The sequence below is a fragment of the Xanthomonas sp. NCPPB 3442 genome (assembly GCF_056725145.1).
The window spans coordinates 1,728,936-1,784,131 of the sequence record NZ_CM161514.1; the positions used below are offsets into that span (position 1 = coordinate 1,728,936).

General features: G+C 65.0%; 54 protein-coding genes and 2 pseudogenes (2 of these 56 cut by a window edge). 21 read left to right on the forward strand and 35 right to left on the reverse strand.

Annotation, left to right across the window (positions count from 1 at the left end):
• The 10 genes from AC1POX_RS07345 to AC1POX_RS07390 all read right to left on the reverse strand — a co-directional run.
• On the reverse strand, nucleotides 1-483 hold the 5' portion of the coding sequence (locus AC1POX_RS07345; protein WP_209261260.1) for a tetratricopeptide repeat protein. It extends 276 nt beyond the left edge of the window; 483 of the gene's 759 nt are visible here — the first part of the coding sequence; its start codon is at nucleotides 481-483; its stop codon lies beyond the left edge, outside the window.
• The gene (locus AC1POX_RS07350; RefSeq protein ID WP_071118572.1) at nucleotides 476-1,162 is read right to left on the reverse strand and encodes a Fe2+-dependent dioxygenase; all 687 of its coding nucleotides are present in this window, start codon (nucleotides 1,160-1,162) and stop codon (nucleotides 476-478) included. Before AC1POX_RS07350 ends, AC1POX_RS07345 begins: the two co-directional genes overlap by 8 nt.
• Before the next feature lie 48 nt (nucleotides 1,163-1,210).
• Entirely contained in the window at nucleotides 1,211-3,529 is a 2,319-nt protein-coding gene (locus tag AC1POX_RS07355; RefSeq protein WP_372356912.1) for a TonB-dependent receptor, read from the reverse strand.
• A gap of 339 nt (nucleotides 3,530-3,868) precedes the next feature.
• Nucleotides 3,869-4,198: a non-heme iron oxygenase ferredoxin subunit gene (locus AC1POX_RS07360; RefSeq protein WP_003487771.1), complete on the reverse strand. Its 330-nt coding sequence runs from the start codon at nucleotides 4,196-4,198 to the stop codon at nucleotides 3,869-3,871.
• On the reverse strand, nucleotides 4,195-4,734 hold the full coding sequence (locus AC1POX_RS07365) for a GNAT family N-acetyltransferase (RefSeq protein WP_008571841.1): 540 nt from the start codon (nucleotides 4,732-4,734) through the stop codon (nucleotides 4,195-4,197). Before AC1POX_RS07365 ends, AC1POX_RS07360 begins: the two co-directional genes overlap by 4 nt.
• Nucleotides 4,735-5,019: 285 nt before the next feature.
• The gene (locus AC1POX_RS07370) at nucleotides 5,020-6,264 is read right to left on the reverse strand and encodes a cysteine desulfurase (RefSeq protein WP_011348119.1); all 1,245 of its coding nucleotides are present in this window, start codon (nucleotides 6,262-6,264) and stop codon (nucleotides 5,020-5,022) included.
• Nucleotides 6,261-7,523, reverse strand: a complete 1,263-nt coding sequence (gene sufD, locus AC1POX_RS07375; RefSeq protein ID WP_109290862.1) for a Fe-S cluster assembly protein SufD — start codon at nucleotides 7,521-7,523, stop codon at nucleotides 6,261-6,263. Before sufD ends, AC1POX_RS07370 begins: the two co-directional genes overlap by 4 nt.
• Complete coding sequence (sufC, locus tag AC1POX_RS07380; RefSeq protein WP_008571840.1) at nucleotides 7,523-8,287, reverse strand: Fe-S cluster assembly ATPase SufC; 765 nt, start codon at nucleotides 8,285-8,287, stop codon at nucleotides 7,523-7,525. The genes sufD and sufC overlap by 1 nt, the downstream gene beginning before the upstream one ends.
• Nucleotides 8,288-8,441: 154 nt before the next feature.
• Nucleotides 8,442-9,899 (reverse strand): Fe-S cluster assembly protein SufB, encoded by a 1,458-nt coding sequence (gene sufB, locus AC1POX_RS07385; RefSeq protein ID WP_008571839.1) that lies wholly within the window; start codon nucleotides 9,897-9,899, stop codon nucleotides 8,442-8,444.
• Between the two features lie 15 nt (nucleotides 9,900-9,914).
• Nucleotides 9,915-10,373, reverse strand: coding sequence for an SUF system Fe-S cluster assembly regulator (locus tag AC1POX_RS07390; protein ID WP_011348117.1), 459 nt, complete (start codon nucleotides 10,371-10,373; stop codon nucleotides 9,915-9,917).
• Between the two features lie 172 nt (nucleotides 10,374-10,545).
• Here AC1POX_RS07390 and AC1POX_RS07395 point away from each other — a divergent pair, with 172 nt between their 5' ends.
• Both AC1POX_RS07395 and AC1POX_RS07400 read left to right on the forward strand, forming a co-directional pair.
• Entirely contained in the window at nucleotides 10,546-11,013 is a 468-nt protein-coding gene (locus AC1POX_RS07395; protein WP_003487757.1) for an SET domain-containing protein, read from the forward strand.
• 102 nt (nucleotides 11,014-11,115) lie between these two features.
• Complete coding sequence (locus tag AC1POX_RS07400; RefSeq protein ID WP_338339075.1) at nucleotides 11,116-11,658, forward strand: type 1 glutamine amidotransferase domain-containing protein; 543 nt, start codon at nucleotides 11,116-11,118, stop codon at nucleotides 11,656-11,658.
• 112 nt (nucleotides 11,659-11,770) lie between these two features.
• On the opposite strand, the gene AC1POX_RS07405 is transcribed toward AC1POX_RS07400, so the two are convergent.
• From AC1POX_RS07405 to AC1POX_RS07435, 7 genes are all read right to left on the reverse strand, one after another.
• Nucleotides 11,771-12,367 (reverse strand): DUF1439 domain-containing protein, encoded by a 597-nt coding sequence (locus AC1POX_RS07405; protein ID WP_372356913.1) that lies wholly within the window; start codon nucleotides 12,365-12,367, stop codon nucleotides 11,771-11,773.
• A gap of 55 nt (nucleotides 12,368-12,422) precedes the next feature.
• Nucleotides 12,423-12,965 (reverse strand): hypothetical protein, encoded by a 543-nt coding sequence (locus AC1POX_RS07410; protein ID WP_343237581.1) that lies wholly within the window; start codon nucleotides 12,963-12,965, stop codon nucleotides 12,423-12,425.
• 55 nt (nucleotides 12,966-13,020) lie between these two features.
• Nucleotides 13,021-13,362 (reverse strand): DUF3861 family protein, encoded by a 342-nt coding sequence (locus AC1POX_RS07415; protein ID WP_003489901.1) that lies wholly within the window; start codon nucleotides 13,360-13,362, stop codon nucleotides 13,021-13,023.
• 57 nt (nucleotides 13,363-13,419) lie between these two features.
• Entirely contained in the window at nucleotides 13,420-14,061 is a 642-nt protein-coding gene (locus AC1POX_RS07420) for a M23 family metallopeptidase (protein ID WP_014090668.1), read from the reverse strand.
• A gap of 106 nt (nucleotides 14,062-14,167) precedes the next feature.
• Entirely contained in the window at nucleotides 14,168-14,593 is a 426-nt protein-coding gene (locus AC1POX_RS07425; protein ID WP_008571830.1) for an HU family DNA-binding protein, read from the reverse strand.
• Between the two features lie 559 nt (nucleotides 14,594-15,152).
• A complete protein-coding gene (gene proC / locus AC1POX_RS07430; protein ID WP_372356914.1) occupies nucleotides 15,153-16,007 on the reverse strand; it encodes a pyrroline-5-carboxylate reductase in 855 nt (284 codons plus the stop codon).
• A 43-nt stretch (nucleotides 16,008-16,050) separates the two neighbouring features.
• The gene (locus AC1POX_RS07435) at nucleotides 16,051-16,743 is read right to left on the reverse strand and encodes a YggS family pyridoxal phosphate-dependent enzyme (RefSeq protein WP_008571828.1); all 693 of its coding nucleotides are present in this window, start codon (nucleotides 16,741-16,743) and stop codon (nucleotides 16,051-16,053) included.
• Between the two features lie 417 nt (nucleotides 16,744-17,160).
• Here AC1POX_RS07435 and AC1POX_RS07440 point away from each other — a divergent pair, with 417 nt between their 5' ends.
• Nucleotides 17,161-18,198, forward strand: coding sequence for a type IV pilus twitching motility protein PilT (locus AC1POX_RS07440; protein ID WP_003489919.1), 1,038 nt, complete (start codon nucleotides 17,161-17,163; stop codon nucleotides 18,196-18,198).
• A gap of 112 nt (nucleotides 18,199-18,310) precedes the next feature.
• Nucleotides 18,311-19,441, forward strand: a complete 1,131-nt coding sequence (locus tag AC1POX_RS07445) for a PilT/PilU family type 4a pilus ATPase (RefSeq protein ID WP_003489921.1) — start codon at nucleotides 18,311-18,313, stop codon at nucleotides 19,439-19,441.
• Nucleotides 19,442-19,530: 89 nt separating this feature from the next.
• On the opposite strand, the gene AC1POX_RS07450 is transcribed toward AC1POX_RS07445, so the two are convergent.
• The 4 genes from AC1POX_RS07450 to AC1POX_RS07465 form a co-directional block, all read right to left on the reverse strand.
• Nucleotides 19,531-20,535 (reverse strand): pectate lyase, encoded by a 1,005-nt coding sequence (locus AC1POX_RS07450; RefSeq protein ID WP_372356915.1) that lies wholly within the window; start codon nucleotides 20,533-20,535, stop codon nucleotides 19,531-19,533.
• 35 nt (nucleotides 20,536-20,570) lie between these two features.
• Complete coding sequence (locus tag AC1POX_RS07455; RefSeq protein ID WP_162010796.1) at nucleotides 20,571-20,822, reverse strand: hypothetical protein; 252 nt, start codon at nucleotides 20,820-20,822, stop codon at nucleotides 20,571-20,573.
• Between the two features lie 300 nt (nucleotides 20,823-21,122).
• A complete protein-coding gene (locus AC1POX_RS07460) occupies nucleotides 21,123-22,040 on the reverse strand; it encodes a DUF72 domain-containing protein (protein ID WP_372356916.1) in 918 nt (305 codons plus the stop codon).
• 7 nt (nucleotides 22,041-22,047) lie between these two features.
• Entirely contained in the window at nucleotides 22,048-22,620 is a 573-nt protein-coding gene (locus AC1POX_RS07465) for a DNA-3-methyladenine glycosylase I (protein ID WP_372356917.1), read from the reverse strand.
• A 276-nt stretch (nucleotides 22,621-22,896) separates the two neighbouring features.
• On the opposite strand from AC1POX_RS07465, the gene AC1POX_RS07470 reads away from it, so the two are divergent.
• From AC1POX_RS07470 to AC1POX_RS07490, 5 genes are all read left to right on the forward strand, one after another.
• Nucleotides 22,897-23,463, forward strand: coding sequence for a YqgE/AlgH family protein (locus AC1POX_RS07470; RefSeq protein ID WP_003489930.1), 567 nt, complete (start codon nucleotides 22,897-22,899; stop codon nucleotides 23,461-23,463).
• A complete protein-coding gene (gene ruvX, locus AC1POX_RS07475; protein ID WP_008571823.1) occupies nucleotides 23,456-23,923 on the forward strand; it encodes a Holliday junction resolvase RuvX in 468 nt (155 codons plus the stop codon). The genes AC1POX_RS07470 and ruvX overlap by 8 nt, the downstream gene beginning before the upstream one ends.
• A 13-nt stretch (nucleotides 23,924-23,936) precedes the next feature.
• A complete protein-coding gene (locus AC1POX_RS07480; RefSeq protein WP_029819889.1) occupies nucleotides 23,937-24,884 on the forward strand; it encodes an aspartate carbamoyltransferase catalytic subunit in 948 nt (315 codons plus the stop codon).
• Nucleotides 24,885-25,197: 313 nt separating this feature from the next.
• Complete coding sequence (locus tag AC1POX_RS07485) at nucleotides 25,198-25,632, forward strand: OsmC family protein (RefSeq protein WP_005913281.1); 435 nt, start codon at nucleotides 25,198-25,200, stop codon at nucleotides 25,630-25,632.
• Between the two features lie 152 nt (nucleotides 25,633-25,784).
• Nucleotides 25,785-26,384, forward strand: coding sequence for a glycine zipper 2TM domain-containing protein (locus tag AC1POX_RS07490; RefSeq protein ID WP_372356918.1), 600 nt, complete (start codon nucleotides 25,785-25,787; stop codon nucleotides 26,382-26,384).
• A gap of 263 nt (nucleotides 26,385-26,647) precedes the next feature.
• Here AC1POX_RS07490 and AC1POX_RS07495 read toward each other — a convergent pair whose 3' ends face one another.
• Entirely contained in the window at nucleotides 26,648-27,529 is an 882-nt protein-coding gene (locus AC1POX_RS07495; RefSeq protein WP_372356919.1) for a PhzF family phenazine biosynthesis protein, read from the reverse strand.
• A 31-nt stretch (nucleotides 27,530-27,560) separates the two neighbouring features.
• Complete coding sequence (locus AC1POX_RS07500) at nucleotides 27,561-28,439, reverse strand: PhzF family phenazine biosynthesis protein (protein WP_338334168.1); 879 nt, start codon at nucleotides 28,437-28,439, stop codon at nucleotides 27,561-27,563.
• Between the two features lie 185 nt (nucleotides 28,440-28,624).
• Here AC1POX_RS07500 and AC1POX_RS07505 point away from each other — a divergent pair, with 185 nt between their 5' ends.
• From AC1POX_RS07505 to murD, 4 genes are read left to right on the forward strand one after another with little or no spacing between them, the layout of a single operon-like run.
• The gene (locus AC1POX_RS07505) at nucleotides 28,625-31,234 is read left to right on the forward strand and encodes a bifunctional aspartate kinase/diaminopimelate decarboxylase (protein ID WP_014090660.1); all 2,610 of its coding nucleotides are present in this window, start codon (nucleotides 28,625-28,627) and stop codon (nucleotides 31,232-31,234) included.
• The gene (locus AC1POX_RS07510) at nucleotides 31,218-31,676 is read left to right on the forward strand and encodes a hypothetical protein (protein WP_372356920.1); all 459 of its coding nucleotides are present in this window, start codon (nucleotides 31,218-31,220) and stop codon (nucleotides 31,674-31,676) included. Before AC1POX_RS07505 ends, AC1POX_RS07510 begins: the two co-directional genes overlap by 17 nt.
• Complete coding sequence (gene murL, locus AC1POX_RS07515) at nucleotides 31,673-33,028, forward strand: UDP-N-acetyl-alpha-D-muramoyl-L-alanyl-L-glutamate epimerase (RefSeq protein WP_372164075.1); 1,356 nt, start codon at nucleotides 31,673-31,675, stop codon at nucleotides 33,026-33,028. The genes AC1POX_RS07510 and murL overlap by 4 nt, the downstream gene beginning before the upstream one ends.
• Nucleotides 33,009-34,415 carry a UDP-N-acetylmuramoyl-L-alanine--D-glutamate ligase gene (gene murD / locus AC1POX_RS07520; RefSeq protein WP_218506588.1) on the forward strand — a complete coding sequence of 469 codons (1,407 nt, stop codon included), beginning with the start codon at nucleotides 33,009-33,011 and terminating at the stop codon, nucleotides 34,413-34,415. Before murL ends, murD begins: the two co-directional genes overlap by 20 nt.
• On the opposite strand, the gene AC1POX_RS07525 is transcribed toward murD, so the two are convergent.
• Both AC1POX_RS07525 and gloA2 read right to left on the reverse strand, forming a co-directional pair.
• Complete coding sequence (locus tag AC1POX_RS07525) at nucleotides 34,384-34,926, reverse strand: hypothetical protein (protein WP_372356921.1); 543 nt, start codon at nucleotides 34,924-34,926, stop codon at nucleotides 34,384-34,386. The genes murD and AC1POX_RS07525 overlap by 32 nt on opposite strands.
• Nucleotides 34,927-35,130: 204 nt before the next feature.
• Entirely contained in the window at nucleotides 35,131-35,520 is a 390-nt protein-coding gene (gene gloA2, locus AC1POX_RS07530) for an SMU1112c/YaeR family gloxylase I-like metalloprotein (RefSeq protein WP_008578253.1), read from the reverse strand.
• Nucleotides 35,521-36,111: 591 nt separating this feature from the next.
• Here gloA2 and AC1POX_RS07535 point away from each other — a divergent pair.
• From AC1POX_RS07535 to mmuM, 4 genes are all read left to right on the forward strand, one after another.
• Nucleotides 36,112-36,792 carry a hypothetical protein gene (locus tag AC1POX_RS07535; protein WP_136732514.1) on the forward strand — a complete coding sequence of 227 codons (681 nt, stop codon included), beginning with the start codon at nucleotides 36,112-36,114 and terminating at the stop codon, nucleotides 36,790-36,792.
• Nucleotides 36,793-36,848: 56 nt separating this feature from the next.
• On the forward strand, nucleotides 36,849-37,274 hold the full coding sequence (locus AC1POX_RS07540) for a hypothetical protein (protein WP_136732515.1): 426 nt from the start codon (nucleotides 36,849-36,851) through the stop codon (nucleotides 37,272-37,274).
• Between the two features lie 140 nt (nucleotides 37,275-37,414).
• A complete protein-coding gene (gene mmuP / locus AC1POX_RS07545) occupies nucleotides 37,415-38,812 on the forward strand; it encodes an S-methylmethionine permease (protein ID WP_372356922.1) in 1,398 nt (465 codons plus the stop codon).
• Nucleotides 38,809-39,774: a homocysteine S-methyltransferase gene (gene mmuM / locus AC1POX_RS07550; RefSeq protein ID WP_008578257.1), complete on the forward strand. Its 966-nt coding sequence runs from the start codon at nucleotides 38,809-38,811 to the stop codon at nucleotides 39,772-39,774. Before mmuP ends, mmuM begins: the two co-directional genes overlap by 4 nt.
• A gap of 80 nt (nucleotides 39,775-39,854) precedes the next feature.
• Here mmuM and AC1POX_RS07555 read toward each other — a convergent pair whose 3' ends face one another.
• The 3 genes from AC1POX_RS07555 to AC1POX_RS07565 form a co-directional block, all read right to left on the reverse strand.
• Entirely contained in the window at nucleotides 39,855-41,792 is a 1,938-nt protein-coding gene (locus AC1POX_RS07555) for a DUF885 domain-containing protein (RefSeq protein ID WP_011346878.1), read from the reverse strand.
• Between the two features lie 275 nt (nucleotides 41,793-42,067).
• Entirely contained in the window at nucleotides 42,068-42,844 is a 777-nt protein-coding gene (locus AC1POX_RS07560) for a queuosine precursor transporter (RefSeq protein WP_011346879.1), read from the reverse strand.
• 4 nt (nucleotides 42,845-42,848) lie between these two features.
• Entirely contained in the window at nucleotides 42,849-43,523 is a 675-nt protein-coding gene (locus AC1POX_RS07565) for a DUF502 domain-containing protein (RefSeq protein WP_011050890.1), read from the reverse strand.
• A gap of 437 nt (nucleotides 43,524-43,960) precedes the next feature.
• Between AC1POX_RS07565 and AC1POX_RS07570 the strand changes: the two genes are divergently transcribed.
• Nucleotides 43,961-45,337 carry a hypothetical protein gene (locus AC1POX_RS07570; protein WP_014089733.1) on the forward strand — a complete coding sequence of 459 codons (1,377 nt, stop codon included), beginning with the start codon at nucleotides 43,961-43,963 and terminating at the stop codon, nucleotides 45,335-45,337.
• A gap of 421 nt (nucleotides 45,338-45,758) precedes the next feature.
• On the opposite strand, the gene AC1POX_RS07575 is transcribed toward AC1POX_RS07570, so the two are convergent.
• Complete coding sequence (locus AC1POX_RS07575; protein ID WP_008578263.1) at nucleotides 45,759-47,312, reverse strand: alginate export family protein; 1,554 nt, start codon at nucleotides 47,310-47,312, stop codon at nucleotides 45,759-45,761.
• Nucleotides 47,313-47,684: 372 nt separating this feature from the next.
• Here AC1POX_RS07575 and AC1POX_RS07580 point away from each other — a divergent pair, with 372 nt between their 5' ends.
• Both AC1POX_RS07580 and AC1POX_RS07585 read left to right on the forward strand, forming a co-directional pair.
• Nucleotides 47,685-48,047, forward strand: coding sequence for a PadR family transcriptional regulator (locus AC1POX_RS07580; RefSeq protein ID WP_008578264.1), 363 nt, complete (start codon nucleotides 47,685-47,687; stop codon nucleotides 48,045-48,047).
• Nucleotides 48,044-48,961, forward strand: a complete 918-nt coding sequence (locus tag AC1POX_RS07585) for a sensor domain-containing protein (RefSeq protein ID WP_014089737.1) — start codon at nucleotides 48,044-48,046, stop codon at nucleotides 48,959-48,961. Before AC1POX_RS07580 ends, AC1POX_RS07585 begins: the two co-directional genes overlap by 4 nt.
• A gap of 128 nt (nucleotides 48,962-49,089) precedes the next feature.
• Here AC1POX_RS07585 and AC1POX_RS07590 read toward each other — a convergent pair whose 3' ends face one another.
• A complete protein-coding gene (locus AC1POX_RS07590; protein ID WP_008578266.1) occupies nucleotides 49,090-50,433 on the reverse strand; it encodes a polyhydroxyalkanoate depolymerase in 1,344 nt (447 codons plus the stop codon).
• A gap of 265 nt (nucleotides 50,434-50,698) precedes the next feature.
• Nucleotides 50,699-51,348, reverse strand: a pseudogene (locus AC1POX_RS07595) (methyltransferase).
• Nucleotides 51,349-51,374: 26 nt separating this feature from the next.
• Between AC1POX_RS07595 and AC1POX_RS07600 the strand changes: the two are divergent.
• Nucleotides 51,375-51,821, forward strand: coding sequence for a CopD family protein (locus AC1POX_RS07600; RefSeq protein ID WP_008578268.1), 447 nt, complete (start codon nucleotides 51,375-51,377; stop codon nucleotides 51,819-51,821).
• 204 nt (nucleotides 51,822-52,025) lie between these two features.
• Here AC1POX_RS07600 and AC1POX_RS07605 read toward each other — a convergent pair.
• The 4 genes and pseudogenes from AC1POX_RS07605 to dnaE form a co-directional block, all read right to left on the reverse strand.
• Nucleotides 52,026-52,540 (reverse strand): annotated as a pseudogene (locus AC1POX_RS07605) (hypothetical protein).
• Between the two features lie 24 nt (nucleotides 52,541-52,564).
• Nucleotides 52,565-53,320: a tetratricopeptide repeat protein gene (locus AC1POX_RS07610; RefSeq protein ID WP_218495724.1), complete on the reverse strand. Its 756-nt coding sequence runs from the start codon at nucleotides 53,318-53,320 to the stop codon at nucleotides 52,565-52,567.
• A 57-nt stretch (nucleotides 53,321-53,377) separates the two neighbouring features.
• Nucleotides 53,378-54,337 carry an acetyl-CoA carboxylase carboxyltransferase subunit alpha gene (locus AC1POX_RS07615; protein ID WP_014089741.1) on the reverse strand — a complete coding sequence of 320 codons (960 nt, stop codon included), beginning with the start codon at nucleotides 54,335-54,337 and terminating at the stop codon, nucleotides 53,378-53,380.
• A 183-nt stretch (nucleotides 54,338-54,520) separates the two neighbouring features.
• Nucleotides 54,521-55,196 carry the end of a DNA polymerase III subunit alpha gene (gene dnaE / locus AC1POX_RS07620; RefSeq protein ID WP_372356923.1) on the reverse strand. Its footprint extends 2,915 nt past the window's final position, so only the last 676 of its 3,591 coding nucleotides appear in the window; the start codon falls outside the window, past its right edge; its stop codon occupies nucleotides 54,521-54,523.

Sequence of the window (55,196 nt, forward strand, 5' to 3'; positions counted from 1 at the left end):
TGCAGCGCAGGCCAGGCCCTGGTCGAGATAGCGCGCCAGGAAGTTCATCGACTTGGCATGACCGGCTTCGGCCGCGCGGCGGTACAGCGCCAATGCCTGCGTGTGGTCCTGCGCCACGCCGCGCCCGGAGGCGTACATGTGCGCCAGGTTGTACATGCCCCAGACCAGGCCCTGTTCGGCGGCGTGGCGATACCACAGCACGGCCAGCACATCGTTGCTGGCCGTGCCGAACCCGAGCTCATGGCAGCGGCCCAGCTGGTTCATCGCCTCCGCACACCCTGCGTTGGCGGCCACTTCGTACCACAGCATCGCTGCAGCCGGATCTGCGGCAATGCCGCGTCCTTCGGCGTACATCTGCGCGAGCAGTACTTGTGCACTTACGTCATGGTTCGCAGCGGCTTTGTGCAAGAGCGCACGTGCCTGTTCCGGCTGCGTGCGCAGCAATGCGCTCAGCTGCGTGATGTCCAGCGCCGGCTCAGACATCGGCCCATTGCCGCAACAGGTTGTGATACACGCCGGTGAGCTGGATCAATGAGGGATGCCCGGGCGTGTCCTGGGTGAGGCGGCGGATCGAGACATCCAGTTCGAACAACAGGCGGCGCTGCGCAGCGTCACGCAGCATGCTTTGTGTCCAGAAAAAGCACGCCACGCGCGCCCCACGCGTGACCGGCATGACCCTGTGCAGACTCGTGCCCGGATAGATCACCAGATGCCCGGCCGGCAGCTTGACCGACTGCGTGCCGTAGGTGTCTTCGATGACCAACTCGCCGCCGTCGTAGCTGTCCGGGTCGCTGAGAAACAAGGTAGCGGAGACATCGGTGCGCACGGGATCTGCGCCGCCGCGACTGCGGTCGTAGCGCACTGCGTTATCGACGTGATAGCCGAACGACTGCCCGCCGCTGTAGCGATTGAACAGCGGCGGATAGATCCTGCGCGGCAGCACCGCGGAAAAGAACGTGCTGCTGCGCGCCAGTGCCTCCAGCACCAGCGCGCTGGCCTCCCGCGCGATGGCGCTGTCTTCGGGCAACTGTGCGTTGTCCTTGGCCTGTGCCGACTGGTGGCCTGCGGTGATGCGGCCGTCTGCCCAGTCGGCCACGTCCAGCTGCGCGCGCAGCTGGCTGAGCTGCGCGGGGCTGAGCACATCGGGAATGGGCAGCAACATGCGGTGGTCTCCACGTCGCCCGCGCAGCGCGCACGGCGTGCCTGAGGGTTAGAAGCTGAAGGTGGCGTTCAACACTGCCGAGCGGCCGTCCCCCGGCAATGCCCAACCGCTGCCCGCCGTGACGGTTCCTGCGGCATTGACGGTGAGGTTGTTGCGGATGCTGGTGTAATAGACCTTGTCGAACAGGTTGTTGACGTTCAACTGCAGGCTGAGCCAGGTGTTGACGCGCAGGCCGACCATGGCGCGATGCACCCAATAGGCGTCGGTCTTGCGGTAGACCGCGGTCGAGGTGTTGTTCGGGTAGAAGCTGCCCTGATAGTTGACGCCGTAACCGAAGGTCCACTGGTTGAGCTGGTAGGTGGTCCAGAGGTTGCCGGCGTTGCGCGGGGTCTGCACCAGCTCGCGCCCGGCGATGGGGTCGCCTGTCAGGCTGGCGGTGCGGTTGGACACGCTCTGCAGCACTTCGCTGTCCAGGAAGGTGTAGTTGGCGAAGATGGACCAGCGCTCGGTCAGGTAGCCGGCCGCGCCCAGCGCAATGCCGTCCACGCGCGCCTTGCCGTCCAGCACCTGCTCGGGGACCAACGGGTCGCCGCTGTTGACCTTGTAGTTCTGGCGTTCGTTGCGGAACACCGCAGCGGTCAGCGCCAGGCGCTCGTCCAGCGCATCCCACTTGCCGCCCAGTTCGATATTGACCGCGGTTTCCGGTTCGACATTGCAGTTGGCACCCACGGTGGAGGTGGCAATCGGCGTGCACGAGCCGTTGACCGAGGCCTTGGAAGGCGTCTTCGCATTTGCATAGGACAGGTACAGGCTGGCGTTGTCGACCGGTTTGAATACCAGGCCGGCGCGATACGAAAACAGATCGTCTTTGCTGCCGGCGGGGAAGCCCGCAGTCACGCCGGTGATGCCGCCGGTGGCGTTGACGGTATAGGTGGTGGTGTCGCCTTCGTTATGCTCGTAGCGGCCGCCCAGGTTGAGCATCCATTGCTCGTTGAACTGCAGCGTGTCGAACAGGTACACCGCCTGGTTAGTCAGGCTGCCCTTGCTGCGGCCGGTGCGGAAATAGTTCTGCGGGCCGGTCCAGATGTTGTACGGGTTGTCGAACGACTGCAGCGGGTAGGTGATGCCGGTAGTGGAGCCGTCGGCATTGCGGAACAGCGAACCGCTATCTAGCTCGAAGTCTTCCTTGCTGAAGGCGACGCCGGCGACGACGCGATGTTCGATTGCACCGGTGTGCAGCGTGGCGGTCAGGTCGGTCTGGCTGTGCGCAATGAAGTTTTCGGTATCGCGCACCAGTCCGCGCGGCCCGCTGTTGGGGTTCCAGGTGGATGGCGGCTGGCCCACGCACGCGCGGCCGGTGTAGGCGTTGGTGTTGTTGGGCAGGCACCAGGTGCCCTCCGGAGCAGTGGCGGTGGTGCGCTGATCCACGCGCTGCAAGCGCGCCAGGCTGCGCAGTTTGACGTTGTCGTCGAAGTCCATTTCCAGCACGCCGGTCAGCATGTCCACGTCGATCTCCTGACGCGCCACATTGCGATAACCGTAGTAGGTTTCGCGGTCCACGCCCGGCAGCGGGCCATCGTTGAACGGGCTGAGCGCGAAGGGCACGCCGTACTGCGGCAGGTTGTTGTCGTGCTGGTGCAGATAGCTCAATGTGAAACGCGTGTCCGAGCCCAGGCCGAACGCCACCGACGGCGCAAACCCCCAGCGGTGACGGAATTCTTCATCGCGGCCCGGCACGTCCTGGGTGTGGCCCATCGCATTCAAGCGCAGGGCAGTGCCGTTTTCGAAATCGTAATTGCTGTCGGCAGTGAGGCGGCCGTAACGGTCGCTGCCGCCGCCGATCATGACGTTGGTGAAGTTGCCCTGGCCGGCAGTCTTGGTGACCAGATTGATGTTGCCACCGACCGAGCCGGCGCCGGACATGGCCGAGTTGGCACCGTTGATGAGCTCGACGGATTCGAGGTTGAAGGTGTCGCTGCGGCTGTACTGCGCGCTGTCGCGCACGCCGTCGGTGGTGATGTCGCTGCTGGCGGTGAAGCCGCGCAGGTTGATGCTGTCGCCATAGCCGCCGCCGCCTTCGCCCGCACCGAAGGTGATGCCGGGCAGGGTGCTGAGCACATCGCGCAGCGACAGCAGATTCTGCTGGTCCATGGTCTGCTTGGTGACCACGGTAATGGTCTGCGGCGTGTCGCGCAGCGCTTCTGTGTACTTGGGCGAAGAGGGCTTCTGCGCACGTTCCTGCTGCACCCGGATCGCATCCAGATCCACCGCCCCTGGAGGCGCCGACACATCGTCGGGCTGGGCGAAAGCGGGGGCGGACAGCGTCAGCAACACGGCCGAAGCGAGCGGGGAAATGCTAGGCGTCATGGAAGGTCTCAAAGAGGAGGCGAGGCTCCCACCTGGCGATGGCTCGGCGGATGCGGGATGGAGTGCGTGGACGCTGCGCCGGCTAACCCGAAGCGCTGCGCCGACAGTCGCAGAAGCCAGGCAAGCTGAAGCGCTGCGCGAGGGCGCGCAGGCGGAGCGAACGAGCGGGGCGGGTGTCGAGCAGGACTGGTTGCATGGGGTCGCAGACAGGCCAGTTGTTAAGAAGGCCTTAAGGATGCGATCTTAAATGCAAATCATTCTTCTTTGCAATATTTATGATCGATGGCAGACGCTGCCACGCGTGGCGCCCTGGAGCGCTGGCCGCCGCAATGCACTGCGTCAGCGATCGTCGCGGGTCCAGATGCCGTCGTGTTCGCGCTTGACCGGGAACTTGGGCACGGCCGTGTAGGCAGGCGCGCACAAGGGGCGGCCGTCGCGGATATCGAAGCGCGCGCTATGCAACTGGCATTCGATGGTGCCGGCAACCGGATCGAAGCTGCCGGGCGACAATTCGTAGTCTTCGTGGCTGCAGCGGTCTTCCAGCGCGTACAAGGCGCCATCGAGGTTGAACACCACGATTGGCGTGTCGGTGACCTCGTCCCAGACGGTCTGCATTTCACCGGGCAGCAGCGCATCGCTGGCACAGACGAAGGTCCAGGTGTCGCTCACGGGGTCGGCCCGCCCAACTGCTTTTCCAGCACTTCAAAACGCAGATCCTGGCGCAGCGGAATGCCGAAGCGCTCGTCGCCGTACGGGAAGGGTTTGACGATGCCGGTGCGGCGATACCCGCGGCGTTCGTAGAACGCGATGAGTTCATCGCGCACATCGATGACGGTCATGCGCATGACCGGCAGCTGCCACTGGCTATGTGCCAGGCGCTCGGCTTCGGCCAACAGCGTCTTGCCGAGCCCGCTGCCCTGCAACGAAGGATCCACCGCGAACATCCCGAAGTACCCGGCGCCATGGTCATCGGCGATATGCGCACAGGCCACCAGCCGCTCATCCTGTTCGACCACCAGCACAAGGCTGCGTTCGCGCAGGAGATCGTCGCGCAGCACGGCCGGATCGATACGCGCACCCTCGAGAATATCGGCCTCGGTGGTCCAGCCCACGCGGCTGCTATCGCCGCGATAGGCCGAGGTCACCAGCAGGACAAGGGCGTCGATGTCAGCGACGGTGGCGGTGCGGAAAGTGGTGGTCTGCATGGAGGCAGTTTAATCGGGAATGGGGAATGGGGAATGGGGAATCGGGAATCGGGAATGAGGAATCGGGAATGAGGAATCGGGAATGAGGAATGAGGAATGGGGAATGAGGAATGAGGAATGGGGAATGAGGAATGGGGAATGAGGAATGAGGAATGGGGAATGAGGAAAAGCACGTGCTGCTCGATGAGCCATGTTCCATGCATCGAGCGTTACCGGCGTTACCGGCGTTACCAGCGTTCGGGAGAACCGCTCTTCCGATTCTCCATTCCCGATTCCCGGTTCCCATCAGCCCAACAGTCGACGCACCTTCATCAACGCGGCGACAAAGCGCTCGATTTCGTCGTGCGTGTTGTAGAACGCCAGCGACGCGCGGCAGGTGGCGGCGACACCGTAGTACTGCAGCAGCGGATGCGCGCAGTGTTGGCCCGAGCGCACCGCGACGCCTTCCAGGTCGAGCAGGGTGGCCAGGTCGTGCGAGTGCGCACCTTCGATCAGGAACGACACCACCGCGGCCTTGTCGGGCGTGGTGCCGAAGATGCGCAGGCCATCGATGCGTTGCAGCTCTTCAGTGAAATGGGCGAGCAGTTCGGCCTCGCGTGCTTCCACGTGCGCCAGCCCGAGCGATTCCAGGTAATCCACCGCCGCACCCAGGCCGACGAAACCGGCGATATTGGGCGTGCCGGCTTCGAACTTGTGCGGCGCATCGTTGAAGACCGTGTTCTCGAAGCTGACTTCCTTGATCATCTCGCCGCCGCCCAGAAACGGCGGCATCGCCTGCAGATGCTCGCGACGTGCCCACAGTGCGCCGGTGCCGGTAGGGCCGCACATCTTGTGCCCGGTGATGGCGTAGAAATCGCAGCCGATGCTGGCCACGTCGATGCGTCGATGCGGTGCCGCCTGCGAGCCGTCCACCATGGTGACGATGCCGCGCTTGCGCGCTTCGCGGCAGATCTCGCGTACCGGGTTGACCGTGCCGAGCACGTTGGACACGTGGGTGATTGCCAGCAGCTTGACGTCCGGGGTCATCGCCTTGCGCAAGGCATCCAGATCCAGCGCGCCATCGGGCGTGATTTCGGCCACGCGAATGGTGGCGCCGGTGCGCTGGGCCACCAACTGCCACGGCACGATGTTGGCATGGTGTTCCATGCGCGAAATCAGGATCACATCGCCGGCGCCCAGCCGCGGCAATGCCCACGAATACGCCACCAGATTGATTGCAAAGGTGGTGCCGCTGCACAGCACCAGCTCATCGGCGCGGACGTTGAGAAAGCGCGCCAGCTTGCTGCGCGCGCCCTCGAACGCGTCCGTCGCCTCGCTGCCGAGCGCATGCACGGCACGGCTCACGTTGGCATTCTGGCGCCGGTAGAACTCGTCGGTGGCGGCAATCACCTGCAGCGGCTTCTGGCCGGTGTTGGCGTTGTCGAAATAGATCAGCGGCTTGCCATGCACCTGCCGCATCAGCAGCGGGAAATCCAGGCGCACACGGTCCCAATCGGGCGCTGCGCTGGGCGGAATGGCCGGCATGTTCATGCCACGCCTGCCGAATTCAATGCACGGTCCAATTGCAGTGCCAGCACGGCACTCAGGGCGGCTGGCAGCACGCGCAAGGGCTCATGACAGAACGCGGCGCTCAGCAGGCGCTGCGCTTCTTCCTGCGGCAAGCCGCGCGAGCGCAAGTAGAACAAGGCGTTGTCGTCGAGCTGGCCCACCGTGGCACCATGCGCGGCCTGTACCTCGTCGGCATCGATCACCAGCACCGGCTGGGTGTCGATTTCGGCGTTGGACGACAGCAGCAGATTCTTGTTGGACAACCGTGCATCGGTGCCGTCGGCACCTGCGCGGATGCGGATGCCCCCATGGAATACCACGCGGCTGCGGTCCGCGCCCACACCGCGCCACACCAGCTCGCAGGCGGTGTCGCGCGCGATGTGCTCAATGCCCAGGCGCGTGTCCACATGCCGGCGGCCGTTGCCGAGCAGCACGCCATTGGCGGTGAGCTGGGCGTTGTTGCCTTCCAGCCGCACGTTGAGCTCGTGCCGCGACAGCCCGGCACCCAACTCCAGGTCCACACGCTGGTAGCGGGCGTCGCGTGCCAGCACCGCCTCGGTGCGCAGCAGCGACGTCGCATGTGCGCTGCCGGCTTGCACGCGCGCGTGCGACAGTGCTGCACCCTGGGCCAGATGCACATGCATCACGCTGTTGGCCAGATGCGCGGCATCGCCCACGTGCAGATGATGCTCGACCACCTGCAATGCGGCGCCGGCACGCAATGCGATCAGATGGCGGTGATGCCACGACAGATCCTGCTCGCCGGCCACGCCGACGAACACCAGATGCAGCGGCAGCGCGATCTGCGCGCCGGCCTGCACGCGCACCAGCAAGCCTTCGTCGGCAAGCGCGGCATTCAGGCGCGCAAAGACCTCATCGCTGCCGTCGAAGCGGCGGCCCAGCAACTGCTGCGCCTCGTCGCTTGCAGCCAACGATGCAGACAGGGTGTCCAACTGCACGCCTTCCGGCAACGTGGACAGATCGCTGAGCGCCTCGGATGGGCGGCCATTGACGAAGACCAGGCGTGGCGACGGAATGTCGTCCAGCGCGGCGGCATCCACCAGCGTGGGCACCAGCGGGGCAGGCTGAAAGCTGCGCCGTTCCAGCTGCCGCAACGAGGTGTATTTCCAGGCCTCGGCACGCGGGCCGGGCAGGCCGGTCTGCAGGGCGGCATCGAGCTCGGCGCGGCGTGCGCCACTGCCGCAGAAACCGCGCGCCAGGGAATCGAGCAGGGCGCTCATCAGGCGGCAACCTCAGGCACGACGCGGTCCTTCAGGAAGTGGTAGCCGTGCTTTTCCAGCTCCAGCGCCAGTTCCGGGCCACCGCTCTGCACGATGCGGCCCTCGGCCAGCACATGCACCACGTCCGGCTTGATGTAGTCGAGCAGGCGCTGATAGTGGGTGATGACCAGGAACGAACGCTCGGGCGAACGCAGCGCGTTGACGCCGTCGGCCACGCTCTTGAGCGCATCGATATCCAGGCCCGAATCGGTCTCGTCCAGGATGGCGAGCTTGGGCTCGAGCACTGCCAGCTGGAAGATCTCGTTGCGCTTCTTTTCGCCGCCGGAGAACCCTTCATTGACACCGCGATGCAGCAGCTCGTCCTTCAGATGCAGCACGGCCAGCTTCTGCCGCACCAGCTTGAGGAACTGCATCGAATCCAGCTCGTCTTCGCCGCGCGCCTTGCGCTGCGCATTGAGCGCGGCGCGCAGGAAATAGGTGTTGTTGACGCCGGGAATTTCCACCGGGTACTGGAAGGCCAGGAACAGGCCGGCGGCGGCGCGTTCTTCCGGCGGCAGGTCGAGAAGATCCTTGCCGTCGAACTGCACGCTGCCTGCGCCGACCTCATAGCCATCGCGACCGGCCAGCACATTGCCCAGCGTGGATTTACCCGCGCCATTGGGACCCATGATGGCGTGCACCTGGCCGGGCTGGATGTCCAGCGACAGGCCTTTGAGGATGTCTTTGCCGGCGATGCTGGCGTGGAGGTTTTGAATGTTGAGCATAATCGTATCCAGTGATTGAGCCCCTCTCCCGCCGGGAGAGGGGTTGGGGTGAGGGTTGGTGCGAAGCATCGTGCTGTTTGAGTGCACTTGGCTTCGCTCGTACCCTCATCCGGCGCTGCGCGCCATCTTCTCCCGAGGGGAGAAGGAAGATGTGTCAGCCGACGCTGCCTTCCAACGAGACTTCCAGCAGCTTCTTGGCTTCCACTGCGAACTCCATCGGCAGCTCGCGGAAGACCTGCTTGCAGAAGCCGTCGACGATCAACGACACCGCATCTTCCTGGCTGATGCCACGCGCGCGGCAATAGAAGAGTTGGTCGTCGCTGATCTTGGAGGTGGTGGCCTCGTGTTCGACGGTGGCACCCGGGTTCTTCACCTCGATATAGGGAAAGGTGTGGGCGCCGCACTGCTTGCCGATCAACAGCGAATCGCACTGCGTGTAGTTGCGTGCGCCATCGGCATTGCGGTCCACCTTGACTTGGCCGCGATAGGTATTTTGGCCGCGGCCGGCACTGATGCCCTTGCTGACGATCTTGCTTTTGGTGCGCTTGCCGATGTGGATCATCTTGGTGCCGGTGTCGGCCTGCTGACGGTGGTGGGTCAGCGCGACCGAATGGAATTCGCCCACCGAATCGTCGCCAATCAGCACGCACGACGGATACTTCCAGGTGATCGCCGAGCCCGTTTCGACCTGGGTCCAGGTCACCTTGCTGCGCGCGCCACGGCATTCGGCGCGCTTGGTGACGAAGTTGTAGATGCCGCCCCGGCCCTCCTCGTCGCCCGGGTACCAGTTCTGCACGGTGGAATACTTGATTTCTGCATCTTCCAGCGTCACCAGCTCGACGACCGCCGCATGCAGCTGGTTCTCGTCGCGCATGGGCGCCGTGCAGCCTTCCAGATACGAGACGTAGGCCTTGTCTTCGCACACGATCAAGGTGCGCTCGAACTGGCCGGTATGGCCGGCATTGATGCGGAAGTAGGTGCTCAATTCCATCGGGCAACGCACACCCGCAGGGATGAACACGAAACTGCCGTCGGAGAATACGGCCGAGTTGAGCGCGGCGAAGTAGTTATCGCCCACCGGCACCACGCTGCCAAGATACTGCCTGACGATCTCCGGGTGTTCCTTGATGGCCTCGGACATCGAACAGAAGATCACGCCTTTTTCGGCCAGCTCCTTGCGGAAGGTGGTGCCGACCGAGACCGAATCGAACACCGCATCGACTGCGACGCCGGCCAGCTTGGCGCGCTCGTGCAGCGGCACGCCCAGCTTGTCGTAGGTGTCCAGCAATTCCTTGGGCACCTCGTCCAGCGAGGCGTACTTCGGGCCCTTGGGTGCGGAGTAATAGCTCAACGCCTGGAAATCGATCGGCGAGATCTGCAGTTTCGCCCACTCCGGCATCGGCATCTTCAGCCAATGGCGATAGGCCTCAAGACGCCAGTCGGTCATCCATTGCGGCTCGTCTTTCTTGGCCGACAACGCACGGATGACGTCTTCGTCCAGGCCGGGCGGGAGTGAGTCCGATTCGATTTCGGTGATGAAGCCGGCGTCGTAACGTCGACCCAGCCGTTCGAGGATCTGCGCATTCTGCGGAGGAGCAAGTTCGGTGGCCATTGGGCTGCCTACAGGTCAGGTGGTCGCGACGCGTGCGGCGATCGAACGCCGACGGCTGTCGCCAGGGAGAGAGAGGGGCTGCAACATCTGCGCAAGCGTGACGCGGCGCAAGGCATCGCCGACCACGTCGTTGATCAGGCGCCAGTTCGACCGCACGCCGCAGCGCTGCGCGATACCGCACTGGCTGTGGTCCTGGCTGCATTCGGTGATCGCCAACGGACCTTCCATCGCTTCGACGATCTCCACCAGGGTGATGTCGCTGGCGGCGCGCGCAAGCCGGTAGCCGCCGTGCACGCCGCGCAAGCCTTCGACCAGGCCTGCCTGCGACAACGGCTTGAGAATCTTGCTGACAGTCGGTGCTTCCAGACCGGCCTGTTCGGCCAATTCGCTTGCGCTGAGCACCTGATCGCAGCGTGCCGCCAGGACGGTCAGCACCACGGTGGCGTAATCGGTGAGTTTGGTGACGCGCAACATGGGGAAGGCGGAATCCGAAAGCGGACCGAAATTGTACTCTTTCCGGCAGGGCAGGGCCAACGGCGCGGTTCAGCCGCCGGCAAGCGTAGCCCGTTGCGGCGCACGCTGCGCTTGTGCTTGGCGCAGTGGCGCGCTGCAGTCACAATGAGCGGCCCCATCACTGGACCCTTACATGTCGCGCAAAGTTGCCGCCCGCAAGTCTCGTATCCACGGCAATGGCATGTTCGCCCTCGCCCCGCTCCGCAAGGGCGAGCGCATCATTCAATACAAGGGGCGGCTGCGCACGCATGCCGAAGTGGATGCCGACGACACCGGCGACGTGGAAAGCGGGCATACCTTTTTGTTCACGCTCAGCGACGACTACGTGCTGGATGCCAACTACGAAGGCAATGTCGCGCGCTGGATCAACCATAGCTGCGATCCCAATTGCGAGGCGGTGATCGAAGAAGCCGAGGGCGACGACCGCCGCAAGGACAAGATCTTCATCGAGGCCAAGCGCGACATCAAACCCGGCGAAGAGCTCACCTATAACTACGGCATCACCCTTGCCGAGCGTCATACGCCACGCCTGAAGAAAATTTGGGAATGCCGGTGCGGCTCGAAGAATTGCACCGGAACGATGCTGCAACCCAAGCGCTGAGCACGCAGCGATATGGCGCATACTGACGCCGCGCACACATCGGTTCACGGATGCGCAACGGCGTGATTCCTAGGGTCTGGGCTTCTTTTCAAGGAGCCTCCCATGTCTTATTCGCTCTCTGGCAAAACCGTCGCCGTGCTGGCCACCGATGGCTTCGAGCAATCCGAACTGACCGAACCCAAGCGCCTGCTGGAGAGCTGGGGTGCCAAGGTCGAGGTGATCGCGCCCGGCGACGGCACGCAAATTCGCGGCTGGAATCACACAGAGTGGGGCGATTCGGTAACGGTCGATCGGCGGCTAGATCATGCAGCGGCGGAATCCTACGACGCACTGGTGTTGCCTGGCGGTGTGCTCAATCCCGACACACTGCGCACCGATGAGCAGGCAATCACGTTCATTCGCGCGTTTTCGAACGCACAAAAACCGGTGGCGGCGATCTGTCACGGGCCGTGGTTGCTGCTCGAAAGCGACTTGGTCCGCGACCGCAAGGTCACTTCATGGCCATCGGTCAAGACGGACCTGATCAATGCCGGTGCGCGCTGGCAGGATGCCGAAGTGGTGGTCGACGGCCAACTGATTACCAGCCGCAAGCCGGACGACATTCCTGCATTCGCCGCAGCCGTGGCCAAGGCCTTGGCTGCATAGGTTCTTCACTGGCCAGTGTCAGCTCGAAACACCAAGGCCCGGCGCAGATGCGTCGGGCCTTGATGTGTAGCCTTGCGTGGATTGTCGCCATCCACGCCAATACCACGCGGACCTACTTCCCGGACAGCGCTGCCGCGGGCACCAGTTGCTCGATGTTCTGGTTGAAGTTGACCGCAACCCGCCCGTTCTGGATGCCGACCGATTCCACCTGCACCGCACCCATCACGGATGCAATGGCCGGGTCGATCCGATAGATCGGCTCCTTGCGCGCATAGTCGGCCAGCCAGGTATTGAGCAGCTGCCGCGTGCTGTGGTCGAGCTTTGCGCCTGCATGGGCGGGGCGGAAGTCGTCGATGCTGGGTTGATCCAGATAAAAGCCCTGTTTGGCCACGTCGTAGCGCAGTGCGCTGGTCAAGGTCACATTGCCGACCGGTGCAGGAGCGCCGCCTGCGGTCGCCACGGCAAGATCGAAGGTCATCTTGAGCCGATCGCCTGGCGGCAACGATAGCGCCGGGTTGCTGACCGTCATCGCGATCAGCCCGCCCAGCGTGTCATGTGTCTGCGGGAAGCGACCACCCAGATAGTGCTGCAGGTCGCTGGCCTGCACGCTGATTTGTTTTCCCTGGATCTGCGGCGCAGCCCAGGCGCTGGTGATGGGCATTGCCAAGGCGAGGGCGAGCATGGAACCGGCAAGCGAACGCAGTTTCATCGGGTGACTCCGGCAACAGGTGACATCACCTTAGTCGGCGCCGGTGAACCACGGGTTAGCGCAACACCGGCTGCAGCGTGGCCGAATAGATTTCCCAGCCATCGCTGCCGGCCCGGGGTTGCAGCCGGTATGCCCCGACCAGGCGTTGCGTGCCGGTGGTGGTGCGTACCGTCAATTGCACCGGTACTTCGATACGCTGTGGCGGCTGCGCCTGATCCAGTGCAAAGGGCGGATCGTTGTTGATGCGCATCGACTGGATATTGGGGATGGCACGCAAGGCCGCATCGTCCGGTACCGGGGGAGGGCGACCGCCGGCCCATAAGGCATCGGCCTGCGCGCGCGCCGCTCCCGGCAACGCGCCGAGGTAGCGTTGAACGGTGGCGCTTGCTTGGGCGTAGTTGGCCAACGCAATGGCATCGGTGGGATCAGCCGCAGGGGCGGGTGATGCGGTCGCGGTGCCGGTAGCGGCGTTATTGAGCGGGCGCGATGCGCTCGCAGCGTGCGTCGCCGAGGCGACGTTTGCCTGCGGATCGCCAGTGCGATGACAGCTGCAACCGGAAAGTGCGGCTGCGATAACGAGCATTCCCATCCAGCGCATGGCGCGTCCCATCCCCGAGGTGCGCAGTGTAGCGGGTACGTGTGGCGATGCGTCTTCAGGCGCCGGTGGCGGGGTGTACGCGCTGCAGGCGTTCCAGCAGCAGCTGCAGTTTGGGACGCAATGCGTCCAGCGCATCGCTGGGCTGGGCGCGTGGGCGGGCCGCCAGGTCTTCCAGCAACTGCGAGCCTACGGTCAGTGCCGCGCATTCGTCGCTGCTCAGGTCGCGGCGCAGGTGCAGTTCTTCGAGCAGCCGCATCCAGTCGGCGCGCGAGCGTTGTTCGAATTCGATGGTGCAGCGGTCGTCACAAGGGCGGCCGTCGTTTTCGATCGGCGTGACCGTGATGCGATAGCGTTTGCGGGACATATGGGTCGCGTCGTTCTGGGCTGTGCTCACCATAGGCGTAGGACGCAACCGTCTCGATAGGGTGGCCCATGACGCAGTGTTCCAACGTGCTCAGTTTGCTGGCCGAGCGGCAGGTTTGCGCAGGAGTGGCAGCGGATCGTACGCACCGTTGCGTCCATAGACACCATAGTGCAGGTGTGGCGGCGTGCCGCGCGCATTGCCGGTGCTGCCGACCTTGCCGAGCAGGGTGCCGGGCTCGACCACATCGCCTACTGCGAGGCCGGCAGCCCAATCGTCAAGATGCGCGTAGTAATGCCGTTCCATCGCTGGACCCAGCAGCCAGACCTGTTTTCCGCCCAGGCCCTGGTCGCGGATGGCGCTGACCACGCCGCGCGTTGCCGCCACCACCGGTGTACCGCGTGGCGCGAAGATATCCACGCCCGCATGCGTACGGTCGCGGCCACGCGGTGCACCAAAGGTGTCGGCAATCTGTCGCGCACGCACGCCTTCCACCGGCACATGCAACTGCGCAGGCGGCGGCATTTGCGACAGCTCCCAGCTGGTACGGAGCTGATGGGCGATCGGCAGCTGCCAGGCCCAGCGCGCGGCCACCGCCAGCACGCACAACAGCGCAATGGAGACAACAATGCTGCGCAGGCGACGTGCCGGGCTACGGGTGGCAACTCGGCGTGGCGACGATGGCGGGGTGTTCGACGGACCGGTCACAGGCACCTGCAGATGGCGAACCAGCATGCAGGGTAGGGCAGTGCCGATGAGCGGTATGTGCTGCTCTCTGCGGAGCGAGCGCAAAAAAAAGACGGCCCGCAGGCCGTCTTCGTGATACAGGATGCGTGCTCGATTAGAGCGCCGCGTCCTTCAACTTCTTCAGTGGACGTGACTTGAGCTTGGTGGTCGCAGGCTTGGCGGCGAACATCTGCTCTTCCTTGGTGAACGGGTTGATGCCCTTGCGCTTCGGCTTGGCCGGCACGTGCACGGTGGTCAGCTTGAGCATGCCCGGGATGGTGAAGCTGCCGACGCCCTTCTTGCTCAGCGAGGCGTGTGCGGTGGCTTCCAGCGAAGCCAGCACGGCGCGGACGTCCTTCGGGGCCAACTGGGTGCTTTCGGCAATGTGCGCGACCAGGCCGGTCTTGCTCAGTGCTTCCTTGATCGGCTTGGGCGCAGCGGACTTGGCAGCAGCGGCCTTGGCCGGCTTTGCGGTCTTGGTCGCGGCGACCTTTTTCACTGCCTTCTTGGGGGCAGCCTTCTTAGCGGCGGTTTTTGCCATGAGTGATGTGTTCCGTATTCGTTGGTGGTGTTGGGTCTGCCGACCCAGTCGGCAACGCGAAATGTAGGGCAACTGCTGCGCGCCGCCAATAGGCAAACGATGAAACAGCACGAAAAAAGCATCTTTCGACGGGGATTCGTTCACCAGCGGCAGAAAAAGCGCACAAAACGCATCGGCTTGCCCGTGCCATGCGCGCGTTCGCTGCATGTCTGACGCACAGCAGCAGATCGTTTGCGCGAGCAAACGCCGCAACACGCATCCGTGGGGACGATGGAACGAGCCGATAAGGCCAGCCTTTTGGGGGATGCATGTAACGGGGCCACGCGCCGACAAGATGGCTGCCATCGATTGCAAACGTGGACGCACGTTCCATGTGCGGCAAATGGAGCGGTTATTGGGCGCTATGCAGCCTTCGGCCTTGTATTGCCCTGCATCCACCTTCCGGTGATCAGGCGCTGGCGCGGCGGTTTGCGCAGATGTTCGAATCGTTTTCGGCGTGCCATGCGCGCCACGCGAAGGCACCGCGCGATACGCGACATGCAGACCCGCCGCGTTTCAATCAGTCATTGGCCGCGGACAGGCTGCGGCCGCGTTCGGTCGCTGCGGCAATGGCCTGGGCGGTGAGGGCTTCAAAGCCGCCGGCCTGGAACGTCTCGATGGCGGCGTGGGTCGTGCCGTTGGGCGAGGTCACGCGGCGACGCAGGAGCTCCGGTGGTTCGCCCGATTCGGTGAGCATGCGTGCGGCACCGAGCAGCGTTTGCAGCACCAAGGTGCGCGCGGTTGCGGCGGGCAGGCCCTGCGCTTGCGCGGCAGCTTCCATCGCTTCTGCCAAGAGAAAAACATAGGCCGGTCCGCTGCCGGAGACCGCGGTCACCGCATCCATCTGCACTTCGTCGTCGATCCAGACGGTAACGCCGGCGCTGTCCAGCAGTTGGGTCGCCTGTTGGCGTTGCGCCGCCGACACGCGCGCGTTGGCGTACAGCCCGGTGACACCGGCGCCGAGCAGGGCGGGTGTGTTGGGCATGGCACGAACCACCGCGATATCGCCGCCCGACCAGCGCTGCAGCTGCGTGGCGGTGATGCCGGCAGCGATGGAAACCAGCAGCGGTTGTTGTGCCTGCGCCAGATCGGCCAGTTGCGCGCACACCATTGGCAAGACCTGCGGCTTGACCGCCAAGACCCAGGTCGTGGCCGCATCGACAGCGGCGCGCGCATCCTCGACCACCTGCACGCCGAAGTCGCGCGCCAAGGCGTCGCGCAGCTCGGCCACCGGCTCGGCCACGCGGATGCTGGCAGCCGGCGTGCCCTGCCGGATCAGCCCGGCAATCAGGCTGCGCGCCATGTTGCCGCCGCCGACGAAAGCGATGGACGTGGCAGCGGAAGACGAGGGCGATGACGAGGCAGGTGTGTTCATTGCGGCACCTTCATAAGACGAATCGATGTGGGAGGCGAGGCGATCAGGCAGAGGCGGCCGGCGCCTGATCGCGCGCACCGAACAACGCCGTGCCCACCCGCACCATGGTGGCGCCGGCCGCGATCGCTTCGGCGAAATCCGAGCTCATGCCCATCGACAAGGTGTCCACCTGCCGATGGCGGGCTTGCAGCTGCTCGAACAGCGCCTGCATGCGCATGAACGCGGCCTGGCGTCGTGCCTGATCCGGAAACGGGGCAGGGATGGCCATCAGTCCGCGTAGCTGCAAACGCGGTTGCAGGGCGATCGCTTCGGCCAGGCTGTCGATCGCTTCGGGTGCGCATCCATGCTTGCTGTCCTCGTCGTCGATGTTGACCTGGATCAACACATTCAACGGCGCGCGGTCGGCAGGGCGATGGCGTGCCAGCAGCGGAATCAATTTGGCGCGGTCCACCGTCTGCACCCAATCGAAGCACTGGCTCGCCAGTTCGGCCTTGTTGGATTGCAGGTGGCCGATCAGATGCCATTCCAAACCCAACGCACGCAACTGGGCAATCTTGGCATCGGCTTCCTGCACGTAATTTTCGCCGAAGGCGCGCTGGCCCTGCGCGGCCAGGGCGGCGACGGCGTCGGCCGGCTTGGTCTTGGAGACCGCCAGCAGCCGCACGTCGGCACGCGCGTGTGCGGCCGCCGCGGCGTGGATGGCATCGAGAATCTGCTGCAGCGACGAAGCCGGCACGTGGCATTCCGAAGAAGGGCGGGAACGCTATAGTGCCGGCCGCAGACGCTTCCATCCAGTTGGGGGCTGCCGGGCGCCTGTATCGGCGCGCCGGCGCTGCGTGTATTTAGAGGAGTGTCTGGAAGCAAGGTGGGAGACCTTCCCCAGATCCGATCAAGGCCCGGCGCGATACGCACTGACGGCAGCGCGACCGGCTACGCTCGGGCCAGCGCTGCGCTCGCCAGCATTCCTTGAAGCCACCGAGCAGCAGCCGTTCGGCCTTGGGCGGTTCCGCACCCGGGCGCAAGGCAACGGTTTCAGCCAGGCGCGTTGCGGCCGACCTGAACCGGCGACAGGGCTGCTTCCCGCCGGCAGCCAGAACGCTATACTGCCGGCCGGGGAGTACCTTCCAATCGCAGCCTAGGGGAAAAGCAGCGCATGGATATCGCTGAACTATTGGCGTTTTCTGTCAAGAACAAGGCATCGGACCTGCACCTGTCTGCAGGGCTGCCGCCGATGATCCGTGTCGATGGCGATGTCCGTCGCATCAATATTCCGGCGTTGGACCACAAGCAGGTGCACGCGCTGGTGTACGACATCATGTCGGACAAGCAGCGGCGCGATTACGAGGAATTTCTCGAGGTCGACTTTTCGTTCGAAATTCCGTCGCTGGCGCGTTTCCGCGTCAATGCGTTCAACCAGAACCGCGGCGCCGGCGCGGTGTTCCGTACCATTCCGTCCGAAGTGCTGACGCTGGAAGACCTGGGCTGCCCGCCGATCTTCCGCCAGCTGATCGACCAGCCGCAGGGCCTGATCCTGGTCACCGGCCCGACCGGCTCGGGCAAGTCGACCACGCTGGCAGGCATGATCGACTACATCAACAAGAATGAGTACGGGCACATCCTCACCGTCGAGGACCCGATCGAATTCGTGCACACCTCGCAGAAGTGCCTGATCAACCAGCGCGAAGTGCACCGCGATACCCACGGTTTCAACGAGGCGCTGCGCTCGGCACTGCGCGAAGACCCGGACATCATCCTGGTCGGCGAATTGCGCGACCTGGAAACCATTCGCCTGGCGCTCACCGCCGCGGAAACCGGCCACCTGGTGTTCGGCACCCTGCACACCAGCTCGGCGGCCAAGACCATCGACCGCATCATCGACGTGTTCCCGGCCGGCGAAAAGCCGATGGTGCGCTCGATGCTGTCCGAATCGCTGCGCGCAGTGATTTCGCAGGCACTGCTGAAGAAGGTCGGCGGCGGCCGCACGGCGGCGTGGGAAATCATGGTCGGCACCCCGGCCATCCGCAACCTGATCCGCGAGGACAAGGTGGCGCAGATGTATTCCTCGATCCAGACCGGCCAGCAATACGGCATGCAGACGCTGGATCAGCATCTGCAGGACCTGGTCAAGCGCAGCCTGATCACGCGCAACCAGGCACGCGAGTACGCCAAGGACAAGCGGATATTCGAGTAGCCGGGATTCGGGATTCGGGATTGGGGATTCGCAACTGCGATTTCCCGTGCCGGACCCGCTCTTGCCAATCCCGAATCTCCACTCCCGAATCCCTGCTCCAGAGGAGCACGCCATGAGCACCATCGACTTCACCTCCTTCCTCAAGCTGATGGCGCATCAGAAGGCCTCGGACCTGTTCATCACCTCGGGCATGCCGCCGGCGATCAAGGTGCACGGCAAGATCAGCCCCATTACCCAGACCCCGCTGACTGCGCAGCAGAGCCGCGACCTGGTGTTGAACGTGATGACGCCGTCGCAGCGCGAGGAATTCGAAAAGACCCACGAGTGCAATTTCGCCATCGGCGTATCCGGGGTCGGGCGTTTCCGTGTGAGCTGCTTCTACCAGCGTAATCAGGTGGGCATGGTGCTGCGCCGGATCGAAACGCGCATCCCCACCGTGGACGAGCTGAGCTTGCCGCCGGTGATCAAGACGCTGTCGATGACCAAGCGCGGCATCATCATCTTCGTCGGCGCCACCGGAACCGGTAAATCGACTTCGCTGGCGGCGATGATCGGCTACCGCAACCAGAATTCCACCGGGCACATCATCACCATCGAAGATCCGATCGAATTCGTGCACAAGCACGAGGGTTGCATCATCACCCAGCGTGAGGTCGGCATCGACACCGACAGCTGGGAGAACGCGTTGAAGAACACCCTGCGCCAGGCGCCGGACGTGATCATGATCGGCGAGGTGCGCACCCGCGAAGGCATGGACCATGCGATCGCATTCGCCGAAACCGGCCATCTGGTGCTGTGCACGCTGCACGCCAACAACGCCAACCAGGCGATGGACCGCATCATCAACTTCTTCCCCGAAGATCGCCGCAACCAGCTGTTGATGGACCTGTCGCTCAACCTCAAGGGCGTGGTCGCGCAGCAGCTGATTCCGACCCCGGACGGCCGCAGCCGTCGCGTGGCGATGGAAATCATGTTGGGCACGCCGCTGGTGCAGGACTACATACGCGACGGCGAGATCCACAAGCTCAAGGAGATCATGAAGGAGTCCACCAACCTGGGCATGCGCACCTTCGACCAGAGCCTGTTCGAGCTCTACCAGGCCGGCGAAATCAGTTACGAAGATGCGCTGCGCTACGCCGACTCGCAGAACGAAGTACGCCTGCGCATCAAGCTCTCGCAGGGTGGCGATGCCAAGACCTTGTCGCAGGGCCTGGACGGCGTGGAAATTTCCGAAGTGCGCTGAGTCGCGCGCGGTCGCGCCGGTGACTCAGTTGCCCGCTCCCCTCCAAGGGTGAGCGGGCGCCCCGTCCTCATCGTGCCATGCCAGTGTTTTCAACCTGTATATTCCTTTCGGCTGACGCTGCGTGCGCCATCTGCCTGACTGGGGGACAGTGCCTCCACTTGATGGGGAGCATCGTCGCGGACGCCATGCAGACTGACATGTGCGCCGGGGGCATCGGTGCGGAATACTGCTTCCTTGATGCCTTTCAGGGTGGAGTCTTCGACCGTGACGTGTGAATCGATGTCGGTGTGTCCGCCGTTGGTGCGGAACACCTTGCCGGCTCCGTTCACGCTGACGTTACGCAACAGCACATCTGCCGCCTGGTTGTCCTGGATCACCTTGTCGGAGGCATTGTCGAAGGAACTGTCGAGGATTTCGATCTTTGGACGCGCCGCCAGGCAGCTGGCAGGCGTTCCGGCAATGCGCGAGTCATGTTCCCGGTTGCCAGGGCCGTCGATGGTAATCGCATCCTCGCTGACGTTCAGGTTGTGGACGTTCTTCAGCGTGGCGTCGCCGAGCAGATGGATGCCGTCGCCGCCCCCGCTCATCCGCACGTTTTGGAGGGTGCCGCCTTGTTCGACGACGAACATCGGTTGCTGGTGCTCGGACTGCGAACCATCGCCGATGCCGGACCCGCCGACGTAGAGATTGTTGTGTCCGTCGAACACCTCGCCCTTGTGAACCACGATCGGACTGTTGACGTTGATCGTGCGACCGCTCCCCACGGGGCCGCTGCCGGTGACGGTCGAGTGAGCGGATTTGTCGGAATGGTCGGACGTCTCGGGCGTGGTGGCGAGGAAGTTGTCACCGCCGCGTCCGTTCCTGCGACCGCCATGCTCGTTGCCCTCCCCTTGGCCATTGGACGTCCCATGGGAAGGCGAAGGGTTCCAATCGTATTGCGACGTGTTTTGAGGTTGGAATTGGGTCTGTATCAACCGCTGTAGCAATTCCGACATCAGCATAATGATCGTGTCGGAAAATGCGGGCTGCTTCGTCTGAAGCGTGTGGTTGAGGAGTGGGTTAGCACTGATATAGGGGTTGATTGAGGAAATCATCTGAGGCTCTCCCATCGTGGTCGGCTACTCGACGATCATCGTGCGTGCTGATTGTGCTGATCGATGCCAAGCCGAAGTGCGGTTGCGTGTAGCGAAACGAGCGCGTCTGGCGCGGTATGTCCGCCCCAGTGCGCAGTGTGTTGGCCAAAGACATCCAGGGCGATGGCGCTTGCGGCCCTGGTGCCTCGCTGGGCCTGACGGCATTTGCCAAGAGCGGGCCGATGATCGGCGGCGATGCCGGGATGGGGTTGCTGTGCCGCACGAATGAGCTTCGACGCGATGCTCATGCTGGTCGCCTTCTTCGTGCTGACCCCGGACAAGGTGCTGTATTCGGCCGTTGGCGCCTTGATGCTGAGTCTGGTGCTGATGTTCAATCACCGCCCGCACCGGTATATGGGCGTGTGATGCGTGCCGAAGATCGCTCGCATGGCGCGTCCGGGAGCGGCCAACCATCGCCGCGTGTAGCTGTCAGCGGGCGCGGCTGGCGCGCCCAGGGCCGCAGCGTGCCAGCGATGCGTGCCGCTTTCCGTGCACCGGCCAGGCCCGCCTGGCGTTAGCACCGTCGTTTGTCAGCAGTTCTAGGTGTTTTAGCGTGCCGGGCAGTTGGTAGGCAGCTGCAGCCGTTGCATCAACCCGCGCGCATCGAACGGCGCATGCACCTTCATGTCGTTGTCGAAATAACAGTACACATCGCGCATTGCGCGTTTGCGGGCGCGTGCGCCGACGCGGGCTGCATCGTCCGGTTCGGCTCCGCCGGCCCACGCGGCGATGCGTGCTGCCCAGCGATCCAGTGCGGTGTCGCTGTAGCCGCTGGCGTACAACTGCGCATCGCCATGCAGACGCACATAGACAAAATCGGCGCTGACGTCCTCCAGGTACGGGAATTTGCCTGCGGTGTCGGCGACCACCACCGCGACATTGTGACGCCGCAGCAGGCGCATGCAGGCTGGATCGCAGAAGCTGTCGTGACGCACTTCCAATGCGTGACGGATCGGCCGATTGCGATCGATTGCCAGGGCGCTGCGGCCCTGCATCAGCGCGGTGTCGCGCTTGCGCGCCCGCGCCAACGCGGCCTCGCTGTCGCGCGGCAGGCTGCCTAGAAATGCGTCCAGCAGCTCGGCATCGAACCGGAGTGTCGGCGGTAGCTGCCAGAGGACCGGGCCCAGTTTGGCGCCCAGCCGCAAGATTCCCGAAGCAAAGAAGTTGGCCAGCGCCTGCTCGCAATCGCGCAGGCGCTTCATGTGGGTGACGAAGCGCGGGCCCTTGACCGAAAAGACGAAGTCCTCGGGCGTTTCGTCATGCCAGCGCTGGAAGCTGTCCGGACGCTGCAGCGAATAAAAGGAGCCATTGATTTCCACGCTGGGAAAGCATCCCGCGGCGTATTCGAGCTCACGCCGCTGGGCCAGGCCAGCCGGATAAAACGTGCCGCGCCAGCGTGCGTAACGCCAACCGGAAATGCCGATGCGAATAGCCATGACCCCGAGCATTTCGCGTGCGCCGTGCAAGAGGTGTCTAGCCGCGCTGGACCGTGCGCGCTTTCGCCGGCATCTGCGCCTGCAGCCAGGGCGGCGCCAGTGCCCGGATCTGCGCAAACACCGGGCACCGGGTATGGTGTGCGCCGGGCAGGTAGCCCAGGCTCATCAGGAACTCGCCGGTGATTTCGCCGCCGGTGAAGCGGAAGGTCTTCTTGAACAGCTTGACCCAGGCCGGTTTGTCGAGCGGGTGGTGGGCGTCCAGCCACTGCGCGAAGCTGCCGTGCGTGGCGCGTAGCGCCTGGATGACCTGTGCATTGTGGATGGCCGCCAGCACCTTGAGGCGATTGCCGATGATGCCGGCATCGCCCATCAACCTGCTGATGTCCTGGTCGCCATATGCCGCAACAGCGTCCACGTCGAAGCCGTCGTAAGCCCGCTGGAAATTGACGCGCTTGCGCAGGATGGTTTCCCAGCTCAGTCCGGCCTGGTTGATCTCCAGCACCAGCCGTTCGAACAACTCGCGTTCGTCGCGCTGCGGAAAGCCATACTCGTGATCGTGGTAGTGGCCATGGACCGGATGGCCTGGGGCGATGCTGCAGTAACCGCTCATGTGGATGCCTGTGGTTGTGGGGCGAGGCTTGCCAGTCGCGCGCCGGTCGCTGCCGTGGCGGGCGAGCGGCAGTAGCGCAGAGGCCGGGAGGCCGTTTGCGCCGCTGCAGCGCTGCAACTCGCACGCATCGCGGTCAAGCTGAACGTGTCGGTCAGGCGCCGCATGCGGTCTGCCGCGAAGGCTGCCGCATCGGCGGCATCGCACGTTTCCGGCGCCGGCAAGGCCCAGTATGGCAGCGGCTCTGCGCGCGGCGAAGCGAACGGCTAGAATGCGGCCATGTCTGTTTTGCCCACGCCTCTGGCCAACCAACTGCTGATTGCGCTTCCGGCGCTGTCCGACCCCACCTTCTCGCGCAGCGTCGCGCTGATCTGTCAGCACGACGAGAACGGCGCCATGGGCGTGCTGGTCAACCGGCCTTCCGAATACACCCTGGGCGAAGTGTTGTCGCAGATGGGCATCGACACCGACGATGAGCCGCTGCGCGAGCAGGTCGTGCTCAGCGGCGGGCCTGTGCATCCCGAGCGCGGTTTTGTGATCCATGACGATGCGCGCGAATGGGATTCCAGCCTGGAAGTGGGGCAGGGCGTGTTCCTGACCACCTCGCGCGACATCCTCGAGGCGATGGCGGCCGGCAACGGCCCGCGCAATGCGCTGGTCGCGCTGGGCTGCGCGGGTTGGGGTGCCGGCCAGCTGGAATTCGAGCTGGGCGAAAACAGCTGGCTCACCGCGCCCTCGGATGCCAACGTGCTGTTTGCGACCGCGCTGGAAGATCGCTGGCAGACCGCTGCCGGGCGTATCGGCGTAGACCTGTTCCGGCTCACGGATTATTCCGGGCATGCCTGAGGCGGGCGCGATTCGCCCCGATGGCACGGTGCTGGGCTTCGACGTGGGGTCGCGCCGGATCGGCGTGGCGGTCGGAACCGCGCTCGGTGCCGGCGCGCGCGCGGTGGCCGTCATCAATGTGCATGCCAACGGCCCGGACTGGGTCGCGTTGGACCGCGTGTACAAGCAGTGGCGACCGGACGGCCTGGTGGTTGGCGACCCGCTCACGCTGGACGACAAAGACCAACCCGCCCGCAAGCGCGCACACGCGTTCGGCCGCCAGCTGCGCGAGCGCTATGCGCTGCCGGTTGTCCTGATCGACGAGCGCTCCAGTTCGGTCGAGGCTGCGCAGCGTTTCGCGCGCGAGCGCGCGGATGGGCGCAAGCGCCGCCGCGACGCCGAAGCACTCGATGCGATGGCCGCCGCAGTGATCGTCGAACGCTGGTTGGCCGCGCCCGACCAAGCCACCTCTCTTCCTTGACTCCCGACCTGCGATGACCACCATGCAACTCGATTCGGACGGACGCCTGCGCCACCTGCTCACCCTGGAAGGACTGCCGCGCACCACGCTGCTGCAATTGCTCGACCGCGCCGGCCAGATCCGCGATGCGGCGGTGGGGCGCGTGGGCAAGCGCAGCGTGCTGGCGGGCACGGCGGTGTGCACGCTGTTCTTCGAACCCTCCACGCGCACGCGCAGCTCCTTCCATCTGGCGGCGCAGCGGCTGGGCGCGGACGTGCTCAATTTCGATGCATCCACCTCATCCACCCGCAAGGGCGAAACCGCGCGCGACACCTTGAAGAATCTCGAAGCGATGGGCGTGCGCGGCTTCGTGGTGCGTCACCCCGAGGACGGCGCGGTGGAAGCGCTGGCGGCCGCCGCGGGCGAGGGCACCGCGTTGATCAATGCCGGCGACGGGCGTAGTGCGCATCCCACCCAAGGCCTGCTCGACATGCTCACCCTGCGCCAGGCCAAGGGCACCGATTTTTCCAAGCTCAAGGTCGTCATCGTCGGCGACGTCAAGCACTCGCGTGTGGCGCGCTCGGACCTGCATGCCCTGCGCACGCTGGGCGCTGGCGAAATTCGCGTCTGCGGCCCGGCCAGCCTGCTGCCGGACGACGGCATACTGGAGGGCTGCGTAGTCGGCCAGGATTTCGATGCCATGCTCGAAGGTGCCGACGCGCTGATGATGCTGCGCCTGCAGCGCGAGCGCATGGAAGAAGGCCTGGTGCCCTCGCTGGAGCAGTACCACACCGAATATGGTCTGACCCGCGAGCGTCTGGCGCGCGCTGGCCGCGACGCCGCGGTGCTGCACCCGGGCCCGATCAACCGCGGCGTGGAAATCACCGATGAAGTGGCCGACGGGGCGCAATCCTGCGTGCTGCGGCAGGTTGCCAATGGCGTTGCCGTGCGCATGGCCGTGCTGGAAACCCTGCTCGGCTAAGCGTGGCTACGCCGTCATATCGTGAGTCGCTCCAGGAGCGGCGCCCCCACCGCGCAACCAACGCGCGGTGGCCTTTGATCCATGAAGCGTCGATTGCGAAGAGGCAGCCGCTTCTCGCCGAACGTACACCGTGGTCGGTCGCGCGGTAGCGTTCGATGCGCAACATCATGCGTGCAGACAAACAGTCGCTTGCTGCCTGAGGTGCCTGGCGGTCTGCTCTTGCGAATCCCGAATCCCGAATCCCGAATCCCCGCACCACCAGCTAACACCCTCTCACCTATCGTGAGCGCTCCTTTCAGCGCAGGAGATCGCAATGGGTATTTCACGTCACGCCACCGCCCACTGGGAAGGCGACCTCAAGACCGGCAAGGGCCAGCTCAGCACGCCGCAGAGCGGCTTGATGGACAACACCCGTTATGCCTTCAGCAGCCGCTTCGGCGACGAGAAGGGCACCAATCCGGAAGAACTCATCGCCGCCGCGCATGCCGGCTGTTTCACCATGGCGTTGTCTGCGCAGTTGACCGAAGCCGGTTTTCCGCCGGCCTCGCTGGACACGCGCGCCGATGTGGATCTGTCGATGGAAGGCGGCCCGCAGTTGTCGCAGATTCGCCTCAAGCTCAAGGCCGTGGTGCCCGGCATCGACGAGGCCAAGTTCCGCGAGCTGGCCGACGCCGCCAAGAAGAATTGCCCGGTCTCCAAGGCACTGAGCGCGGTGCCGATCAGCCTGGAAACCGAGTTTTCCAGCTAACGCCAATACCGCTGCGACGCGTCGGCGCAAACGCCCGGCGCGCGCAGCTGGCGGCAACCTGAATACGGCTTTTTGCGGACGGTTTGGTTCAGTGCGGTTTCACTGGCGCAGGACGAGCATCGGCAGCGTGTCCTCCCTATGAAGCTGCCGCAATGAAAACTCTCGTGCTTGGTGCTCTGGTGATGGGTCTGGCCGTGGCGGGCAATGCCGCGGCGCAGCGCTATGACAGCGGCTACCGCGATTACGGCCGCAGCGGCTACGAGGATGGCCGTTACGAATATGCGCGCGTCGTGCGCGTGGATCCGATCATCGTTGCCGACTCGTACAACGAACGCACCAGCGAGCGTTGCTACGATCGTCCCGCCGACGGTTATTACACGAGCAACGACGGGTATTACCGCGACGGCGGCTATGCACAGGCCGGTGTGTCCAATCGCGGCGTGGCCAGTGTGATCGGTGGTATTGCGGGTGCCGTGCTCGGCAGCCAGGTCGGCGGCGGCAATGGTCGTCTGGTCGGTACCGCCGTGGGCACCATGGCGGGCGTCGCGGCGGGCCGTTCGATCTATGAGGCCAATCACCGCACCTACCAGGGCAACGTGAGGGTCTGCGAGCCGGTGTCCTACCGCCGTGAACGCGACCGCGTGGATGGCTACGACGTCACCTACGAATACGCCGGCCGCATGTACCACACGCGTAGCGATTACAACCCGGGCGACCGAATCCGTGTGCGTGTCGACGTGCGCCCCGACTGATCAGTGCCGGATGCATGCGGTGCCGCTGGTGGTTCCGGCATCGGGCTAAACAGAACGCTGCGGGCAACCGCAGCGTTTTTGCGTTTGGCGGAGCGATTGCCGGCAGCAATGGCGCGTCAACCAGGCGTGGGCGCTGATCGATGCGAGGCGCCTTGCTGTTTCACCCAAGCGCCGATGCGCGGTGCACCGGCGGTGATCAGAAATTGGCAGCACCTGCAGGCCACCCGCTGCGTTGAATCCAGCGCAGCAGCGCTGCTGCCGCCCTAAGCCCAGTCCAGCGTGCCGCGAATCACCGTCTGCACCTGGCCACCCGACCACACGTCGCCGTCGGCATCGATATGCAGTTCCAACAGGGCATCGAAGCCGATTTCGCGGCCCTGGCTGACGGTGTAGCGACGGTCGGTGCCGGGCAATGCGTCACGGCTGTCCAGCCATGCGGCGAGGACCGCATTGGCCGCGCCGGACGCCGCGTCTTCGAAGCGCCGGCCATTGCCGACGAAGGCTCGTACTGCCAGTTCGTAGGCGCCCGGTGCGCCGGCGCGTGCATACGCAAACACGCCCATGCTGCCGGTGGATTCTGCCAACCCGGCAATCGCGTCCCAGTCCGGCTGCAGGCCGCGCAGCGCGGCTTCGCTTGCCAGTTCCACCACCCACCAGGTGCGGCCGCCGTCCATCAGCGCAGGCGGCAGCCTCCCCAGCGGCCAGCCCTGCAAGGCATCGCGCAGGCGCGGATCGTTGGCATCCACCTGCTCGGCCACGCGTGCGCGTGGCGTGCGGATCGCGATGCTGCGGTGGCCGCCGCGCTGCTCCACACGCAGCGGCAACCGGCCGGCGATGCCGTCCTGCACCAGGACGCCATCCTGTGGTGCGGCCAGGCCGGCCTCGAGCACGGCATGCGCAGTGCCCACACTGGGATGGCCGGCAAACGGCACCTCCTTTTGCGGCGAAAACATGCGCAGCCGGTAGCTGCTGTGCGTGCTTTCGGCGGGAAAGACGAAGGTGGTCTCCGGCAGTTTGGTCCAGCGTGCGATGGCCTGCATCGCCGCATCGTCCAGACCCTGCGCATCCAGCACCACCGCCAGCGGATTGCCGCTGCCGGGGCGGGCGGAGAACACATCCAGTTGCAGGAAACGGCGAGTGGTCATGGGCGTCGATCCGCAGTAAAGGCGCGGCAGCTTACCAATCGATGCGGCCGTCGATCACCTGCAGCGTCGCTCCGCCAATCCAGACTTCGCCTTCCGCGTCCACCTCCACCTGGACGCGGCCGTCGCGGCCAACCTCGCGGCCCTGACTGGCGACGTAGCGCGACTGCGCTCCGGGCAGGCGGCACTCGCCATGCAGGCGGGCGGCAATACAGGCATTGGCGCTGCCGGTGACCGGGTCTTCCGCAATGCCATCGCCCGGGCAGAACGCGCGGACGGCCAAGTCGGCATCGCCATCGTGCACGGGCGCGTAGATGGCCAGGCCAACGGCGGCGCTGGCCTGGGTCAGGCGCGCAATGGCGGCAAGCTCCGGGACTGCCTGCCGTATCGCCTGCGCGTCGGCCAATTCCAGCAACCACCAGTTCGGGCCGTTGTTCCAGAGTGCGGCCGGCTGCGCGCTGACGCGCAGGCCAGTGCAGGCGCCACGCAGCGCCTCGGCGTACGTGTCGCCCGTGTCGATGGCGCGTGCGCGCGGGGCGCGCAGCCGCACCAGCAAGGCGCCGTGCCGGTCGAACACGTCCACCGGCAGCACGCCGGCCGCGCATTGCTGGCGCAGCCGGCCGTCGGGCTTGTACGCGGTCACGCCGTGGGTCACCGCCGCCCACGCGGCACCGACGCTGGGGTGGCCGGCAAACGGTAGCTCGGCACGTGGGGTGAAGATGCGGATGTGGTAATCGGCATCGGGCACGCTGACCGGCAGGAAGAAGACCGTCTCGGACAGATTCAGCCACGCGGCGATCTGCTGCATCTGCGCAGACGACAACGTCTCTGCATTGAAGACCACGCCCAGCGGGTTGCCGCTGCCGGCCCGGGCGGCGAAAACATCCAGTTGCAGATAGCGGTGCTTGCTCATGGTGGGGACATCTCGATCGAAGGAGGGGCGCGGCGATGGTTGCAGTGCAAACCGATACGGCAGTGGACGTGGCGACCGGAACGCTGTGATCGCACGCGGGGTCATGTCAGCGGCATTGGCAGTAGAATCGGAGGTTCCGCTCGGCATCCCGGGCATCTTCCCCCCCATCCTAAACGCCTATCTCAATGTCAGCTCCCCACTCTACCGATCGTTGGATCGTCCTCAAGTTCGGCGGCACTTCGGTGTCGCGTCGTCATCGCTGGGACACGATTGGAAAACTGGCGGGCAAACGGGCGCACGAGACCGGCGGTCGCGTGCTGGTGGTGGTGTCTGCATTGTCGGGCGTGACCAACGAGCTCACCGCCATTGCCGACGGCGCCGCCGATAGCGCACAGCGCGTGGCGGCACTGGACCAACGCCATCGTGAGTTTCTGGCCGAGCTCGAACTGGACGCCGATGCGGTGCTGGGCGAGCGACTGGCCGCACTGCATGCTTTGCTGGGCGACGCGCGCGCTGCAACGCGCACGCTGGACTGGCAGGCCGAGGTGCTGGGGCAGGGCGAGTTGCTGTCGTCCACCATCGGTGCGGCGTACCTGCATGCCAGCGGCCTGGACATGGGCTGGCTGGATGCGCGCCAATGGCTGTCGGCGCTGCCCCCGCAGCCGAATCAGAGCGAGTGGTCCAAGCGGCTGTCGGTGTCGTGCCAGTGGCAGTCCGATGCCGATTGGCGAACGCGTTTCGCCGCGCAACCGACACGCTTGCTGATCACGCAAGGCTTCATTTCGCGTCATGCCGATGGCGGCACCGCGATTCTGGGCCGTGGCGGTTCGGATACCTCGGCGGCGTACTTCGGTGCGCTGCTCGGCGCCAGCCGCGTGGAAATCTGGACCGATGTGCCCGGCATGTTCAGCGCCAACCCGAAGGAAGTGCCGGATGCGCGGCTGCTGACCCGGCTGGACTATTACGAAGCGCAGGAAATCGCCACCACCGGCGCCAAGGTGCTGCATCCGCGTTCGATCAAGCCGTGCCGCGACTCCGGCGTGCCGATGGCGATCCTGGACACCGAGCGCCCCGATCTGCCGGGTACCAGCATCGACGGCAATGCCGAGCCGGTGTTGGGCGTCAAGGCGATCAGCCGTCGCAACGGCATCGTGCTGGTGTCGATGGAAGGTATCGGCATGTGGCAGCAGGTCGGCTTCCTGGCCGATGTGTTCACGCTGTTCAAGAAACATGGCCTGTCGGTGGACTTGATCGGTTCGGCCGAGACCAACGTCACCGTGTCGCTGGATCCTTCGGAAAACCTGGTCAACACCGACGTGCTGGCGGCGTTGTCGGCCGATCTGTCGCAGATCTGCAAGGTCAAGATCATCGTTCCTTGCGCGGCCATCACCCTGGTCGGGCGCGGCATGCGTTCGCTGCTGCACAAGCTCTCCGACGTGTGGGCCACGTTCGGGCAGGAGCGCGTGCACATGATTTCGCAGTCGTCCAACGACTTGAACCTGACCTTCGTCATCGACGAAGCCGATGCCGACGGTTTGCTGCCGATCCTGCATGCCGAACTGATCGACAGCGGTGCAATGCCGGTCAGCGAGGGCGAGGTGTTCGGCCCGCGCTGGCGGCAGATCATCGGCTCGGTACGTCCGCGTCCCACGCCGTGGTGGCATGCCGAGCGCGCGCATCTGCTGTCGCTGTCCAAGGCCGGGACGCCGCGTTACGCGTACCACCTGCCCACGGTGCGTGCGCGTGCGCATGCGCTGGCGCAGATTGCCGCGGTGGATCAGCGCTATTACGCGATCAAGGCCAACGCGCATCCGGCCATCTTGATGGCGCTGGAACAGGCCGGCTTCGGGCTGGAGTGCGTTTCGCAGGGCGAATTGCGCCGCGTCTTCCAGGCGCTGCCGGAGTTGTCGCCGCGGCGCGTGCTGTTCACGCCGAGCTTTGCGCCCAAGGCCGAATACGAAGCGGCCTTCGCGCTGGGCGTGACGGTGACCGTGGACAACGTCGAAGCGCTGCGCAACTGGCCCGAGGTGTTCCGTGGCCGCACGATCTGGCTGCGCATCGACCTGGGGCACGGCGACGGCCATCACGAGAAGGTCAACACCGGCGGCAAGGCGTCCAAGTTCGGCCTGTCGTCCACGCGCGTGGATGAATTCGTCGATGTGGCGCGCACGCTCGAGGTCACCATCACCGGCGTGCATGCGCATCTGGGCAGTGGCGTGGAGACCGGCGAGCACTGGCGGATGATGTACGACGAGTTGGCCGGCTTCGCGCGTCGCATCGGCACGGTAGAGACCATCGACATCGGCGGCGGCCTGCCGATTCCGTACAGCGCCGAAGACGAGCCGTTCGATCTGGAGGTGTGGGCCAAGGGCCTGGCCGAGGTCAAGGCGGTGCATCCTGGCTACCGCCTGGCGATCGAGCCGGGCCGCTATCTGGTGGCCGAAGCCGGCGTCTTGCTGGCCAGCGTCACCCAGGTGATCGAGAAGGACGGCGTGCACCGCGTGGGCCTGGATGCGGGCATGAACACCTTGATTCGCCCGGCGTTGTACGACGCCTGGCACGACATCGAAAACCTCAGCCAACTCGACGCGCCGGCCGATGGCATGTTCGATATCGTCGGGCCGATCTGCGAATCGTCGGACGTGTTCGGCAAGCGTCGCCGGCTGCCAGCGGCCACCGCACCGGGCGATGTGGTGCTGGTCGCCGATGCCGGTGCCTACGGCTACACGATGGCCAGCACCTACAATCAGCGCGAATTGCCGCGCGAAGAGGTGATCGATGCGTCCACTGGCTGAGTTCGTCGTACTCAGCACGTTGGCCGGTGGCGTGGCGATGGTGTTTTCCACCGCCATCGATATCGCCGGGCAACCGACCCCGTGGACCGACAGCTTGAAGTGGGCAATCCCCGCATTGGTCGCTGCCGGCCTCGGCGCGTGGAGCGCAGTGTTCTGGCAACGTCGGCGTGCCCGGCAGGCACGCGCGCAGCGCGCCGGCGGCATGGCATTGCGCACCGTGGTGTTGAGTGCGCTTGGCTATCTGCCGGCGTTGCTGCTGTATCTGCTGGTCGCGTTGGCCATCACCGGCGACGCAACGGTGATTCGCTCGGATGTGATGCTGCTGTTGTTCGTGATCGGTTGCCTGCCGTTGCTTTGGGCGGCGGTGCCGTTTTCCATGATTGAATATGTCCTGTGCCGACGTTATCTGCGTCGTGTACGTGTTTCTGCAGGTAGTCCATGAGCGCTTTCGACAAACATCAGATGTCCACCTTCCGTTTCGTGCGTTGCGCACTCGACGCGCAGACCGGCGTGGCGACGCTGGTGTATGCCTTCGATCAAGGCCCGGAGCTGGTCGAGACCGTTGCGGTGCCGGGCGCTCCGTTCGTGCTAGAGGGCGCGCGGGCAACTGCCGTGCAACAGGCGCTGCGGCTGCTGCATCTCATTGCAGGGGTCAGTTATTTCAAGGCCGCGGTGCCGCCGAACATCGCCATCGACAGCTACGGCATCGATGCCGAGACGGCCGCGCTGGTGGAAAGCGTGTATCTGCACGGCCTGGGCGAATTTGCCTACCGCAATGGCTTGGATCTGCACGGCAAGATCCACTTTCCGGTGGCGGCGCAGGCCTCTGCCGCCGCGCCGGCAGTGGGGTTGCGCGAGCATGCGCTGGTGGCGATCGGCGGCGGTAAGGATTCGCTGGTCAGCATCGAGGCGCTGCGCCAGGCCGGCCTGGCGCAGACCGTGAGCTGGATCGGCGGTTCGCAACTCATCCGTGCCTGCGCAGAGCGCACCGGGTTGCCGGTACTCAACATCGGCCGCGTGCTGGCACCGGAATTGTTCGAACTCAACCGCCAGGGCGCGTGGAACGGGCATATCCCGGTGACTGCGGTGAACTCGGCCATTCTGGTGCTGGCGGCGCTGCTCACTGGTGTTGACCAGGTGGTGTTCTCCAACGAACGCTCGGCCAGTTACGGCAGCCAGATTCCCGGCACCGGCGAGGTCAATCACCAGTGGTCCAAGGGCTGGGCCTTCGAACAGGCGTTCGGCGAGTACGTGCAGCGGCACGTGGCAGCCGATCTGCGCTACTACTCGTTGCTGCGGCCGCTCTCGGAGTTGGCGGTGGCGCGGCAGTTCGCCAAGACCGATCACTACGACGCGCATTTTTCCAGCTGCAACCGCAACTTCCACATCATGGGCGAGCGCCCCGTGCATCGCTGGTGCGGCGTGTGCCCGAAGTGCCATTTCGTGTTCCTGGCGCTGGCGCCGTTCATGCCCAAGACACGGCTGGTCAACATCTTCGGGCGCAATCTGCTCGACGATGCGACCCAGGCCGGCGGCTACGACGCGTTGCTGGAATTCCAGGACCACAAGCCGTTCGAATGCGTGGGCGAAGGCCGTGAATCGCGCGCGGCGATGGCCGTGCTGGCCAGCCGCGCGGAGTGGAAGGAGGACGCGTTGGTGAAGCGCTTCATCCGCGACATCCAGCCGCAGCTCGACCCAAATGATCTGCAGGTCGAGCCACTCATGGCCATCGATGGCGAGCACCGGATTCCGCCGGCGCTGTGGGAGCGCGTGCGTGCGAATTTCGCAGCTTGAAGGCAAGACCGTTGCGCTGTGGGGCTGGGGGCGTGAAGGACGCGCGGCGTACCGTGCGCTGCGGACGCGCCTGCCGACGCAAGCGCTGACGGTGTTCTGCAACGCCGAAGAGGCGCGCGAAATCGATGCGCTGGAAGATGCGGCCTTGCAGGTGGAAACCGCTGCCAGCGCGCAGGCGCTGGGGCGATTCGAGATCGTCGTGAAGTCGCCCGGCATCAGCCCGTATCGCGCCGAGGCATTGGCCGCCGCCGCGCAGGGCACGTGCTTCATCGGCGGCACCGCGCTGTGGTTTGCCGAACACGCGCAGGCGGACGGCAGCGTGCCCGGTGTCATCTGCGTCACCGGCACCAAGGGCAAGAGCACCACCACGGCGCTGCTGGCGCACCTGCTGCGCGCGGCCGGGCATCGCACCGCGTTGGTCGGCAATATCGGCCAGCCCTTGCTGGAAGTGCTGGCACCGCAGCCGCCGCCGGCGTATTGGGCGATCGAGTTGTCCAGCTACCAGACCGGTGATGTCGGGCGCAGCGGCGCGCGCCCGGAACTGGCACTGGTGTTGAATCTGTTTCCCGAGCATCTGGACTGGCACGGCGATGAGGCGCGCTATGTGCGCGACAAGCTGTCGCTGGTGACCGAAGGCCGGCCGCGGATCGCCTTGCTCAACGCTGCCGACCCGCTGCTTGCCGGCCTGCAGTTGCCGGATAGCCAGGTGCGTTGGTTCAATCATTCCGCCGGTTGGCATCTGCGTGGCGACGTGGTCTATCGCGGCGAACAGGCCATTTTCGATACCGCCGATGTGCCGCTGCCGGGCGAGCACAACCGCCGCAACCTGTGCGCGGTGCTGGCGGCGGTAGAGGCCTTGGGCCTGGATGCGGCGGCACTTGCGCCGGCGGCAGCGAGCTTTCGTCCATTGCCCAACCGCCTGCAGTTGCTCGGCAGCGTGGACGGCATCAGCTACGTCAACGATTCCATCAGCACCACGCCGCATGCATCGCTGGCTGCCCTGGCGTGCTTTGCGCAGCGACGCGTGGCACTACTGGTCGGTGGCCATGATCGCGGGCTGGATTGGCACGATTTCGCCCAGCAGATGGCGCGGCAGGCGCCGCTGGAAATCGTGACCATGGGCGCCAACGGCCCACGCATCCATGCATTGCTGGCGCCGCTGGCCGAGGCGGGGCACTTCGGCCTGCATGCGGCCAACGATCTCGAACACGCCATGGGACTGGCGCGCGCTGCGCTGGGCCAGCAGGGCGGTGTGGTGCTGCTCTCGCCCGGGGCGCCCAGCTTCGGCGCCTACAGCGACTACGTTGCGCGCGGCCGCCACTTCGCGCAGCTGGCAGGGTTCGACCCGGCGGCAATCAGCGCGATTGACGGACTGGGTGTGCACTGAAGGCGGCTAACGCACCGGCTGCACTCATCGGCTGGTGGGCATGGCCGATGCTCGGCACTGGTAGGTGCCGCTCGCACACCGCTGTGCCTGCGCGCTGTTCTCCGCCACCCGATGGATGTTCGTTGGTGCAATTGTTTGTGGTCAGGCTCCGACGACGCGAGTCGAGCGTTTGCACCATGCGTGCACGTAAAAACAGCTGTCTGTCGGGGACAACCGAATACGCCTCGCGAGACTGATTGTTGCTCAACTTCCCGAGCACGCCGTTGACGGGCGGCGTCAGTGCGCCCAGAAATCCGCCATGGCCACCCCTTGCGCAGCTGGCATCGTCGAAGACATCGAAGTATTGGACCGGCTCGATGGGTATCGGGGCGGGCCTGGTGGGCTTGGCCAGCGTCAGGGTGGCGAACGGCTCGCCAGGTTTTGGCGCGACATAGCGCTTGGGGAAAAGAAAACCGCAGCCGGCAAGTACGATCGCCACGGCTACAACGATGCGCAAGATGAAATGAAACATGCGTCAGGTCCGGCATGGCGTACGTTGTCTGTGCCGCATCCATGCCTGCGACGCCACCGCGGCGACATGACGCCAGCCTCTTGATAACGGCCGCTCGCCCCTGCGCTTGAGTCACGCGGTCGACACCTTATCGAGGCGAAGGTCGGCGCATGACTCAACGGGTACGCGTGCCTCGCTGCACTGCGGTTCCGTCAGGCATACGCGCTAGCCGACCTCGTACAACTCCAGCGGCAGCTCGTCCGGATCTGCAAAAAAGGTAAAGCGGCGGCCGGTGTATTCGTCGATGCGGATGTCTTCGGTCGCCACGCCGGATGCATTGAGGTGCGCAACCGCGCTGTCCAGATCTGCGACGCGAAACGCCAGGTGGCGCAGCCCTTGGGCTTCAGGGCGGCTGGGGCGTGCCGGGGCAGCGGGGAACGAGAACAACTCGATCTGTCCGCCATCGGGCAGCGCCAGATCCAGCTTCCACGAATCGCGCGCCTGTCGGTAATGCTCGTCGAGCACGCGCAGGCCCAGGATCTGGCAATAGAACCGTTTGGAACGCGCGTAGTCGCCGGCGATGATCGCCACATGGTGGATGCCGGCGAGCATCATGCCGCGCTCCGGCGCATTGACGTTGACCGGCCGGGCAGTGCCGGCGCGCTCGACGGCGCCTCGCATGCAGATGGCAGGCGCCCGTCCGCGATGCAGGACGCAGCACCGTCATTGCACGCAGCGTGCTGTGGCCTTGGCGGATTTGTGGGCAAGCGCCCGGCAAGCAGGCAGTGCACGGATGTTTGTGCAGATCGAAGGTAAGGGTGCGGCATGTCAGAGGACCAGCAGAAACCAATCGGCAGCATAATCGCCCGAGCGTTAGCCGCAGGTCCTGTTTCACCGCGCGCCTACGCATGGCTGTGCCGGTCTGCGTGCGTTTGGCAGGATGGCCGATCGACATCGGGCGGGGTTATGCAATGCGCGTGACGCAGCGCTCCGTGCGTGCACATCGAAGACCACCGCACGGCTGACGCGCGCATGGCGCCAGCACGGACGTGCAGCGCCAACATCCTCCGCGTGGCAGGCCGATCTCAGGGGTTTGCCGATGGGCTGCACTGTCGCCGCCGCCGATGCTGGACACCGATGTCGCATCGGCGCGCGTTTGCATGACGCGGCCGCGGCATCGTCCTTCCATGCCAACCGAGCCTGCCCATGTCCATTCTTGCGTTCCAGCCGCAGCATCTCAAATCCATCCCCCAGGGCGTGCATGTGATCCGGCACCCGGCCGGCACGCTGCCCGATCGCGACGCCATCGTCGCGGCCTTGCCGCGCACCGAGCAGGGCACGCCGCAGCTGCATTACGACAGGCTGTGGATCGGCGGCGGCCACGGCGATGTCGACAACCAAGGAGCACCGACCAAGTTAAACGACTGCACAGGTGTCGCAAAGGTCACGAGCTTCATCGAGGATCTGGTCACCATCGGCATCCGCACGCCGGCGCTGATCGTCGATAGCTGCTTTTCGCTGGCCTGGCTGCCGCAATTTGCTCCCCTGCTCACCGAGGACGGCATGTTTGCCGGCTGGTCGTGCATCTGCAGCGTCAATCGCCTCGAACTGCTGACATCGCACCGGTTGCCGGCGCTGGTGGAGCAGATCGAGATCAATATGGACACGGCGACGTCCAGCCAGGTGGTCTACATCGCACGTGATCGGTTGCTGATCCGCTATGCGCAGTTGACCGAGAGCGTGGAGGTTAAGGCCGCCGATCTCACCGATGCCCAGGTAACCCTCGCCCGCGTCGGCAAGGCGACCTGGCAGGGCAGGCCGCTAATCGCCACCGACCAGCGCATCGAGGACCGCACGCGGTTCATCGAACGCCTGCACCAACTCTGACCGGCCCGGCACCGTCGCCCATCCGGTCATCCACCCAACACCAGAGGACTTTCTCCATGACCACCTACACCAACAACGGCACCGGCACGTTCGGCAGTGCCAGCAACGCGATCCGCAAGCATGTGCTCGACAACTACCTGGCGGCGAAGATCGCCAACCATCTCGGCATCCGCCGCAGCGATGTCAACGACGGTACCGTGATCCAGGTCCCCGCCAGCTACGCCAACAGCGAAGGCGTGATTTCGGGCATGGAACTGGTCAAAGGCCTGCGTGTGGACCTGCAGCGCGCGCAGGCCCACGACGGTAATACCTACGCAACCTGGCAGGTGCAGTGGGGCACCGGCAGCAACGGCAAAACCGGCGGTGCCTATGCTGGCGTGTTGATGCGGGTGGCGACCGACTTCACATTCGCCGAGTTTCGCAAAGCGATGAGCGAGAGCTTCGGCTACATACCGGGCGCCTATTGCCGGCTCGATCCCTGACCGGCACGGCGAACGAACCGATCGGCAGCATCACCGCCCGCCAGTCAGAGGCGGGCCCTCGCCCACGGCTGGCTTGCGCACGGCTGTGCCCGTCTGGCTGCGCGTGGCAGGATAAAGCTTCCCCCCGATCAGATGCACCCATGCCCGAATCGTCGTCTGCCACCGCGCCGCAGTTCCAGCGCAGCATGCAGGTGCGCCATCTGGTGATGCTGTCGCTGGGCGGCGTGATCGGCACCGGCCTGTTTTTCAACACCGGGTACATCATTGCCAGGACCGGCGCGCTTGGCACGATACTGGCGTATCTGATCGGCGCACTGGTGGTGTACCTGGTGATGCAATGCCTGGGCGAGCTGGCGGTGGCGATGCCGCAAACCGGTGCGTTTCACGTGTATGCCGCGCGTTACCTCGGCCCGGCGACCGGCTACGTGGTGGCGTGGTTGTACTGGTTGACCTGGACGGTGGCATTGGGCTCGAGCCTGACTGCCGCAGCGTTCTGCATGCAGTACTGGTTTCCGCACAGTCCGGCGTGGCCCTGGTGCCTGCTGTTCTGCGCGCTGATCTTCGGCCTGAATACAGTCTCGGCGCGCTGGTTTGCCGAAGGCGAGTTCTGGTTTTCGTTGATCAAGGTGGTCACCATCCTGGTATTCATCGTGCTTGGCGGCGCGGCGGTGATCGGTCTGTTGCCGTTGGCCGATGGTTCGCCCGCACCGGGGCTGCCCCATCTGCGCGCCGAGGGCTGGTTTGCGCATGGCACGCTGCCGATCTTGATGACGATGGTGGCGGTGAATTTCGCATTTTCCGGCACCGAGTTGATCGGTGTGGCGGCCGGCGAAGCCGCCCAGCCTGCACGCGCGATTCCGCTGGCAATCCGCACCACGCTGGTGCGGCTGGTGGTGCTGTTCGTCGGCACGGTGCTGGTGCTTGCGGCGCTGCTTCCCGCCAAACAAGCGGCGGTGGAAACCAGCCCGTTCGTGCGCGCCTTCGAGCTGTTGGGCATTCCATATGCAGCCGACATCTTGAATGCGGTGATCCTCACCGCGATCCTGTCGGCGGCCAATTCCGGTCTGTATGCGGCCGCGCGCATGCTGTGGTCGTTGGCCAACGAAGGCACGTTGCCGAGCGGCCTGGCGCGCCTGACCGGCCGCGGCATTCCACTGCGTGCCGTGTCGCTGAGCATGCTGGGCGGCTTGCTGGCGCTGCTCACCGGCGTGTATGCGCCAGAGACGGTGTTCGTTGCGATCTCGGCGGTCTCGGGATTCGCGGTCGTGGTGGTGTGGCTGAGCATCTGCGCGGCGCATTACCGTTTCCGTCGCCAACTGCTGCGCGATGGCGCTGCGCTGGAAACGTTGGCGTATCGCGCGCCGTGGTACCCATGGACCCCAATTCTGGGCTTTTCGCTGTGTCTGCTCGCCTGCATCGGCCTGGCATTTGATCCGCAGCAGCGCATTGCGCTGTGGTGCGGTGTTCCGTTCGTCGCGCTGTGCTACGGCGCCTACGCACTGACCCAATGGCTTGCGGCCCGGAGACTGCACGCATGACGATTCTTCCACGCCAGCCGCGCGCCAACGCACCTTTCAGCCAGGCCTTGCAGCACGATGGCTATGTGGTGCTGGATGGCGCGCTGGCCACCGAGCTGGAACAGCGCGGCTGCGATCTCAACGATGCGCTGTGGTCGGCGCGCGTGCTGATGGAGCAGCCGGAGCTGATCTATCAGGTGCATCGCGACTACTTCGCTGCCGGTGCGCAATGCGCGATCACCGCCAGTTATCAGGCCACGCCGCTGGGATTTGCCGCACGCGGACTGGATGCTGCGCAAGCGCAGGCGTTGATCGCTCGCAGCGTGGCGCTGGCGGCGCAGGCGCGTGCCGATCATCTGACCCTGCACCCGTATGCGGCGCCGCTGTGGGTGGCCGGCTCGGTGGGGCCGTATGGCGCGTATCTGGCCGATGGCTCGGAATATCGTGGCGACTACGTGCTGCCGATCGAGCAGTTGATGGATTTCCATCGCCCGCGCATCGCCGCGCTGGCCGAGGCGGGCGTGGATCTGCTGGCTTGCGAGACGCTGCCATCGGCCAGCGAAATCGTGGCCCTGCGGCAGTTGCTGCAACACGAATTTCCGCAGCTGCATGCCTGGTTTTCCTTCACCTTGCGCGATGCGGCGCATCTGAGCGACGGCACGCCGCTGGCGCAGGTGGTGCCGGCGCTGGATGCCTGCGCGCAGGTGATTGCGGTGGGCATCAACTGCATTGCACTGGATCAGGCGAGCGCTGCATTGCACAGCCTTGCGGCGCTGACTGCGCTGCCGCTGGTGGTGTACCCGAACTCGGGCGAGCACTACGACGCCAGCGACAAGCGCTGGCATGCCGGTCACGGGGCTGCGCTCACGTTGGCCGACCAGCATGCGCACTGGCTGGCGGCTGGCGCGCGCTTGATCGGTGGCTGCTGCCGCACCGCACCGCGCGATATCGCCGCGCTGGCGGCGGCGCGTGCGCTGGGCTGACCCGACCTGCGAACGCGCGCGCATCGAAGGCCTACCCGCAGTAACGGGTCAGCAGCGTCCAACTACCGTAGCCGTACGCTTTATCCCTTCTGCGTGGCGATCCAGCGCTGGATCTTGTCCTGCAAGATATCCAGCGGCACCGAGCCGTCCTTGAGTACTTCGGTGTGGAAGGCGCGGACATCGAAGCGTGGGCCCAGCTCGCGCTGCGCCTGCTCGCGCAATTGCGCAATCTTCATCTCGCCCACCTTGTAGGCCAGCGCCTGGCCGGGGATGGCCATGTAGCGGTCGACCTCGGCTTCGGCATCGGCGCGGCTCATGGCGGAGTTGTCTACCATGTAGTCGATGGCCTGGCTACGCGTCCAGCCCTTGCTGTGCAGGCCTGTATCGGTGACCAGGCGAATCGAGCGCCACAAGGCGTTCTGCAGATAGCCGTAGTAATTGTACGGGTCGTCATACAGCCCTAGCTCGCGGCCAAGCGATTCGGCATACAGGCCCCAGCCTTCGATGTAGGCGGTCTCACCGCCCAGGCGGCGGAACTTGGGCAGGTCGGTCAACTGCTGCTGCAACCCCAGCTGGTAGTGGTGGCCGGGCACCGCTTCGTGCAGGTACAGGCTCTCGGCCTCCCAGGTCTTGCGTGAAGGCAGGTCCGAGGTGTTGACGTAGAAGATGCCCGGCGTGCTGCCGTCGCCGCTTGGGCGCATGTACGAGCCGCTGGCGGCCGATTGCGCACGCTGCGGTTCCACCGCACGAACTTCCAGCGCCGGCATGCCCTGGGTGTTGAACAGCCGCGGCACCGCCAGCTGCACGCGGCCCTGCAGGCTGCGGTACGTGCCCAGCAACTCGGTGTCGCTGCGGAAGCCGAAGCGCCGGTCGGTCTGCATGAACTTGTAGAACTTGGGCAGGTTGCCGCGGAATTTGACCTGTTTGGCCACTGCCTGGATTTCGCCCTGCAGGCGAGCGACCTCATCCAGGCCGATCTGATGCACCTGTTCCGGGGTCAAATCCGTGGTGGTGCTCTGGCGTACGTCATAGGCGTACCACGCCGCGCCATTGGGCAATGCCGCCAGTCCATCGCTGTCGCGGCAGGCGGGCAGATATTCGGTGGCGATGAAGCCGCGCAACGCGCGGTAGGCCGGCATGATGCGCACTTCGATCATGCGCTTGTACTCGGCAGTGATGCGCTGCTTGTCGGCCTCGGGCATGTCGGCGGGCAGGTTGCGCACCGGCCCCCAGAACAGGCTGTCTTCGGCATTGCGCGCGATGATCGCGTCCAGCTGCGGCAGCACCTTCTGCATCAGCACCTTGGGCTGCACCACGCCGGCCTGCATGCCGGCACGCATGTTGGCGATGGCCTGCTCGAACAGGTCGGGAATGCCGAGCGCACGCCGCGACCAGTTGTCGTAATCCTTGACCGTCTTGAACGGCTGCGCGCCGGTGCCCGAGCCCAGCACCACCGCAATGCTGGCGATGTTGTAGAACTGGTTGATCGGCAGCATCCAGCTGGGAAACTGCTCGGCGGCCAGTGCGCTGCGCGCATCGCGCACGAAGATCTGGTAACTGAGCAGGTCCTGCCCACTCAGCCCATCGGGCCCCAGCGCCTCGGCCTTGCCCAGCCACAGTACAGTGAAATCGTGCGATTGCTGGCGGAATGCCGGCGACAGGAAGTTCGGCAACTGGTCGTTGTAGCGGCTCTCGCCCTGGAAGGTGGCCTGCAGCGGGTTGAGCTTGAGCGAGGCGTCCCAGTACTGGTCGTACAGCAGGTTGAGCTGCTGCGCCTTGGTCAGCACCACCGGCGCGGCCACCGCGCGGGGCCTGACCCTGGCGGCCTTGCTGCCCTTGCCCTTGGTGCTTTTGGCTGCCGGCTTGGCGGTCTTCTTGCCTTTGCTCGCCTTCGCGCGCGTTTGCGTGGTCTGTGCCTTGGCGGTCTTCTTCTTGGCCGCATCGGCCGGCGCCGCCAGCGACAGGCTCACGAGGGCGGCCATGGCCAGGGACAGCAGGCGGGAAAAGCTGAGGGGCATTACCGGCTCCGGAAACAAGCGAGCGGGGAGCTTGCCCGATCCGCACGGTTACGGCCACCCATTGGGGGCATACCGCCTATCGGCAATTCATGCGGCGCATGGGCGCGGTGCTGCGCCCGGGGTGATGTGTTGCGCTGCGACATGGCCGGCAAGGCTGCGTCCAAGTCACACCGCGGTGGGCTGGCTCGCAGCGCCGCGATCAGGACCACTGGCGACCAGACGTTGCCGCCGCAACCCATTGCGTTGCGATGACCCTGGCTGGGAGACAGCCCGGCTCAGTCGGCAGCGGCTTCTTCGCGCAGCTGCTCGGCACGCTCGGCGCCCAGGTACGCGGTGATGCCGCGGCGTGCCAGATACAGCAGCGGGATCAGTAAGACCGCAAAGCCCATCTTGTAGATGTAGTTGAGCGTGCTCACCGCCAGGAACTGGTCGATCGACCAATGCTGCGGGCCGAGCACGAAGGCGATATAGATCACCACGAAGCTGTCCACCACCTGCGAGACCGCAGTGGAGCCGGTGGCGCGCAGCCACACGTGTTTTTCGCCAGTGACGCGACGGATGCGGTGAAACACCGAGACATCGATCAACTGGCTGAACAGGAATGCCACCAGCGAGCCGCCGATGGTCCACAGCCCTTGTCCGAACACTGCCGCAAATGCGGCCTGGTAATCGGGCACCCCCTGGCTCTGCGCCGCAGTGACCCACCAGCCCGCCGGCGCCAGCGCAATGGCCGCGAAGGCGAACACGAAGCCATAGCCGATCAGCACCACCGCCACCCACGAGATGAAACGCACCCCGCGGCTGCCGAAGAACTCGTTGATGGTGTCGGTCATGATGAACACGATCGGCCACAGCAAGGTGCCGGCGGTGAAGCTGAGCGAGCCGCGCTGGCCGAACAGATTCCAGTTCAGTGGCGCAATGCCGAGCGTGTCTTCCAACGCGAAGATCTTGACGCCAATGAACTCGGCCAGCGCCGCGTTGACGCAGAAGAAGGCCGCCAGTGCGATGAACAGGCGGACCGCACGATCGTCGAGGGTGCGCACATGGGACATGGTGTCAGCGATCCGCAGTCCGGGTGAAGGGAACCGATTCGGGCGCCACGGCGCCACCGGAAATGATGAAGCTCATTGCCTGATCCACGCTCCAGTCGGTGGGCGTGAGCAGTTCCACCGGCACGATTTCCAGGTAGCCGGAGGTGGGGTTGGGCGTGGTGGGCACGTAGACCGCGGCCAGCTCGCGGCCGGTGCCCTGTTCCTTGATCACGCGGGTGACCAGGCCCACCGATTTCATGTCGCGATGTGGGAAATCGATCAGCACCACGCGCTGGGTGCTGCCGGGCTGGGTCTGCAAAATGTCCAGCAGCTTGCGCGCGCTGTCGTAGACCACGCTGGCCAGCGGAATGCGCCGCATGATGGCCTCGAACCAGCGCAGCAAGCGCTGGCCGATCACGCGCCGGCTCAGGATCCCGACGAACAGGATGACTGCCACCGTGGCGATCAACGCGATGGTGTTCTGCACCCACAGCGCCTTGAACCAGCCCAGGTAATCGGGGAACGAGGCAGCGATGCGTTCGGACAGCGGCACCACCCACGGGCTGCTGATGCCCGAAAGCAGCGAGAAAACGAACTTCACCACCACCCAGGTCAACCAGACCGGCAGCAAGGTGAGCAACCCGGTCAGAAAGACCCGTTGCAGGGAAGGGCGGACGTGGGGAGTGGGGGATTCGGACATCGCCATAGTGTAGGCATTCGGCCACGCTCGGTGGAGCTGGGGGCGGGGTTTGGCAGCAGGCATTCGCGATTGGCAAGAGTGTTTCGCGTGCCGCGATCCGCTGCAATCCCATGATTCCTGTACTTACCTCGACATCGACCTGGCGGTACCCGCAGCCCAGCGGCAGCGGGCAACCCGTTCGGCTCGTACAGCCCTCCTGCCGTCGGGAACCATGGCGCGCAGCGGCGGATGAAGGGTGGGGCGATGTCTGCCAGCACCCGGATTCTTTCAACCACTTACTGAGACCACCGCCCATCGCCAGCGCGCGGTGTCATTGCCCAACGTTGCGCGGGCCGCCAGACACACGGTTGCCGATGGTCTGTAGCCCCAAGGCACGCGATGCGTCTATGCCCATCGCAGGCCTGCGCAGATGGCACTAAGATGCGCAGCTCCCAGGGATGGATCTTTCGCACGTGCTCGCCAAATTTCTCAAAGCCGCCTTGCTCGGTGTCTGCATCCTGATCGCAGCGGTGCTGGCGCTGTATACGGTCTCCAGGCATTGGCCGATTCCCGAATCGCAGCGTGAGGCGTTGGCGCAGCTGCGCCAGCCGCTTCCACCGTTGCGCGGGAGCAACATGTTCGGGGCGCTGTGGTCGTTGTCGTACGCGATTCCCGAGGCGCAGCGCGAGACAGTGCTGGCGCAAGACCTCGCGCGATTCAATCGGTTGCCGGAGCATGCGGCATTCCAAAGCGCCGCTGCAGGCTATCGGCGCTTGCCAGGTTGGCCATCCGGCGCGCCTGCGCTATGCATGGCCAGCGCTGGCGGATGCTTGCAGCGCGTGCGCGAACAACCGCAGGCCTATGCCGCTGCGCTGGCCGCACAGGCACCGATGCTGGCGCGGATGCGGGCGTTGGCGCAACACGCCGACTACCGCAGCCCGTTCCGTCCACGCGCCGATACGCCGTTGCCCGAACTGCCGCGCATGTCCTTGTCGATGACGGCCAGCGCCTTGGACTTTGTCCAGGGGCGCACCACCCAGGCCTTGTCCGGTGTCTGCACCGATGCGCAGGTGGCCCGTGTCCTGATGCGCAGTAGCGACAATCTGGCGATCACGATGATCGGCGCGGCGATGTTGCGCGGCAATGCGCACCTGTTTGCCGACATGCTGGCCGAATTGCCGGCGCAGCATCCGCTGCCCGCGCAATGCGCCGCTGCCTTTGCGCCGCTGCCGGTGGATGAGATCGCGCTGTGTCACGCATTGCACGGTGAATCGCGGATGGTGTTTGCGATGCTGCAGGAGGATGCGTTGACGCAAGGCAGCCAATCGTCCTGGCAAGACCGCTTCCCGTTACGGTTGCTGGACGACGAACGCACCCAGGCCTTGCTGGCGCCCACCTTTACCTGGGCCTGCAGCGCGCCGGTGCGGACCTTGCTGGCGCAGGATCGGCCGGTTCCGCAAACGCTGATCCCGCTGCCCCAGACCGCATCGGTGGCCTGCATCGCCAATGCAACCGGGTGTTTGCTGGCGAGCGTGTCGCATCCGGACTACGTCAACTATCAGCACAAGATGCAGGACACCGCCGCTGCATTGCGCGCGCTGTCGGCGCTGCAGTGGTTGCGCGACCATCCTGCGCCGACAACGCCGCTGGCGCAGCGGATCGCCGCGCTACCGCCTGCGTTGCGTGGACAGGTGCGCCCGCTAGGCGCCGGAAACGACGGCAAGAGTCTGACGCTTCGGCAGTACGCACGACCGGAGGGCGTGGCGGGCAATGATCGCTGGCCGTTGCCAGGCAGTGCGATCGCGGCCACACAGGCAGCCTCAGCGGCTCACTAAAACAAGACGCCTTCTGCGCTGCCAGGCGCAGCTCGCAGCGCTGGTGCAGGCGGTCTGCGCTTGCATGCGCAATGCTTGCATCCGCAGCGGCTGCCTGACGACCACCGACGAACAGCCGTTAAAACGGATCGAGCAGTCGCCAGGTGAGCTCGGAGGCGCGCATGTATTACCGTGCGTGCAATGCCGATGCGAAGCATCGGCCACGCTGCCTGGCATCTACGCAGTGGTGCGTTGGTTGCCTGAAGCGGCCGGAGTTTAGGACGACCTTACGCCTTGAATACAGCGCGCGCGTCTGTGTCTGCCTTGTTCGCTGTCATCGGCATGCCCGCACGTAAAAAACAACATGCCGCGTCCTTGCGGGACGCGGCATGTGATGATGCCACTGCCCATTGGGGATGCATGACGCACTCAACGGCTGTGGTCAGAAGCGGAAGTTCAACCAGCCCATCACAAAGGTCGAATCGCCGTAGCCGGCCTTCTCCAACGCCGGCCCGGCCATCAGATGTTCGGCGCGGAAGGTCACCGACCAGTTCGGGTCGATGTTCCAGGTGGCGTTGATGCGCGGCATGGTGCCGATGCGGCGCTCGCCGGTGTTCTGGGTGCGTGCGTAGGCGCGTGCCTGGTTGTTGTAGATCGCATCGCTGGTGGTCTGGCGCCACAGCGTTTCCCACTCCAGGTTCACGGTGAGCTTGGAGGTCGGCGAGAACGTCAACGTCGGTGCAGCCGTGACCAGGTTTACCGGGCCGAAGAACGTGGCCCAGCTGAAGTAGATCGTGTTGCCGTACAGGAAGTTGTTGTTGCGCAACGTGCCGGTGCCGGAGGTGCCGCCGCCACCGGACGCGATTTCGCTATGGAAGCCCAGGCGCGGCTTCCAGCCCGATTCGCTCAGCGACCAGGCATTGGAGGTGCTGGCCATGTAGGCGCGCAGGTCGCGTCCACCGAAGCTGCCGCGCTGCACGGTCACGAACGAATCGGTGCGCAGCTTGCCCACATTGCCCCACAGGCGCAGGCCGTAGTAATTGCGGTTTTCTTCCGCGGTCTGGCGGCCCCACACCTGGTTGTCGTTGCGGAACTGATAGAAGAACGGCTCCAGGTACATCGGCTTGGCAGTCGCCAGGCGGTAGCCACCGACCACGCCGCGGAAGTGCCGCGAGCGGTCGATGCGATCATCGCCGAGGCCTTCGGTGCCATCGATGTTGAAATTGAAATCGAACAGGTCAACACGTGTCCTGTCGCCAATTGCCCAGGCGCGCGCGCCGTTGAAGGTCACGAAGATATCGGTGTTGTCGCGCAGCGCCATCAGCGTGGTCGGGCCATCGACGAACACCTGGCGGCCGACGCGCAAGCCGGTGTCGGCGCTGCCGATCCGGCCTTTCACGTCGAAGAACACCTGCTGCAGGATCGCGTTGTTTTCCTGGGTGCCGGTCTTGGTGCCTTCGTTGCGCCCGTCCAGGCTGCCATGCGCCAATTCCGTGTACAGACGGAAGTGCTCGCCCACATGGAAGTCGGCGCCGAAGAAGGCGCGCAGCAGATACTGCTGCTGCGAATGGCTGCCGGGAATCAGTCCCGGATTGGTGATGGTATTGCTGCGCACGCGCAACTCGTTGCTGAGCGACACGTACACATCGCCGTCGTCGTTGAGCGGGATGTACTTGAGCGGATCGAACGGACTCTTGCGCTTGGACGGGTCCTTCAGATACGACCAATCTTCGGCCCAGCGCACCTGCCACATGTTGCCGCCTTGTTTGGCACCCCAACCCTGCGCTTCGAGCGGATAGCCCTTGGCGGTTGCCGGTGCGGCGGTGACCGGCGCTTTGGCCGGCTCGGCGACCGCCTGCTCGGCATTGGTCGGCGCCGGCTGCACCTGCGCCAGGCCAAGGCCCGGCAGCGCCAACCCGATCGCAAGGCACAGGCGCCGTGTGGCACCAAAGGAAGTATCAGCCATGGCCGGCTGCGCCAAGCGTGTCATTTGCATCGTATTCCCCGTCGAAAGTGAAAACCCCTAGGCGAAAGGTATCGGCAGGGGGGACACCGACTGTAGTAAAGCCGTGCCAGAAAGGCAGTAACCCAAAGGTTCTAAGCTCATGAACGCACTGGGTTTACGCAGGCGGGCGCTAGCGGGGCGGGGAGTCGGGATTCGGTATTGGGGATTCGCAACGGCGGCGCTGCGTTTTGCGGTGGAGTTCGCTGCGATGCTGACAATTACTCACACAAGCTGGCGACCACGCCTTTGTTCTTGCTTTCGCGAATCTCCAATCCCGACTCCCCAATCCCGCCCGTGACTACCGGCACATTCACTATAGCTAGGTTCTACATAGCATCACCTTCAACCTAGCGGAGATGGCCGATGAGCGAGCCGGATATCCACCTACGCAAATTTCAGAAGGAACTGAGTGCGGGCACCGTGTCGTTGGCCTTGCTGGCCGTCCTGGCGCAGGCCGATGCACCGCTGTACGGCTACCTCATCGCCAAGCGGCTCGAGCGTCTGGAGGGCGTGCTTAGCGGCAAGCAGAGTGCCCTGTACCCGGTGCTGCGCAATCTGGAGGGGGCCGGGTTGCTGCACAGCCATGTCGAACCCTCGGCCTCCGGGCCGCCGCGGCGGTATTACCGCATCACCGACAGCGGGCGTGACTGCCTGCGCGACTGGACCGCCGCCTGGCGTGCCACCCGAGATTCCGTTGATTCCGTGCTGGAGGGGACCCACTCATGAACACAATTGCACAGGCCCACCCGTTGCCGACCACCATTGGCGATTATCTGCTGCAGCTGCGCCAGGCGCTGTCCGGGGCAGATCCGGCAATGATCCAGGACGCGCTGTACGACGCCGAAGAGTATCTGCGTTCCGAACTGGCAGAACAGCAAGGCAAGAGCGAGGCCGAGGTCATTGCCGGCGTGGCCAGCAGCTACGGCGCCCCGGAGGAAGTGGCAGAGATCTACCGCGAAACCGAAGTGACCGTGGCACGCGCACTGCGCCCCCCGGTGCCACCGCAGCGGGCATCGTGGATCGGCACGTTCTTCGGCGTGGCTGCCGACCCGCGCACCTATGGCGCATTGTTCTACATGCTGCTGTCACTGCTCACCGGGGTGTTCTATTTCACCTGGGTCGTGACCGGCGCCAGCCTGTCGGTGGGGATGCTGATCCTGATCATCGGCGTGCCGCTGCTGGTGTTGTTCTTCGGCTCGGTGCGGGTGTTGTCGCTGGTGGAAGGCCGCGTGGTCGAGACGTTGCTGGGCGTGCGCATGCCGCGTCGCCCCCAACACCCGGGCCTGCAAGGCGGTTGGCTGCAGCGCATCGGCGCGATGTTCACCGACGCGCGGACCTGGAGCACGATGCTGTACTTCCTGCTGATGCTGCCGCTGGGCATTGTGTATTTCACCGTGTTTTGCACGCTGCTATCGCTGTCGTTGGGCCTGGCCGCTTCACCGATCGCGGCGTTGTTCGACAAGGTCGCTGTGCTGACCTGGGATGGCGTGGACATCACCAGCGCCTGGCTGACGCTGCCGTTGTTCGCGGTGGGCGTGCTGTTGTTGTTCGTTACGCTGCATCTGGCACGCGCGTTCGGCAAGCTGCACGGCATGTTCGCCAAGCAACTGCTGGTCAGGAGCGGAGAGGCGGCTGCGTGATGCGACTGGCCTAGATGTCAGCGTGCGCAGGTCGATGGTGCTGCTTGCCGCTGGCATGACGCGCTGTGGCGGTTGCACGCAGATCGAGATGAAAATCCCCGGCATTGCCGGGGATTTTCTTGGGTAACTCAGGCGCGTTTGCCGCGCTTGCGGATCGGGGTCACGGTGGCCAGGTCGCGGCTACCGACCGGATCCGCATCGTAGCGCGCGATGAATTCGCGCACCTGCGGATACACCACCTCGCGCCAGCGGCGGCCGCTGAAAATGCCGTAATGACCGGCGCCTTCCACGACCAGGTGACGACGATGCGCCGCATCGATGCCGGTGCACAGATCGTGCACCGCCTCGGTCTGGCCGAGGCCGGCGATGTCGTCCAGTTCGCCTTCGATGCTCAGCAGCGCGGTATTGCGGATCGCCGATGGCTTGACCAGTTGGCCGTCCACTTTCCACTTGCCCTGGGGCAGCAAAAACTCCTGAAACACCACGCGGATGGTGTCCAGGTAATACTCGGCCGGCATGTCGAGCACGGCGTTGTATTCGTCGTAGAACTGCCGGTGCGCTTGCGCATCCTGCAGGTCGCCCTTGACCAGGTCGGTGTAGAAATCCCAGTGCGACATCACGTGCCGGTTGGGGTTCATCGACAGGAAGCCGGCGTGCTGCAGGAAGCCCGGATACACCTGGCGGCCATGGCCCGGATACGGGAACGGCACCGTGTGGATCAGGTTGTTCTGGAACCACTCGATGCCGTTTTCCGTGGCCAGGTTGTTGACCTGGGTGGGGCTACGACGCGCATCGATCGGACCGCCCATCATCACCAGCGAGCGCGGGGTGGGCTCGTCGTTGCTGGCCATCAGCGACACTGCCGCCAGCACCGGCACGGTGGGCTGGCACACGCTCACCACATGCAGGCGCTCGGCGCCGATGTGGCGGATGAACTCCTGGATATAGGTGATGTAGTCCTCGAGCCGGAACGCGCCGGCCTCCAGCGGCACCATGCGCGCATCCACCCAATCGGTCACGTAGACCTTGTGGTTGCGCAGCAGGGTGCGCACGGTGTCGCGCAGCAACGTGGCGTGGTGGCCGGACAACGGCGCAACCACCAGCACGGCGGGCTGCTCCTTCATCTTGCCGATCAGTTCGACGTGGTCGCTGAAACGCTTGAAGCGCAGTAACCGGCAGAACGGCTTGCTCAGCACTTCGCGTTCGATGATCGGCAGCGAATGGCCGTCGACCTCGACATCGTCGAGCGCCCAGGCCGGCTTTTCGTATTCCTTGCCCAGACGGTGGAACAGCTCGTTGCTGGCGGCCATACGCTCGGCGCCCGGGAGCGAGGCCCACAGGCTGTCGGGGTCGGAAAACATCTTGGCGTTCGCCTGGGCCTGATGCACCCAGGGGGCTAGCAGATTGCGGGTCAGCTCATGCAGTTGATAAAGCATTCCACCCATCCGTGCGGTTTTGCTGCCGCGCAGCATACCGGTTTTGGCGCATTTGCACCTTAATGGGGCTGCGGACGGTTGAGGCTGTCACAGCGCTGTGGCAGCGATTTCTGGAAGGCGAGCGCCTTGACTGCGGGGCGCGACGACAGGCCTTGCGCACCACTGACGCACATCTTTGAGCGCCCCGCCACAGGCGCGGGCAGGGGCGCGGAGCGGGGAGGAGGTGCTGGGCGATCGACGCAGCGATTGCTCCAGGCGACGCGATACCCCACGTGCTGCTCGCTGGCAGCCACCATCCCGCTCAGCCGCGCTCCAGCGCCGATGCCTGGTCAGCCAGCTGCGGCGACAGCCAGCAGTGCGACCCCAGCGCAGCGAAGCCCACGCTGGCGAAGCGCTTGCGATACCAGCGCGCCGGTCGCGCCTGGAAACCGTCGTGATCGCCCTCGAACGCATCTTCTTCGGCGAAGGCTTCCAGAAACGCCACGCCTGCGCACATCTCGGCCAATCCAGGCAGGCCCTAGTTGAATTCGCGGGTGGGCACGTAATGCAGCACGTCCGAGCAGATCAGCAAGTCCACCGGTGCGCACGGGCGCAACCAGGCGAAGTCGCCGAAGCGGGCGGGGTGGATCTGGCGGCTGCGGCCATAACGCTGCACCGCATAGGCGCTGCTGTCGAAACCCAGATAGCTCAGCTTCGGCCGCAACGCCAACAACGGCGCGCGCCACGCGGCCTCGCCGCAGCCGACGTCGAGCACGCTGCGGATCGGTCGTTCCAGGTAGTACTCGGCCTGTGCGACGGCGAGTGCGACCTTGCGTCGCAGGCGCGCGGGATCGGCCAGGCCGGCATCGCGATACCAGCGGCGGAAATAGTGGGCGTCGTATTGTTTGGGAGCGGACTGCTGCATGGGCTTGGCTGCTTTCGCGCGCGCGGATAGGTGAAAATGCGGGCCATCCTACGCGAGCCAGCGGAGCCAGCGCATGACCCTGTATTTGTGGATCAAGACCTTCCATCTGTTGTTCGTGATCGCCTGGATGGCCGCGGTGTTCTACCTGCCGCGCATTCTGGTCAACATCGCCGAAGCCGGCAGCGACACCGCGGTGCGCGCGCGCCTGGTGTTGATGGGGCGGCGGCTCTACACATTCGGTCACAGCATGCTCGGTCTGGCGCTGCTGCTGGGCGCGGTGCTATGGCAGGGCTACCGGGTCATTCCGGATTTCCCGACGATGGTCGCTGGCGGCTGGTTGCACGCCAAGCTGTTTGCCGTGGCCTTGATTCTGGCCCACTACATCGTGTCCGGCCGCTGGGTCAAAGGCGCCGAACAGGGGCGTGCAGTGCCCAGCGGGCGGGCGTTGCGCTGGTTCAATGAAGCACCGGTGATCCTGCTGGTCGGCGTGATCTGGCTGGTGCTGGCCAAGCCGTTCTGAGCGCATTGCGCACCGCATCTACGCACGCCCGACGGCTTCGGCGCGCAGGTGCCCACAGCTGCCACTGCTAAAAATGCGGGGCATTCCGGTGTCCCACCGCGAATGCCTGCGGTGCTTCATGATGGGACGGCCAGTGACGTCGCGATGTGCGCGCCAGAGCAAGGGTCGATGAATCCTGGAGGCCGTGCTAGAGCGAACATGAATTCATGGGCCTGTCGGGTGTTGCTTCATCAGCATCTCCAGATACTGTTTCTGGTGTCCGGCAAATCCCTTTTTGCCGTACAGCGCGTGAATTTTGCCGAAGGCAGCGCAGGCACGTGCCTCATCGCCGAGCTGCAGCATCGCCTCGCCTTCGGTCATCAGCACAAGATGATCGGTGTGGTCTGGGTCGTCGTACATCAGCGCCATCACCTCGATCCATCGATGCACGTTTTCCTGATCGTGCAGGTCGGCGTAATCCTTGACGAAACTTGCAGACAGGCTTTGCGGGTAATAGTCCCAGTTCGCCTTGGGTTCGGGGATCAGCGCCCACGCCTGTAATCCCAGGGCGAGCGATTCCGCCAGGGCGCCGCTGCGAAACCGCTGTGTGGATTGCTCCAGCAGATGATCGATCTCGGCTTTCAGAACTGCCTCGATTTCAGGCTTCCTTTGCACGTTGATGGCCTTGATCAGGTGCCGAGCGATTCGTTGCCGAGCGATTCAATGCATGTGACCTGCAGCTGCGAGCGTCTTGTCGGCGGCCCTCAGGCGCTGGTGTCCAGCTCGCGCAGGCCCTTGCGTGCCAGGTCGACCCAGGCGCGTTGCTCGCGTTGGTAATGCTTGGGCGAGGCGGCGGCGTGACGCAGCACCTGTTCGTACACCGCCCTGGCCTGGTCATTGCGTGCGATGCGCTGCAGCAGTTGTGCATAGCGCACGCGCGCTTCTTCGCCCGGATAGCCTTGGGCCAGCGTTTCGTACTCGTGCAGCGCAGCCTCGGTGTCGCCGCTGCCTTCGACCGCGCGTGCATACAGCAGATGCCCGTCATGCGAGCGGAAGCTGGGATTGGCCGCGATCAAGGCATCCAGGGTCTGCCGCGCCTGCTGTGGCTGGCCCAGCCCGAACTGGGCCTTGGCCAGACCGAGCATCAGGTGCGGATCATCGCGATACAAGCCGCGCAACGCGCCCTGGTAATGCTCGGCGGCCTGGGCGTAATCGCCGCGCGCCAGCAAGGTCTCTGCGAGCTGGCGGCGATTTTCCGGAGTGTCGGCCACATCCAGCCGGCGCGAGGCATCGCGCTGTTCGCGTTGCGGATCCAGGGTGCTGCGCACGCGCTTGAGGCGACGGCGTGCATTGGGGTCGTTGCGCAGATCGGGGATGACCGCCACGCACACATAGACCAGCACCGCCAGCAGCGAAAACGCCAGCAGCAGGAAGATCCAGTACAGGGGCCGCCCGCTGCGCACGACGTGGACGCAGCAGGCGGCTTGCAGCAGCAGCGAGATCAGCAGGAGCGGAGACATGCGGGTGTGGCGTCCTTTCCATGGCCGCGCGCTGGGCGCGGCCGGCCATCGTGCGAATCAATGCCCTTCGTAGGCACCATAGCTGCGCAGGCGCTCGTAGCGCTGCTGCAGCAACGCATCCACTGGAATCTTTTCCAGCGCGTCCAGCTCGTTGAGCAGCACCGCTTTCAGGCGCTTGCCCATCTGTTCGGGATTGCGATGCGCACCGCCGGTGGGTTCACGGATCACCTTGTCGACCAGGCCCAGGCCCTTCAGGCGCTTGGCGGTCAGGCCGAGCTGTTCGGCGGCGTCCTTGGCCTTGGCCGCGTCCTTCCACAGGATCGAGGCGCAGCCTTCCGGCGAAATCACCGAATAGGTGCCGTATTCCAGCATCAGGGTGCGGTCGCCCACGCCGATGGCCAGCGCGCCGCCGGAGCCGCCTTCGCCGATGACGGTGCAGATCACCGGAATTTTCAGCTCGGCCATTTCCAGCAGGTTGCGCGCGATCGCCTCGCTCTGGCCGCGCTCTTCGGCGCCGATGCCAGGGTAGGCGCCGGGGGTGTCGATGAAGGTCAGCAGCGGCAGGCGGAAGCGCTCGGCCAGCTTCATCAGGCGCAAGGCCTTGCGGTAGCCCTCCGGGCGCGGCATACCGAAGTTGCGCGCCACCTTGGTCTTGGTGTCGCGGCCCTTCTGGTGGCCGATGATCACCACCGGGCGCCCGTCGATGCGGCCCAGGCCACCGACGATGGCCCTGTCGTCGGCATAGGCGCGGTCGCCGGCCAACTCCTGGAATTCGTCGCAGATGGTGTCGATGTAGTCCAGCGTGTACGGGCGCTGCGGATGACGCGCCAGCTGCGAGACCTGCCAGGCCGACAGATCGCGGAAGATCTGCGCGGTGCGCACGCGCAGCTTGTCGCGCAGCGCCCGCACTTCGGTCTCCACGTTGACCGCAGGCCCGGTACTGGCCTTGCGCAGTTCCTGGATCTTTGCTTCCAGATCGGCGATGGGTTGCTCGAAGTCGAGGTAGTTAGGATTCATGCAATGGCGTCGTCAACGTAAGGCGGGGAGTGTAGCTGAAGCGGTGTGGCTGGCCCGTACGCAGCCGTGCGGTTGCATGGCCGGGATTGGGGATCCGGGATTCGCAAGAGCACTATCGCGGCTTCGACGTGCCAGTAGACTGCCGTTACAAATCCCCAATCTCCAATCCCCAATCCCGGCCCCTCACGCCCACGGCGGGCTGTACTTGATCTTCACCGTCCGCACCGCCGGGTCTGCGCGCAGGCTGTCCATCAGCTGCTGGTCGATGCGCACCGAGTGGTTGCCGTTGAGGTCGAGCATGCCGGCCACGCCGCCGCTGGGCGCGCGTAGCAGCAAGTCCAGGCGCAGGGGCGTCTTGCCGGGGCGGTGCTTGGCCAGCAGGGCGTCGATGCGCTTGAAGGCCTGCTTTTCGCGCAGGTCCAGGCGCAGCGACAGCCGCTGCGCGTGGTCGGCGCAGATCTGCTCGTAGTCCCAGCACTGGCGGATGCGCAGGCTGTAGCCGCCGTTGAATTCGTCCTCGCGCAGGCCGCCCTTGACGATCAGGATGCGGTCGCGGGTGAGCAGGTGGCCGAACTCGGCCATCGCATCGGAAAACGCGCTGCATTCGACCCGGCCGCGGCCGTCTTCGAGCTGCACGAACACCTGGCTGTCGCCCTTGCGGCGTACGCCGACCACCTGGCCGGCCAGGATCGCGCTCACTTCCGGCCGCCAGGCGCGTTTTTCGCCATCGCCACCGCCCCCACCGCCGCCACGTTGTTGCGAGGCCAGGATCTTTTCCAGCGCACCCAGGTCGCAGCCAACCAGCTCGCGCACTTCTTCGCGGTGCGGGTCGAACGGGTGGCCGCTGAGATAGAAGCCC

What these genes read in the sequence shown, in the direction of transcription:
- AC1POX_RS07610 (WP_218495724.1), bottom strand. Translation starts at nt 53,320, where the DNA reads ATGTCTCCGCTCCTGCTGATCTCGCTGCTGCTGCAAGCCGCCTGCTGC.
- AC1POX_RS07350 (WP_071118572.1), bottom strand. Translation starts at nt 1,162, where the DNA reads ATGTTGCTGCCCATTCCCGATGTGCTCAGCCCCGCGCAGCTCAGCCAG.
- AC1POX_RS07510 (WP_372356920.1), top strand. Translation starts at nt 31,218, where the DNA reads ATGCGTCCACTGGCTGAGTTCGTCGTACTCAGCACGTTGGCCGGTGGC.
- AC1POX_RS07465 (WP_372356917.1), bottom strand. Translation starts at nt 22,620, where the DNA reads ATGAGCGGTTACTGCAGCATCGCCCCAGGCCATCCGGTCCATGGCCAC.
- AC1POX_RS07365 (WP_008571841.1), bottom strand. Translation starts at nt 4,734, where the DNA reads ATGCAGACCACCACTTTCCGCACCGCCACCGTCGCTGACATCGACGCC.
- AC1POX_RS07575 (WP_008578263.1), bottom strand. Translation starts at nt 47,312, where the DNA reads ATGCAAATGACACGCTTGGCGCAGCCGGCCATGGCTGATACTTCCTTT.
- sufC (WP_008571840.1), bottom strand. Translation starts at nt 8,287, where the DNA reads ATGCTCAACATTCAAAACCTCCACGCCAGCATCGCCGGCAAAGACATC.
- sufB (WP_008571839.1), bottom strand. Translation starts at nt 9,899, where the DNA reads ATGGCCACCGAACTTGCTCCTCCGCAGAATGCGCAGATCCTCGAACGG.
- AC1POX_RS07400 (WP_338339075.1), top strand. Translation starts at nt 11,116, where the DNA reads ATGTCTTATTCGCTCTCTGGCAAAACCGTCGCCGTGCTGGCCACCGAT.
- AC1POX_RS07490 (WP_372356918.1), top strand. Translation starts at nt 25,785, where the DNA reads ATGAAAACTCTCGTGCTTGGTGCTCTGGTGATGGGTCTGGCCGTGGCG.
- AC1POX_RS07420 (WP_014090668.1), bottom strand. Translation starts at nt 14,061, where the DNA reads ATGCTGGTTCGCCATCTGCAGGTGCCTGTGACCGGTCCGTCGAACACC.
- AC1POX_RS07445 (WP_003489921.1), top strand. Translation starts at nt 18,311, where the DNA reads ATGAGCACCATCGACTTCACCTCCTTCCTCAAGCTGATGGCGCATCAG.
- AC1POX_RS07570 (WP_014089733.1), top strand. Translation starts at nt 43,961, where the DNA reads ATGGATCTTTCGCACGTGCTCGCCAAATTTCTCAAAGCCGCCTTGCTC.
- AC1POX_RS07390 (WP_011348117.1), bottom strand. Translation starts at nt 10,373, where the DNA reads ATGTTGCGCGTCACCAAACTCACCGATTACGCCACCGTGGTGCTGACC.
- AC1POX_RS07370 (WP_011348119.1), bottom strand. Translation starts at nt 6,264, where the DNA reads ATGAACATGCCGGCCATTCCGCCCAGCGCAGCGCCCGATTGGGACCGT.
- murL (WP_372164075.1), top strand. Translation starts at nt 31,673, where the DNA reads ATGAGCGCTTTCGACAAACATCAGATGTCCACCTTCCGTTTCGTGCGT.
- AC1POX_RS07540 (WP_136732515.1), top strand. Translation starts at nt 36,849, where the DNA reads ATGACCACCTACACCAACAACGGCACCGGCACGTTCGGCAGTGCCAGC.
- AC1POX_RS07525 (WP_372356921.1), bottom strand. Translation starts at nt 34,926, where the DNA reads ATGTTTCATTTCATCTTGCGCATCGTTGTAGCCGTGGCGATCGTACTT.
- AC1POX_RS07455 (WP_162010796.1), bottom strand. Translation starts at nt 20,822, where the DNA reads ATGAGCATCGCGTCGAAGCTCATTCGTGCGGCACAGCAACCCCATCCC.
- AC1POX_RS07415 (WP_003489901.1), bottom strand. Translation starts at nt 13,362, where the DNA reads ATGGTGAGCACAGCCCAGAACGACGCGACCCATATGTCCCGCAAACGC.
- AC1POX_RS07470 (WP_003489930.1), top strand. Translation starts at nt 22,897, where the DNA reads ATGTCTGTTTTGCCCACGCCTCTGGCCAACCAACTGCTGATTGCGCTT.
- mmuM (WP_008578257.1), top strand. Translation starts at nt 38,809, where the DNA reads ATGACGATTCTTCCACGCCAGCCGCGCGCCAACGCACCTTTCAGCCAG.
- AC1POX_RS07560 (WP_011346879.1), bottom strand. Translation starts at nt 42,844, where the DNA reads ATGTCCCATGTGCGCACCCTCGACGATCGTGCGGTCCGCCTGTTCATC.
- proC (WP_372356914.1), bottom strand. Translation starts at nt 16,007, where the DNA reads ATGAACACACCTGCCTCGTCATCGCCCTCGTCTTCCGCTGCCACGTCC.
- AC1POX_RS07425 (WP_008571830.1), bottom strand. Translation starts at nt 14,593, where the DNA reads ATGGCAAAAACCGCCGCTAAGAAGGCTGCCCCCAAGAAGGCAGTGAAA.
- ruvX (WP_008571823.1), top strand. Translation starts at nt 23,456, where the DNA reads ATGCCTGAGGCGGGCGCGATTCGCCCCGATGGCACGGTGCTGGGCTTC.
- AC1POX_RS07495 (WP_372356919.1), bottom strand. Translation starts at nt 27,529, where the DNA reads ATGACCACTCGCCGTTTCCTGCAACTGGATGTGTTCTCCGCCCGCCCC.
- gloA2 (WP_008578253.1), bottom strand. Translation starts at nt 35,520, where the DNA reads ATGATGCTCGCCGGCATCCACCATGTGGCGATCATCGCCGGCGACTAC.
- AC1POX_RS07585 (WP_014089737.1), top strand. Translation starts at nt 48,044, where the DNA reads ATGAACACAATTGCACAGGCCCACCCGTTGCCGACCACCATTGGCGAT.
- mmuP (WP_372356922.1), top strand. Translation starts at nt 37,415, where the DNA reads ATGCCCGAATCGTCGTCTGCCACCGCGCCGCAGTTCCAGCGCAGCATG.
- AC1POX_RS07565 (WP_011050890.1), bottom strand. Translation starts at nt 43,523, where the DNA reads ATGTCCGAATCCCCCACTCCCCACGTCCGCCCTTCCCTGCAACGGGTC.
- AC1POX_RS07355 (WP_372356912.1), bottom strand. Translation starts at nt 3,529, where the DNA reads ATGACGCCTAGCATTTCCCCGCTCGCTTCGGCCGTGTTGCTGACGCTG.
- AC1POX_RS07405 (WP_372356913.1), bottom strand. Translation starts at nt 12,367, where the DNA reads ATGAAACTGCGTTCGCTTGCCGGTTCCATGCTCGCCCTCGCCTTGGCA.
- AC1POX_RS07600 (WP_008578268.1), top strand. Translation starts at nt 51,375, where the DNA reads ATGACCCTGTATTTGTGGATCAAGACCTTCCATCTGTTGTTCGTGATC.
- AC1POX_RS07500 (WP_338334168.1), bottom strand. Translation starts at nt 28,439, where the DNA reads ATGAGCAAGCACCGCTATCTGCAACTGGATGTTTTCGCCGCCCGGGCC.
- AC1POX_RS07450 (WP_372356915.1), bottom strand. Translation starts at nt 20,535, where the DNA reads ATGATTTCCTCAATCAACCCCTATATCAGTGCTAACCCACTCCTCAAC.
- AC1POX_RS07615 (WP_014089741.1), bottom strand. Translation starts at nt 54,337, where the DNA reads ATGAATCCTAACTACCTCGACTTCGAGCAACCCATCGCCGATCTGGAA.
- AC1POX_RS07410 (WP_343237581.1), bottom strand. Translation starts at nt 12,965, where the DNA reads ATGCGCTGGATGGGAATGCTCGTTATCGCAGCCGCACTTTCCGGTTGC.
- AC1POX_RS07505 (WP_014090660.1), top strand. Translation starts at nt 28,625, where the DNA reads ATGTCAGCTCCCCACTCTACCGATCGTTGGATCGTCCTCAAGTTCGGC.
- AC1POX_RS07535 (WP_136732514.1), top strand. Translation starts at nt 36,112, where the DNA reads ATGTCCATTCTTGCGTTCCAGCCGCAGCATCTCAAATCCATCCCCCAG.
- sufD (WP_109290862.1), bottom strand. Translation starts at nt 7,523, where the DNA reads ATGAGCGCCCTGCTCGATTCCCTGGCGCGCGGTTTCTGCGGCAGTGGC.
- AC1POX_RS07590 (WP_008578266.1), bottom strand. Translation starts at nt 50,433, where the DNA reads ATGCTGCGCGGCAGCAAAACCGCACGGATGGGTGGAATGCTTTATCAA.
- AC1POX_RS07395 (WP_003487757.1), top strand. Translation starts at nt 10,546, where the DNA reads ATGTCGCGCAAAGTTGCCGCCCGCAAGTCTCGTATCCACGGCAATGGC.
- AC1POX_RS07485 (WP_005913281.1), top strand. Translation starts at nt 25,198, where the DNA reads ATGGGTATTTCACGTCACGCCACCGCCCACTGGGAAGGCGACCTCAAG.
- AC1POX_RS07555 (WP_011346878.1), bottom strand. Translation starts at nt 41,792, where the DNA reads ATGCCCCTCAGCTTTTCCCGCCTGCTGTCCCTGGCCATGGCCGCCCTC.
- AC1POX_RS07580 (WP_008578264.1), top strand. Translation starts at nt 47,685, where the DNA reads ATGAGCGAGCCGGATATCCACCTACGCAAATTTCAGAAGGAACTGAGT.
- AC1POX_RS07480 (WP_029819889.1), top strand. Translation starts at nt 23,937, where the DNA reads ATGACCACCATGCAACTCGATTCGGACGGACGCCTGCGCCACCTGCTC.
- AC1POX_RS07440 (WP_003489919.1), top strand. Translation starts at nt 17,161, where the DNA reads ATGGATATCGCTGAACTATTGGCGTTTTCTGTCAAGAACAAGGCATCG.